Source organism: Methylobacterium sp. 1030, assembly GCF_040544715.1.
Taxonomy (GTDB): Bacteria; Pseudomonadota; Alphaproteobacteria; order Rhizobiales; family Beijerinckiaceae; genus Methylobacterium.
The window spans coordinates 1-57,671 of the sequence record NZ_JBEPKM010000001.1 but is presented as its reverse complement, the minus strand read 5'-3'; the positions used below and the strand labels follow the sequence as shown (position 1 = coordinate 57,671).

Genomic DNA, 57,671 nt, shown 5'->3' with positions numbered 1-57,671 from the left:
GCCGGCAAGCCGGCGCCGGCCGCGCCTCCCCAGGCTTCGCCCGCGCAAGTCGCGCCTGCGCCGGCCGCGGCCGCCGCGACGGCGCCGCCGGGCCAAGCCGCCCCTCAGGCGGCGAGCCCTACGCCCGCCGCCGGCCCGACCCTCGAGCAGCCCTGCGGGACGCAGGCGGCCCGCTTCGAGAGCGCCAAGGGGTTCAAGATGGTGATCACGCGGGCCGGGCAGGTCCGCACGACGAACCCGCTCAGGCCGCTCACGCCCGAGGTGAACGAGGTTCTCCAGGTCGTGATCGCCGGAAAGGTCGCCACGGCCTACGGGCCCGATTTCACCACGCTGCGGCGCGGCGGCGCCGCGTCGGGTGTCGAGGCGATGCTGGGCAGCCCGATCCACTGGGAGCCGACGCTCCCGACCTTCCCCGACCCGATCGCGATCGTCAGCGAGGAGGGGACGCCCCTGGCGCAGCTGACCTTCCGCGCCTGCGAGGCGCCGCCCGCCGTCAAGGCGCCGAAGGTGCCGAAGGCCGAGGCCCGCAAGAAGGCGCCCCGCCAGGCGGCACCGAAGGCCGCGGCCCCGAAGACGCCTCCCGGCTTCTCCATGCCCCAGGGGGCGATCGCCGAGTAGCGGCTACTTCTGCTTGGCGATGACCTTGTCCTTGATGCCGTCGTAGACGCTCTGCGGGATGATCTTCTTCGAGACGAGATCGTCCTTCCCGCGATACGGCCGTCCCTTGATGATCGCGGCCGCGCGCGCCGCGCCGATGCCGGGCAGCGCGTCGAGCTCCTCGGTGCTGGCGCTGTTGAGATCGATCAGCGCCCCCTTGGCGGCGTTCGGCGATCCGGCGACGGGCGCGCTCGGGGCGGCGGGCTTCGCGGGGGCCGTCGGTGCCGCGGTCGTCGGCGCCTGCGGCGCCTGCGCCAGGGCCGGGGTCGCGACGAGGCTCGACAGGAGGGCGAGGAGGGCGAGGGTCTTGGTGGAGGAAGCCATGGCGTTCTCCCGAGAGGCGCGGCCCGCACCGCGGTGCCGTCCGGCCAGATCTGCGCCGCTCCGCTTGAACCCGCCCTTAACGGTTGTGGTCCGGCACCCCTAGTCACGGGCCGGCGCCGGAGCTATAAGCCCGGCCTCATCCGTATCCCGCGGTGTGCGTGGCGATCCTCGATCGAGGAGCCGCCCGCGCGCCGCTTTGTCCGCGGCGTCACGAAGGATCCTGCCATGGCCGTTCCGAAGCGAAAGACCTCCCCCTCCCGCCGCGGCATGCGCCGCTCGGCCGACGCCCTCAAGGCGCCGACCTACGTCGAGGACAAGGATTCCGGCGAGCTGCGCCGTCCGCACCACATCGACCTGAAGACCGGCATGTACCGCGGCCGTCAGGTCCTGAAGGTGAAGTCGGCCGAGGCCTGAGCCTCGCGAGGGCGGCGCCTCAGGCGAGGCGCCGCGCGGCCTCCGCGTAGCGCGCGGCGGCCATCCGGGTCCGTTCCAGGCGCGACGGCAGCAGCGTCGGATCGCCCGCCATCAGCAACTGCGCGATGAAGCCGGCGCGGGGTCTCCCCGCGGCCGCGCGTTCCGCTGTCAGGGGGGCGGGCGGCTCATCGGACCGGCCCCCGTCGATCAGGGCGAGCGCCTGGACCTCCGTCCGCGCCGTCTCGGGGGAGGTGTCCGCGTCCGGGACCGGCGCGCGCCGGGTGGAGCGGACCTGTGTCGGGCCGAGACGGCTGACTGTTCCGATACGCACCATGCGCACATTCTCCGCACGTTTCCGTGCCCGTGTCGCAAAGGTGGGGCCGACGTTTACCGATCGTCAACCCTTCGTCCGGTCGGTCCGGCCGAATTACTTTTTCGCGAGCGCCTCCAGGCGCTGCTGCATCTCCAGCATCTGGCGCTTGAGATCGTCCAGCTCGCCGCCCCCGTAGGTCGCGGGCTGAGTCGCGGCCGGCGCGGTCGGCTGGGCTCCCGGCGCGGGCGGGGCGAAGCCCGTGAACATCTTCATGGCATCGCCGAAGAAGTTCATGTTGGTGCGCACCTGCTGCTCGATGGCGTTCTGGAACGCCGCCGGGCCGAAGCTCTGGGCGAACTTCTCGCGCAGGCCGTCCTGGTCCTTGGCGAAGTTCGCCATCGAGAATTCGAGGAAGCTCGGCACCATCGTGCGCATGCTGTCGCCGTAGAAGCGGATCAGCTGGCGCAGGAACGCCACCGGGAGCAGGTTCTCGGCGCCGGCCTTGTTCTCCTGCTCGAAGATGATCTGCGTCAGGACCGAGCGGGTGATGTCGTCGCCCGTGCGCGCGTCGTAGACGACGAAATCCTCGCCGTTCTGCACCATCGTGGCGAGGTCCTCCAGCGTCACGTACGTCGAGGTGCCGGTGTGATAGAGGCGCCGGTTGGCGTACTTCTTGATGACGGTCTGGGTGGCCTTGACGGTATCCGCCATCGGGAACGGCCTTTCTGGACTCGGGACCGGGGGGCGTTGCAGACGCGCGGTGCTGTCTGACGGGGGCTGTCTTCGCGCCCGCAACACGATCCTTAAAGCCTTCCCCGGGCGCAGAAAACAGCAAACTGCAGCTGTTCAACGCAGAATAATGCAGAGCGGTCGGGGCGGTCGCGCCATTTCAGTCTCGCGGTCGCGTCATCGGCGCGTTTGGCGCGTTGATCCACAACCTTGACTTCGCCCACCTCAGGCCCTTCATCCCAGGGCCGGCACAGAGCGCGCCCCGGGACGTGGAAGGCGCGCCGGCTCGCGAGAGGAGAACGTTCACATGGCAGGCAGCGAAGAGATCGTCATCGTCGGGGCGGCGCGCACGCCGGTCGGCTCGTTCGGCGGCGCCTTCGGGGCGGTGCCGGCCCACGAGCTCGGCGCGACGGCGATCAAGGCCGCCCTGGAGCGCGCCAAGGTCTCGCCCGACGAGGTGGACGAGGTGATCTTCGGCCAGGTCCTCACCGCGGGCGCCGGCCAGAACCCCGCCCGGCAGGCCGCCATCAAGGCCGGCATCCCCGAGAAGGCCACCGCCTGGGGCCTCAACCAGGTCTGCGGCTCGGGCCTGCGCACGGTCGCGATCGGCATGCAGCAGATCGCCAACGGCGACGCCAAGGTCATCGTGGCCGGCGGCCAGGAATCGATGTCGCTGTCGCCCCACGCGCAGTACCTGCGCGGCGGCCAGAAGATGGGCGACGTGAAGCTCGTCGACACCATGATCAAGGACGGGCTCTGGGACGCCTTCAACGGCTACCACATGGGCCAGACCGCCGAGAACGTCGCCCAGGCCTTCCAGCTCACCCGCGAGCAGCAGGACCAGTTCGCGACCCGCTCGCAGAACAAGGCCGAGGCCGCCCGCAAGGAGGGCCGGTTCAAGGACGAGATCGTCCCCGTCACGGTGCCGGGCAAGAAGGGCGACACGGTCGTCGACACCGACGAGTACATCCGCGACGGCGCCACCCTGGAGGCGATGGGCAAGCTGAAGCCGGCCTTCACCAAGGACGGCACCGTCACGGCCGCCAACGCCTCGGGCCTCAACGACGGCGCCGCCGCCTTGGTGCTGATGTCGGCCTCGGAGGCCGAGCGCCGCGGCCTGACCCCGCTCGCCCGGATCAAGTCCTGGGCGACCGCGGGCGTCGACCCGAAGGTGATGGGCACCGGCCCGATCCCGGCCTCGCGCAAGGCCCTGGAGAAGGCCGGCTGGAAGCCGTCCGACCTCGACCTGATCGAGGCCAACGAGGCCTTCGCGGCCCAGGCGCTGGCCGTGAACAAGGACATGGGCTGGGACGACGCGAAGGTGAACGTCAACGGCGGCGCCATCGCCATCGGCCACCCGATCGGGGCCTCGGGCGCCCGCGTCCTCGTCACCCTGCTCCACGAGATGAAGCGCCGCGACGCCAAGAAGGGCCTCGCCACGCTCTGCATCGGCGGCGGCATGGGCGTGGCGATGTGCGTCGAGCGGACCTGATCGGTCTGTCACGACAGTATCGGCCCACAACATAGACTTAAGGCCGAAGTCAGAAAAAATCGCGTGCGGACGCCATCCGCACGCGGCATCAAGTGATGCGAACAGGAGGAAACAATGGCTCAAGGACGCGTCGCCCTCGTGACGGGCGGCACCCGCGGCATCGGCGCGGCGATCTCGAAGCGGCTCAAGGACAAGGGCTACAAGGTCGCCGCCAACTACGCCGGCAACGACGAGGCGGCCAACGCCTTCAAGGCCGAGACCGGCATCCCCGTCTTCAAGTTCGACGTGGGCGATCTCGCGAGCTGCGAGGCCGGCATCAAAGCGATCGAGGCCGAGCTCGGCCCGGTGGACATCCTGGTGAACAACGCCGGCATCACCCGGGACGGTGCCTTCCACAAGATGACGTTCGAGAAGTGGCAGGCGGTCATCAAGACCAACCTCGACTCGATGTTCACCTGCACCCGTCCGCTGATCGAGGGCATGCGCAGCCGCAACTTCGGCCGCATCATCATCATCTCGTCGATTAACGGCCAGAAGGGCCAGGCCGGGCAGACCAACTACTCGGCCGCCAAGGCCGGTGTGATCGGCTTCGCCAAGGCGCTCGCGCAGGAGAGCGCCTCGAAGGGCATCACGGTCAACGTGGTGGCGCCGGGCTACATCGCCACCGAGATGGTGATGGCGGTGGCGGAGGATATCCGCAACAAGATCATCTCCACGATCCCGACCGGCCGCCTCGGCGAGGCCGACGAGATCGCCCACGCGGTCGAGTATCTGGCGAGCGACGAGGCCGGCTTCGTGAACGGCTCGACGCTGACCATCAACGGCGGCCAGCACTTCGTCTGATCGCCGCGGGCGCGCCGGTTCGACCCGGCGCGCCCGCCCTGTGGGCGAGCCGCCCCACCGCGCCGGACGCGCAACTCTCCGTCCGGTGAGCGTTCCTTCCGACACTCCGCGCGGCCGAGCCCGACGACGGCGCTCCCCGCGCCGGCCCCACCTGCCGGCGACCGTCCCGGGCCGCGCCGGTTCGGCCCACGCGCCGCGCGCGCCGCCGGCCGTGGTCGCGGGCCCGGACCATCCGACCCATCAAGCGTGACGAAAGTCCTTCCCCGCGTGCGGAATCGCGCGTCGGGCGGGATAACGGGCATTGCGGGCAGCGATCGAGCCGCCGGCCCGCGTGTTCTGAGACACGAACAATTCGAACGGCCTCGTATAGACCTCCTTCCATCGGCTCACGGATGGTCCTGCCGATAGAAATCGAGGTCCTGAGGATCATGAACAACTGGTTTCACGGTAAATTCGGCGTTCAGTTTATCGGCGCGAGCCAGAATTGTTCTTCCCGCACGACCGCGATCCGTGACGACCGCTCCGGGCTGCCCGCAATCGCGAAGCTCGGGCTCGCGGCGGCCTGTGCCCTGGGGCTGGCGGCCTGCGTCACCCCGCAGGAGCGCCACGCGCTGGATCAGAACCAGTGCTACGCTTTCGGCTTCGAGCCCGGCACCGACGGCTTCGCCGAGTGCATGATGGGGCTCCACCAGCAGCGCGCCGTCGCCCAGTCCAACAGCAACCTGTACTGGCAGGCGCAGCTCGCCGAGCAGAACCGCCGCCGCGAGGCCCAGCAGGACCTCTACAAGGTCATGAGCCTGCAGCGCACCGGCGACGCGCGGTTCCCCGTCTGCGGCGCCTCCTCGGACGGCGGCATGGATCGCCGGACCATGACTTGGTACGGCCCGAACTGCCGCGCCCGCTGATCCGGATCGAGGGAGGTTCCCATGTCCGACATGACGACGCGCGGCCCGCGCAACCCGAGCCAGATCATCTTCGTGACGGTGGCCCTGATCGGCATCGCCGTCGGGTTCGCGACCGCCAGCCTCGTGTGGTTCACGCTGGCCGTTCTCGGCTCCGCCGCGCTGACCTGCGCGGGGTACGGCCTGATCCGGCGGCGGCTCGGCTGGAAGCCGCTGAACGGCGAGTACCTGTCCAACCTCCTCTACGTGCTGAGCCCGTACTAGACGGACACCACGCATGCCCCCGCGGTCGCGCCGCGGGGCTCATCGGCGGGCGGCGCAGGTCCACGAAGACCTGGCCGCGCCGCGCACCCATCCCCCAGACCGCGCCGCCTCCGAGGCCACCATGACGCTCGCCCTCATCATCACCGGCTTCCTGATCGTGAACTTCGTGATGGCCGGCCTCTTCTCCCTCGTGGCCCTCTGGGCCGACTGAGCGGCGGCGCTAAGGAGCGCCGACGCAGTTGGCGTAGAAGGTCGTGGTCGCGGGCCAGTCGGAGAAGACCCCCAGCACGCCCACCTGACCGTGCAGGACGTCGAGCAGCCGCAGGATGTCGCCGTCGCCGGTGACCACCGGCTTGATCGACTGGTAATAGTACCCGCCGCCGCCCTTCAGGGGGCCCGAGCGCTCCAGCGACCACGCGATCAGCCCCAGCCCGGCCGCCTTGGCCTCCCGGGCGTAGGTCGAGGGCTCGATCGTCCCGTCCGGGCCGGGCCGGACCAGCATCCACAGCGGCGGCGCCAGGATCTTCACGCCCTTCCGGGCGAGCTCGGCCATGCCGGGCTGCCACGTGGCGGGCTTCTCCGGGTCGAAGCCCTTCGCGGTCTCGTCCCGGTCGTCGAGGAAGATCGCCTGGCGGCCGAATTCCGGATCCTTCTCCAACCAGTAGAGGATGTCGCGGAGCTGGAAGCTCTGCGGGTAGACGTCGGAGGCCGGGATCCCGGCCTCCCGGTACTCTTCGACCAGCTGCTGGGCGTACATGTCCTGCGTGTAGGTGCCCTGGAACGGCATCGGGACCTGGGGCGCCTTCAGCTCGGGGGTGAATTTCCGCCCCATCCCCTTCACCAGCGCGATGTACTCCTTGTGCGACATCAGCGTGCCGGTGCCGGCGTAGAGGTCGGTGCGCCAGCGCGGCGTGGCGTTCATGTAGGCCGCCACCGTGGTGGCGTCCGGGTCGGACGCGTCCATCTTCCCGTTCAGCGACTTGAATTCGTCCAGCGTCAGGTCGCTGGTGCAGCACTTGGCCGAGGCCTTCCGCCCGTTGGCCGGGTCGGCCGGCGTGAAGCCCTGCGTGCACTTCGCCGCGAGCTCGGGCCGGGCGAGGATGTCGGTGGTCGTGTGCAGGTCGCACTGGCTGTGGCGGCAGACGAGCTGGCGGTCCTTGGTGAAGGCCACGTCGCACTCGATGATCCCGGCGCCCATCCGGTACGCGGCGAGCAGGCCCTCCCGGGTGTGTTCGGGAAACATCAGCGGCGCGCCGCGGTGCGAGATCGAGAAGGTCCGGGGCGTGTAGGTCCGGTCGACGCCGCAGGCGGCGAGCCTGTCCTTGAGCGGGCCGGGCTTCAGCTGGTCGACGAGATAGAAGGGCCGGGGGCCGAGCTGGGCGGCCTCGCCGGCGAGCGCGGCGCCCGCTCCCAGAAGCAGCCCCAGCCCCAACATGATCGCACGCATCGCGAACCTCCCGTTTCAGGCCGCCGGTAGAGGGGGACGGTGACAGGGGCGTGACCCCGCACGCCCCGGCGCGCCGCCGCCATGATAGCGGCGGATCATCCGCGCGGCGTCGGCCGCCAATCGGGCGGCGCCATCTCGAAGCCGGCGAAGTCGAAGCCCGGCGAGACCGTGCAGCCGACGAGCGTCCAGGCGCCCAGGCTGGTGGCGGTCTGCCAGTGGCCGGCCGGCACGACGCATTGCGGGCGCTGCCCGGCGGCGAGGTTCGGCCCGAGATGCCGGGCCTCGGCGTCGTGCCCGTTGGGGCTCGTGGTGATCACCAGCGGCGCGCCGGCGTGCCAGTGCCAGATCTCGGTGGCGTCGACCCGGTGCCACGCCGAGACCTCGCCGAGATCGAGCAGGAAGTAGATCGCGGTGCCGACCGAACGGCCGTCGACGGTCCGTGGATCGCGGAACGTCTCGCGGTAATGGCCGCCCTCCGGATGGGGCTTCAACCCCAGAGTCGCGATCACCTCGGCTGCCGTCATGTCCAGCTCCCTGTCGGTCCCAACCGCGCGGATCGTCCGCGGCTTGCCGGCACTTGGCACCGATGCTACCGGCCGAAAACCCGCAAGGTCCGAGAACGATGCCGAGCCCGACCGTACGTCTCCACCGCGGCGACCTGCCCGCCACCTACGACGCGGGGCGGGCGGTGGCCATCGACACCGAGACGCTCGGTCTCAACCCGCATCGGGACCGCCTCTGCGTGGTGCAGCTCTCCACCGGCGACGGCACGGCCGACGTGGTGCAGATCCCGCAGGACGGGCCGGAGCCGGTCGTGCTCAAGCGGGTCCTGGCCGATCCCGGCATCCTGAAGATCTTCCACTTCGCGCGGTTCGACGTGGCGGTCCTGTACAGGGCCCTCGGCGTGATGCCGAGCCCGGTCTACTGCACCAAGATCGCCTCGAAGCTCGCGCGCACCTACACGGATCGCCACGGGCTGAAGGACGTGGTCCGCGAGCTGGTCGGCGTCGACCTGTCGAAGCAGCAGCAATCCTCGGACTGGGGCGCCGAGACCCTGTCGCAGGCCCAGCTCGACTACGCGGCCTCGGACGTCCTCCACCTCCACGCGGCCCGGGAGCGGCTCGACGCGATGCTGGCCCGGGAGGGTCGTACCGACCTCGCGTCCGCCTGCTTCGGCTTCCTGCCGACGCGGGCGCGCCTCGACCTCGACGGCTGGCCCGAGACCGACATCTTCGCGCACACCTGATCGTCCGGCGGGGCCTGCACACTTCCTGTGCGGAGTGAGACTTTCCTGTCACCGCACCGCGATAAGTCGCTGGTAGGTTGTGGCTGCCTGGGCTTCCGAGTCCCGGCCAGGCCCTCCTCGCCGGTCGCCCACCCGATCAGGCCGGCGAGGAGGGTCCGTCGCCCTCAGGTCAGGTTCCGCGGACCCGACGGCGTGCTGATCCGGGCGGTCCAGCGCGGGCCCCGGCCGGCCACAACCTGCGGTGGAGCGACGAGGCCCAGCGCCGCGTGAAGCCCCGCGACGGCGTCGGGATCCGGATCCGTTAGGACGAGCGCCTCCAGACCGGCGCCGAGATCCGGCATCGTCGCGGCGGGATTGCCGCGCGGTCCCCACGCCATCGCGCAGGGCGCGGCACCGTCCGCCGGCCACGCCCCGCCCGGGGGCACCGCGAAGCGCCAGGACAGGTCGCCCCGGGTCATCGTCGCCGCCGCGCCGAGGAGCGCGCCGTGCGCGGCGAGGAGGCCGTCGAGATCGTCCGCGCGGGCGACGAAGCCGCGCAGCCGCCGGCCCGAATCCCAGTCGGCCCGCACCCGCGCCGCGTCGCCGAGGCCGAACCAGCGGGCGCCCGACGGCGGCGGCGCCTCCGGATCGACGGCGATCACCTCTAGGAACAGGGCGTCGCCGAGGCGCAGCAGGTGGTTGCGCGTGCCCATCTCGCGGTGGCGACCGCCCTCGGGCATGGCGAGGCCGAGGCAGTCCCGCACATGGGCCACGCCCTCCGCGAGGTCGGGCGCGACGACGACGAGGTGGTCGAGGGTGAGCATCGTTCGGGCTCCGTGTGCGCGGGCACCTATGCAGCCGGCCGCCGGGCATGCCCGGGACCGCACCGGTCCCGACCCGGTCTCGGCGCTCACGGGCTGCCTCGGGTGAGGTGGCGAGGGGTAACGTCTGAGCGTCCCCAAGAAAAAGGCCGGGGCCCCGCGAGAGGCCCCGGCCCGGAGGTGCGTGCCGGGCCGGGCCTCGTGCCCGGCCGGCTCTCACATCACAGCGAGTAGTACTGCACGAACTCGATCGGGTGCGGCGTCATCTCGTAGCGCAGCACCTCGGTCATCTTCAGCTCGATGAACGAGTCGATCTGGTCGTCCGAGAACACGCCGCCCTCCTTGAGGAAGGCCCGGTCCTTGTCGAGGCTGTTCAGGGCCTCCCGGAGCGACCCGCACACGGTCGGGATCTTCTTCAGCTCCCGCGGCGGCAGTTCGTACAGGTCCTTGTCCATGGCCGGGCCCGGGTCGATCTTGTTGCGGATGCCGTCGAGGCCGGCCATCAGCAGCGCCGAGAAGGCGAGGTAGGGGTTCGCCATCGGGTCGGGGAAGCGGACCTCGACGCGCTTGGCCTTCGGGCTCTTGGTCCACGGGATGCGGCAGGAGGCCGAGCGGTTGCGCGCCGAGTAGGCGAGCAGCACCGGCGCCTCGTAGCCCGGCACCAAGCGCTTGTACGAGTTGGTCGACGGGTTGGTGAAGGCGTTCAGCGCCTTGGCGTGCTTGATGATGCCGCCGATGTACCAGAGGCACTCCTGGGACAGGCCGGCATACTTGTCGCCCGCGAAGACCGGCTTGCCGTCCTTCCAGATCGACTGGTGGACGTGCATGCCCGAGCCGTTGTCGCCGTAGACGGGCTTGGGCATGAAGGTCGCGGACTTGCCGTAGCTCTGCGCGACGTTGTGGATGCAGTACTTGTAGATCTGCATGTGGTCGGCGAGCAGGGTCAGCGTGTCGAACTTCATGCCGAGCTCGTGCTGGGCCGAGGCCACCTCGTGGTGGTGCTTCTCGACCTTCACGCCCATGGACTGCATGGCCGCGAGCATCTCGCCGCGCATGTCCTGCGCCGAGTCCTGCGGCGGCACCGGGAAGTAGCCGCCCTTGGTCTGGACCCGGTGGCCGAGGTTGCCGCCCTCGTAATCGGTGAAGCCGTTGGTCGGCAATTCGGTGGAGTCGAGCTCGAAGCCCGTGCGGTACGGGTCGGCGCCGAACTTCACGTCGTCGAACACGAAGAACTCGGCCTCGGGGCCGACGTAGATCGTGTCGCCGATGCCGGTCTGCTGCAGGTAGGCCTCGGCGCGCTTGGCGGTGCCGCGCGGGTCACGGCCGTAGGGCTCGCCGGTGGCCGGCTCCAGCACGTCGCAGACGATCGACATGGTCGCGGCCGAGAAGAACGGGTCCAGCGTGGCGGTGACGGGATCCGGCATCAGCAGCATGTCGGACTCGTTGATCGCCTTCCATCCGGCGATCGAGGAGCCGTCGAACATGGTGCCCTCGTCGAAGATCTCCTCGTCGATGAGCGACACGTCGAACGTGACGTGCTGCCACTTGCCGCGCGGGTCGGTGAACCGGAAGTCCACGTAACGCACGTCGTTGTCCCGGATCGTCTTCAGCACCTCGGCCGCAGTCGTCATCGTGGGCATCCTCCAGGGATCTCTGAATCGGCTCTCGTGGCGCACCCGCACGCGGTCGCGCGCCGGCAAGCGGCGCTTGATATCCGGCGCGGGCGTGCCTTGCCACCCGCCGGACAGCGGAATCGGCCGACGGATGAGACGATCGGCCCGTTCGCGCACCCGATCTCGTAACCGTGATCGGCAGCTCCGTTTCTAGGGCACCGTTGTTCTCCGGCAATGGCCTTCCTGGCACGATCCATGCAATTGCGGCCGCAGCCGTCGACGAGGCGGCAAGCCGTTCGCGTCTTCCCGGGTTGCCCAGGTCGCGCATCGATACGGACGAGAGAACCGGAATGACCAAATACAAGCTCGAGTACATATGGCTCGACGGGTACACGCCGACCCCGAACCTCCGCGGTAAGACGCAGATCAAGGAATTCGACAGCTTCCCGACCCTCGAGCAGCTCCCGATGTGGGGCTTCGACGGCTCGTCCACCAAGCAGGCCGAGGGCGGCAGCTCCGACTGCATGCTGAAGCCCGTGCGCCACTTCCCCGACCCGGCCCGCAAGAACGGCGTGCTGGTGATGTGCGAAGTGATGATGCCGGACGGCGTGACCCCGCACGAGTCCAACAAGCGCGCCACCATCTTGGACGATGCCGGCGCCTGGTTCGGCTTCGAGCAGGAGTACTTCCTGTACAAGGACGGCCGCCCGCTCGGCTTCCCGGCCTCCGGCTACCCGGCGCCGCAGGGCCCGTACTACACCGGCGTCGGCTACTCGAACGTCGGCGACGTCGCCCGCAAGATCGTCGAGGAGCACCTCGACCTCTGCCTCGACGCCGGCATCAACCACGAGGGCATCAACGCCGAGGTGGCCAAGGGCCAGTGGGAGTTCCAGATCTTCGGCAAGGGCTCCAAGAAGGCCGCCGACGAGATGTGGATGGCCCGCTACCTCCTGCAGCGCCTCTGCGAGAAGTACGGCATCGACGTCGAGTACCACTGCAAGCCGCTCGGCGACACCGACTGGAACGGGTCGGGCATGCACTGCAACTTCTCGACTGCGTTCATGCGCGAGCACGGCGGCAAGGCCTACTTCGAGAAGCTCATGGAGGCGTTCAAGAACGCCCGCGAGGAGCACATCGCCGTCTACGGTCCGGACAACCACATGCGCCTGACCGGCAAGCACGAGACCGCCTCGATCCACGAGTTCTCGTACGGCGTGGCCGACCGCGGCGCCTCGATCCGCGTGCCGCACTCCTTCGTGAACAACGGCTACAAGGGCTACTTGGAGGACCGCCGTCCGAACTCGCAGGGCGACCCCTACCAGATCGCCTCGCAGGTGCTGAAGACGATCGCTTCCGTGCCGACCGAGGCCGCTGCAGCCGCGTAAGACGCGGAGCTTCGACAGACGATACGAAGCCGGGCCCTCGGGTCCGGCTTCGCCGTTTCCGGGGTAACGGGCTTCCGATCTACCACGTCCTCGGGGTTGGAGCGCGGCGCAGGCCTCGACGGAGGCCTCCGGGGATCGCGCGGACCGTCGGGCGCCCTCTCGAGGCCCGCTGGCGCGGGCACGTCAGGATGAGTGGGTCGGGTGAGGGAGCCCGTCGGGCCCGCTCGACGGCCGCAGGGGCACCATCGCTCCCGAATTACCTCCACCTCAGGGCCGCCGCGGGCGCTCGTCCTCGCGGATGGCGGCCTCGTGGTACCACGCGCCCCCGCCGAAGCTCGGCACGGGCGAAGGCTTCGCCTCCGGAGCCGCCCGGGCGGTCTCGCGCGCGCGTCGGAACGCGGACAGATCGTAGATCTTGGCGGTCTCGCGCGGGTCCGTGGCGGCCATCGCACTTCCTCCTGCATCCGGTTCGAGCGGCCGGTCGGGCCGGTCGTTCCCGATGATGTGGGGTGCGGGAAGCGGCGCTCCAGGGCCGGAGGCGCCGATGCCGGACATTCGCGCAGTGCGAAATCTTAGGCAGTGTCGCGCGGTGCGCGGCCGCCGGCGGTCCTGGACCGCGGGCGGGCTCGGGTCAGATCGCGTCCGTGCCGGTCTCGCCTGTGCGGATGCGGATCGCCTCCTCGATCGTCGAGACGAAGATCTTGCCGTCGCCGATGCGCCCGGTCTGGGCCGACTTGCGGATCGCCTCCACGGCGCCCTCGACCAGGGCGTCCGACAGGACGATCTCGAGCTTCACCTTGGGCAGGAAGTCGACCACGTACTCGGCGCCCCGGTAGAGCTCCGTGTGGCCCTTCTGACGGCCGAAACCCTTCGCCTCGATGACGGTGATGCCCTGGAGGCCGACCTCCTGGAGCGCCTCCTTCACCTCGTCGAGCTTGAAAGGCTTGATGATCGCTTCGATCTTCTTCATGCCGCTCGGGCCTGCGCTGCGGTGCCTGGCATTTCTAACATCCTCGTGACGCCTTCGCCACGCCGTTTTCGCGGCGTGTCCGACCATAGTGCCTATTTGCTGTGCGATGCACGCACATCCTTAGAGCGCTTCACCGGAATCTGGCGCGATTTTAGTCAGGGCTGATCGGTGCACGGGCAGAGGCGGAGACGGATATGCGGTTGCTGACGGTTGCGGCAATGAGGCGGGTCGATGCCGCGGCAATCGAGGGCGGCGTGCCGGGCCTGACGCTGATGGAGGCGGCCGGGGCCGCTGTGGCCGGGCGCGCCCGGGCGAGGCTCCCGGCCGGTGGCCGCGTCGTCGTCCTGTGCGGGCCGGGCAACAACGGCGGCGACGGCTTCGTGGCCGCGCGCCTGCTGGCCGAAGCCGGCTACGCGGTCGAACTCTTCTGCCTCGGCGCGGTGTCGGCGCTGACGGGGGACGCCGCGCTCGCGGCCGCGGCCTGGACGGGGCCGGTGCACCCGGCCGAGGGCGGCGCGCTGCCGTCCGGCGACCTCGTGATCGACGCCCTGTTCGGCGCCGGCCTGTCGCGCGACCTCGACGGCGCCGCCCGCGCGCTCGTCGAGGCGGTGAACGAGGCCGGGATGCCGGTGCTCGCCGTCGACGTGCCGAGCGGGGTCGACGGCGATACCGGCGCGGTGCGCGGCGCCGCCATCCGGGCAGTGGAGACCGTGACCTTCGTGACCTTCAAGCCCGGGCACCTGCTCCAGCCTGGGCGGGGCCTGTGCGGCCAGCTCAGCCTCGCCGATATCGGGACCGGCCCGGCGGCGCTGGAGGCGGGCCTGGCCGCCCGCGCGCCCCTCGACCGGAACGGGCCCGACCTGTGGGGCCGGGACTTCCCGCGCCTCACCGGCGCGAGCCACAAGTACACCCGCGGCCACGCCCTGGTCCTGTCCGGGCCGGCCACCAAGACCGGCGCCGCCCGGCTCGCCGCCCGCGGCGCCCTGCGGGTCGGGGCCGGGCTCGTCACCGTCGCGTCCCCGACCGCCGCGCTGCCCGAGAACGCCGCCCACCTCACGGCGATCATGCTGCGGCCCTGCGAGAGCGCCGACGACCTCGACGACCTGCTCACCGACGAGCGGCTGAACGTGATCCTGGCCGGACCCGGGCTCGGCACCGGCGAGCCGACCCGGGAGCGCGTGGCCGTCGCGGCCGCGGCCGGGCGCGGCCTCGTCCTCGACGCCGACGCGCTGACGAGCTTCGCCGGCAAGGCGCCGCTGCTCGCCGCCCATCTCGCCGACGGGGACGCGCGGGCCGTGCTGACCCCGCATGCCGGCGAGTTCGCGCGGCTCTTCGACGGGACGGACGCGATGGCCGAGGGCGCCGACAAGGTCGCCCGGGCCCGCGCGGCGGCCGCGCTCACCGGTGCCGTGGTAGTCTTCAAGGGGGCCGACACGGTGATCGCGGCCCCCGACGGCCGTGCGGCCATCAACGACCACGGCAGCCCCTATCTCGGGACGGGCGGGTCCGGGGACGTGCTCGGCGGCCTGATCGCCGGCCTGCTCGCGCAGGGCATGGAGCCCTTCGCGGCCGCCGCGGCCGGCGTCTGGCTCCACGGGGATGCGGGCCTGCGCCACGGGCCGGGCCTGATCGCCGAGGACATCCCCGAGTTGATGCCGGCGGTCCTGCGCGACCTCGTCGCGTCGACCGGGGGCTGACACGGCGGCCGACCGCTCAGGTGACCTCGAACATCGTCCAGAGGCCGGTGTCGAACCGTTCCAGCACCGTGGCGCTGATCAGCCAGCGCCCCGGATTGTCCGCCAGGAAGCCGATCCGGGCCGTCCGCCCCTCCAGGAGCTGGAACGTGTCGAGCCAGTAGGGCTCCCAGCCGTCGTCCAGGGGATGAAGCAGGCGGAAGCAGTGGCCGTGCAGGTGCAGGGCCTGCGGGAAGGCGGTCTCGTTGCGCAGGGCCAGCACCACCACCTGCCCGCGCTTCACCGAGAAGATCGGCGCGAGGCCGGCGGTGCCGCTCGCGCCGTTCACCGACCAGATCTTCTGCGGGTCGCCCGTGTAGACCGGATCGGGCGCGGGGCCGTCCTTGGCTCCGTCCTTCACTCCGTCCTTGCCCTTCGGCACGAAGGCGCCGCCGGTGATCACCACGTCGCGGCGCAGGGCGTTCTGGAGCTTGATCTCGGCCGGCAGGCGCTTGTTCTCGCCGATCGGCCCGATCGGGGGCCGCTTCTCGGTGATCCGGGCACCCTTGGTGACGACGCTCGCCAGGACCAGGCCCTTGCCGATCAGCGCGTGGATCTCGCAGGTGGCGCCTTCCTCCTCCGGCAGGTCGACCAGCAGGTCGTAGCGGGTGCCGGGCGGGAAGGGCAGGGTCGCCCGCAGGGGCTCGAACGTGTCGGTGGGCTGGCCGTCGACCGCCGCCACGTAGACCTTCACGCCCTCGAACTTGATGCGCGTTGCCCGGGCGTTGCAGGCATTGCCGAGACGCAGGCGGATTCGGGAGCCGGGCCTCGCCTCGAAGGCGCCCGGCACCGGCTTGCCGTTGACGGTCACGAGATTGCCGAGGCGCCCGTGCGCGGCCGCGAGCGCCGTCTGCCCGAACGGCATGAGGGTGCCGTCGTCCTGGAGCCGCCAGTCCTGCAGGACGACGCTGACGTCGGCGTCGACCGCGGGCGGGTTCGTCTCCTCGACGACCAGCATGCCCGCGAGGCCCCGGCCCGACGGCTCGCTCGCCCCGCCGACGACCAGGGGCCGGATCAGGTAGGAGCCGGCATCCGGCGGCGTGAAAATGTAGAGGAAGTCGCTGCCCGGCGGGATCGGCGCCTGGGTCACGCCGCCGACACCGTCCATGGCGTTGACGTTGCGCACCCCGTGCCAGTGCAGCGACAGCGGCTTGTCGGTCCGGTTCTCGACCTTGAGGCGCAACGCCTGCCCGAGCTTCACCCGGACCACGGGCGGCAGGGCCTTGCCGTCGAAGCACCAGACCGCCGTCTCGGGTGCGGGGTCCGGCCTGAACCGGGCCTTGCCGGGCGCCGCCGGCAGGGCCGCCGGCGCGGGCTCGGGCTGCGGCTGGACGGGCGCGGATGTCCCCGGCGCGGCGGCCGGCGCCTGGGCCCGCGCGGCCTCCGGCGCGAGCCCGAAGGCCGCCGCGGCGGCGAGCAGGGTTCGTCGCGACGGCGTGCCGGCGCGCGAATCGGTCGGCGGCACGGTGCGGGATGGCGGCATGGGATCTCGGCTGCGGCTCGCGACGGACCCGCTCCTTAGCGGCGCGCGGGCTCCCGCGCCACAGGGGCAAGTTTTTTGCTGCGGGCCCGCCGGCCCATGCTATAGGGCGCGCTTCCGGCGGCCGGCGATGCGCCGGATGTCGGCGCGCGCGGGCGTGGCGGAACTGGTAGACGCGCTGGATTTAGGTTCCAGTGTCGCAAGACGTGGGGGTTCGAGCCCCTCCGCCCGCACCAGGACCTCTGCTGAGGTTGCGGTCCCCTCGGGACCCTCCGCCCCGTACCCGACATCTCGGCATCCCGGTCCGCGCGAGCACGACGCCGGCCCGGCCGGCGAACCCAGGTTTCTTTGAAGAGCGACGACGACGATGCAGGTGACCGAGATCAACGCCCAGGGGCTGAAGCGCGAGTTTCAGGTTCTGCTGGCCGCCCAGGAACTCGAGGAGCGCCTGACCAACGAGCTGTCCGGCATGAAGGACAAGGTGCAGCTCAAGGGCTTCCGTCCCGGCAAGGTGCCGGTCGCGCACCTGCGCAAGGTCTACGGCCGCTCCGTGATGGCCGAGGTGGTGCAGAACGCCGTCAACGAGGCGAACCGCCAGATCGTCACCGATAACGGCCTCAAGCTCGCCCTGGAGCCGCAGGTCGAGTTCCCGACCGACCAGGCCGAGGTCGAGAAGGCGCTCGACGCCAAGGGCGACCTCGCCTTCAAGGTCGCCCTCGAGGTGATGCCGAGCTTCGAGCTCGCCGACCTCTCCGACGTCAGCCTGACCAAGCTCGTGGCCAAGCCCGCCGACGCCGAGGTCGACGAGGCCCTGGAGCGCATGGCCGGCCAGAGCCGTCCGTTCACCGAGCGCGAGGAGGGCGCCGAGGCCCAGAGCGGCGACCGCGTCACCATCGACTTCGTCGGCCGCATCGACGGCGAGGAGTTCCAGGGCGGCAAGGGCGAGGGCATCGACCTGGAGCTCGGCTCCGGCTCGTTCATCCCGGGCTTCGAGGAGCAGCTCGTCGGCGCCAAGGTCGGCGACAAGCGCCTCGTGAAGGTCACCTTCCCGGCCGAGTACGGGGCCGAGCACCTCGCCGGCAAGGACGCCGAGTTCGACGTGACCGTCACGAAGATCCAGGCGGCGGGCGAGGCGAAGATCGACGACGAGCTCGCCAAGTCCATGGGCATGGAGTCGCTGGAGAAGCTCCGCGAGGCCGTTTCCGAGGCGATCGGCCGGGATTTCGAGGCCGCCTCGCGCCGCCGGCTCAAGAAGGAGCTCCTCGACGCGCTGGACGGCAAGTACGCCTTCGAGCTGCCCCCGTCGCTGGTGGCCCAGGAATTCGCCGCCGTCTGGGCCCAGGTCGAGCAGGACCTCAAGACCCGCGGCAAGACCTTCGAGGACGAGGACACCACCGAGGAGAAGGCCCAGGCCGAGTACCGGAAGATCGCGGAACGGCGCGTCCGTCTCGGTCTCGTGCTTGCGCAGGTCGGCGAGAGCGCCGATATCAAGGTCTCGGACGAGGAGGTGAACCAGGCCCTCATCGCCCGGGTCCGGCAGTTCCCGGGCCAGGAGCAGCAGGTCTGGGACTTCTACCGGAAGAATGCGCAGGCGCTCGCGGAACTCCGCGCGCCCTTGTTCGAGGAGAAGGTCGTCGACCACGTCCTCGGGCAGGTCAAGCTCGTCGAGGAGCCCGTCTCGAAAGAGGCGCTTTTCGCGGACGAAGATGACGACGACACGACCGGCGGCAAGCCGGCAGACAAGGCCGAGGCCAAGGGCGAGTCCAAGACCGACGCCAAGACCGAAGCCAAGGCCGACTGAGTCCCGCTCTGTCCCAGGACGGCGGGCAAGGGTTAGGCGATGGTTAAGCATCGCCGGTGTTCGCTGACATGCCCGGGGCTGCCCTGATTCGCGGCAGCCCCGGGCCTCACTCCGGGGCAGGATGAGATGAGAGATCCGATCGACGTCTACAACAACGCGCTCGTGCCGATGGTCGTCGAGCAGTCGAGCCGCGGCGAGCGCGCCTTCGACATCTACTCCCGCCTGCTCCGCGAGCGCATCATCTTCCTCACCGGCCCCGTGGAGGATTACGGCGCGTCGCTGATCGTGGCGCAGCTGCTCTTCCTCGAGGCGGAGAACCCGAAGAAGGAAATCTCCTTCTACATCAACTCCCCCGGCGGCGTGGTTACCTCGGGCCTGTCGATCTACGACACGATGCAGTTCATCCGCTGCCCGGTGACGACCCTCTGCGTCGGCCAGGCCGCCTCGATGGGCTCCCTGCTGCTCACCGCCGGCGAGCCGGGCCACCGCTTCGCCCTGCCGAACGCCCGGATCATGGTCCACCAGCCGTCCGGCGGCTTCCAGGGTCAGGCGACCGACATCCTGATCCACGCCCGCGAGATCGAGGCGCTGAAGCGGCGCCTGAACGAGATCTACGTGAAGCACACCGGCCGCGACTACGACACGATCCACACGGCGCTGGAGCGCGACAACTTCATGACCGCCGACGCGGCCAAGGAGTTCGGGCTCATCGACGAGGTGATCGAGAAGCGTCCCGAGCCGGCGGCCGCCTGACCGGCCCGCGTCGCCTGACCGCCGCGGCGCGGCCTTGATCCCGCCGCGGCAGCGTGTTTGCATCGAGGTTCGGGCCCTTCGGTCAAAGGCGCGCAGCACACTGTTTCTTTAAACGGGCCCCCTACATTCATGCGATGCGCGTCCGCCCCTTGCCGGCGGCGGACGCGAGGAATCGGAGACCGATATGAGCAAGACTGGCGGCAACGACTCGAAGAGCACGCTGTATTGCTCGTTCTGCGGCAAGAGCCAGCACGAGGTCCGCAAGCTGATCGCCGGCCCCACGGTGTTCATCTGCGACGAGTGCGTCGAGCTGTGCATGGACATCATCCGCGAGGAGTCGAAATCCTCGCTGGTGAAGAGCCGCGACGGCGTGCCGACCCCCAAGGAGATCCGCCGCGTCCTCGACGACTACGTCATCGGCCAGGACTTCGCCAAGAAGGTCCTCTCGGTCGCGGTGCACAACCACTACAAGCGGCTCGCCCACGCGACGAAGCACAACGACGTCGAGCTGGCCAAGTCCAACATCATGCTGATCGGGCCGACCGGCTCGGGCAAGACCCTGCTCGCGCAGACGCTGGCCCGGATCCTCGACGTGCCGTTCACCATGGCGGACGCCACGACGCTGACCGAGGCCGGCTACGTCGGTGAGGACGTCGAGAACATCATCCTCAAGCTGCTCCAGGCCTCGGACTACAACGTCGAGCGGGCCCAGCGCGGCATCGTCTACATCGACGAGATCGACAAGATCTCCCGGAAGTCCGACAACCCGTCGATCACCCGCGACGTGTCGGGCGAGGGCGTGCAGCAGGCGCTCCTGAAGATCATGGAGGGCACGGTCGCCTCCGTCCCGCCCCAGGGCGGAAGGAAGCACCCGCAGCAGGAATTCCTGCAGGTCGACACCACCAACATCCTGTTCATCTGCGGCGGCGCCTTCGCGGGGCTGGAGCGGATCATCTCCCAGCGCGGCAAGGGCACCTCGATCGGCTTCGGCGCGACCGTGCAGGCCCCGGACGACCGCCGCACCGGCGAGATCTTCCGCTCGGTCGAGCCGGAGGACCTGCTGAAGTTCGGCCTCATCCCCGAGTTCGTCGGCCGTCTGCCGGTCCTGGCGACCCTGGAGGACCTCGACGAGGCCGCGCTGAAGAAGATCCTGCAGGAGCCGAAGAACGCCCTGGTCAAGCAGTACCAGCGGCTGTTCGAGATGGAGAACGTCGACCTGACGTTCCAGGACGAGGCGCTGTCGCTCGTCGCTCGCAAGGCGATCGAGCGCAAGACCGGCGCCCGCGGCCTGCGCTCCATCCTGGAGACGATCCTGCTCGACACGATGTACGACTTGCCGGGCCTCGAGTCCGTGGAGCAGGTGGTCATCGGTCCGGAGGTGGTGGAGGGCAAGTCGCGCCCCCTCTACATCCACGGCGACCGCAACAAGGACACGCCCGCGAGCGTCAGCGCGTAGGCACTCGGCAGGGTTGCATCAGGCGCCCGGCCCAGGCCGGGCGCGCTGCGGGGATCGCCTTGAAAACGCGCTTCCTCGCAGCCACCTCAGGCTCAGCGCGGTGGCCGCACGCTCCTTCGAGGTCCGGTCCGCGTCGCCAGCCGCAAAGTTAGCGAAATCCGACCCTCGCGGCCCGGTCGGCACCCGGCTGTAGGCGCGCTCCGTGCATGGGGGCGCCGAACCCGGGCGTCCCTGAGAGGAAGTCACATGTCACAGTCGAAATCGCGCCAGCCGGTGGTCCCGGGTTCGACGGGCACCTACGCCGTCCTCCCCCTGCGCGACATCGTCGTCTTCCCGCACATGATCGTGCCCCTGTTCGTGGGCCGCGAGAAGTCGATCCGCGCCCTCGAGGAGGCCGTCCGCACCGACCGCCACATCCTGCTCGCCACCCAGATCAACGCGGGCGACGACGACCCGGCGACCGACGCCATCTACAAGATCGGCACGCTCGCTTCGGTGCTCCAGTTGCTGAAGCTGCCCGACGGCACCGTGAAGGTGCTGGTCGAGGGTGTCGGCCGCGCCAAGGTCGTCGACTTCACCCGCTCGGACGAGTTCTACGAGGCGACCGCCGAGGCGCTCCACGACGAGCTCGGCGACCGCGTCGAGGCCGAGGCGCTCGCGCGCTCCGTGCTCTCGGAGTTCGAGAACTACGTCAAGCTGAACAAGAAGATCTCGCCCGAGGTCGTCTCCGCCGTGACCCAGATCGACGAGCCGTCCAAGCTCGCCGACACGATCGGCTCGCACCTGCTCGTCAAGATCTCCGACAAGCAGGGCATCCTGGAGACCCCCACGGTGGCGCAGCGCCTCGAGCGCGTGCTGTCGCTGATGGAGAGCGAGATCTCCGTGCTGCAGGTGGAGAAGCGCATCCGGACCCGCGTCAAGCGGCAGATGGAGAAGACCCAGCGCGAGTACTACCTGAACGAGCAGATGAAGGCGATCCAGAAGGAGCTGGGCGACTCCGAGGATGGCCGCGACGAGCTGGCCGAACTGGAAGAGAAGATCGAGAAGACCAAGCTCTCCAAGGAGGCCCGCGACAAGGCCACCGCCGAGCTGAAGAAGCTGCGGCAGATGTCGCCGATGTCGGCCGAGGCGACCGTCGTGCGCAACTACCTCGACTGGATGCTCGGCATCCCGTGGAGCAAGCGCTCGAAGATCAAGAAGGACCTGCTGGGCGCCCAGGCGCTGCTCGACGAGGATCATTTCGGCCTCGACAAGGTCAAGGAGCGGATCGTCGAGTACCTCGCGGTGCAGCAGCGCGCGAACAAGCTCACCGGCCCGATCCTGTGCCTCGTCGGTCCTCCCGGCGTCGGCAAGACCTCGCTCGGCAAGTCCATCGCCAAGGCGACGGGTCGCGAGTTCGTCCGGATGTCGCTCGGCGGCGTGCGCGACGAGGCCGAGATCCGCGGTCACCGCCGGACCTATATCGGCTCGATGCCCGGCAAGATCGTGCAGTCGATGCGCAAGGCCAAGACCTCGAACCCGCTCATCCTGCTCGACGAGATCGACAAGATGGGCATGGACTTCCGCGGCGATCCGTCGGCGGCGCTCCTCGAGGTTCTCGACCCTGAGCAGAACAGCACCTTCAATGACCACTACCTGGAGGTGGATTACGACCTCTCGAACGTGATGTTCGTGACCACGGCCAACACCCTCAACATCCCGGGCCCGCTCATGGACCGGATGGAGGTGATCCGCATCGCCGGATACACCGAGGAGGAGAAGGTCGAGATCGCGCGCAAGCACCTGATCCCGAACGCCCTGAAGAAGCACGGCCTCGGGACGCACGAGTGGTCGATCGACGACGATGGCTTGATGATGCTGGTCCGCCGCTACACGCGGGAGGCGGGCGTCCGCAACCTGGAGCGCGAGCTGTCCAACCTGATCCGCAAGGCGGTGAAGGAGATCCTGATCACCAAGACCAAGTCGGTCGCGGTGACCCCGGACACCCTTCCGGTCTTCCTCGGCCCGCCGAAGTTCCGCTACGGCGAGATCGACGCGGACGATCAGGTCGGCGTGGTGACGGGTCTGGCCTGGACCGAGGTCGGCGGCGAATTGCTGACGATCGAGGGCGTCATGATGCCCGGCAAGGGCAAGATGACGGTCACCGGCAACTTGAAGGACGTGATGAAGGAGTCGATCTCGGCGGCGGCGAGCTACGTCCGCTCGCGGGCGATCGATTTCGGGATCGAGCCGCCGCTGTTCGACCGGCGCGACATCCACGTTCACGTTCCGGAGGGGGCGACCCCGAAGGACGGTCCGTCGGCCGGCATCGCCATGGCCACCGCGATCATCTCGACGCTGACCGGGATTCCGGTCCGCCGCGAGGTCGCGATGACCGGCGAGGTGACGCTCCGCGGCCGGGTCCTGCCGATCGGCGGCCTGAAGGAGAAACTGCTCGCCGCGCTGCGCGGCGGCATCAAGACGGTGCTGATCCCCGAGGAGAACGCCAAGGACATCGCCGAGGTGCCCGACAGCGTGAAGAACGGGCTGGAGATCGTGCCTGTGTCGCGGATGGATCAGGTGCTGGAGAAGGCGCTGGTCCGTCAGCCCGAGGCGATCGAGTGGGAGGAGCCGCTCCCGGTGGCGAAGCCCGCCCGGACCGAAGAGGACGGCGCTGCCTTCGTGGCGCACTGAGCCGCCCGATCGATTGAGACGAGCCCCCGGTGCCCCGAGCCCCGGGGGCTTTTTCATGCGCGAACGCGAGCGCGGAGGCCCGGATGCGCATCCTGCTGATCAACCCGAACACGAGTGCGCACGTCACCGATCTCGTCGCCGGCCATGTCCGCACCCAGCTCGGCGGCCGTGCGGAGCTGCGCGCCGTCACCGGCCGGTTCGGAGCCCGCTACATCGCGAGCCGGGCGGCGGCGGCGATCGCCGGCCACGCGGCCCTCGACGCTCTCGCGGAGCACGGCGCCGGCTGCGATGCGGTCTACCTAGCCTGCTTCGGTGATCCGGGCCTCCTCGCCCTGCGTGAGCTGTCGCGGGTACCGGTCATCGGCATGGCGGAAGCGGCCTGCCGCGAGGCCGCTGCGTCCGGTCGCTTCGGGATCGTCACCGGGGGCGCGGCCTGGGAGCCGATGCTGCGGGAGTTCGTGGCGGCCCTCAACCTCGCCGACGCCCTCGCGGCCCTCCGCACGGTGGCTCCGAGCGGCGGCACCATCGCCCGTGACCCGGACGCGGCCCTGGAGATCCTCGCCCAAGCCTGCCGCGCCTGCGCGGGGGCCGGCGCCGAGTCGGTCATCCTGGGCGGTGCCGGTCTGGCCGGGCTCGCCGCGCGGATCGCTCCCCAGGTTCCCGTTCCGGTGATCTGCTCGGTCGAGGCGGGGACCCGCGCGGTTCTGGCCGCGGGCGCATTCGGGCAGGCCCCGTCGAGGCCTGACCCTGTCGAGAGCATCGGCCTGACACCCGCGCTGGCGACGCGGCTCATCGACCCCTGATAAGGATCCGGGGTGCGGACCCTTGCACCGGACCGGGACCATGCCGTAACGGTCGCCAGCCGGGCGGTTAGCTCAGTTGGTAGAGCGTCTCCTTTACACGGAGAGGGTCGGGGGTTCGAGTCCCTCACCGCCCACCAATAATTACAATAGGTTACCTCGACTTTGGTCTTCTGCCGCTTCCCAGTAGGGCAGATTGGGAAGCGCATGGGAAGCACTGATGCGAATCGCCCGCGTGATGAGCTGGCCCTTCTGGTGGTTCATGATGGGATCTGGAGAGCAATCAGGAACCAGAAGGTCGAGCCGCCCGCTACGAACAACGCCCAAACTGCCTCTGCAATTCGCCGCCTTCAGCCTGAGATCACGCCCCCCTTCAACGAGGCTATGGCAGCGCACGGGTTGGCCGCATTGTAAGGCTATGCGGTAGCGTGCGGCCTGCACAGTAAAGCTAATTGCGAATGCCGACCGTTTCGACGCCGCTGCTGCGCGCCGTCGAGGCGCTTCAGAAGGGCTTAATGCAGCCGGCGCGCCCACACCCCCGCATCCTGCAAATTGCGCAGGTGGCGTCAGCAAGTCATCTCGCAGTCGCCAGATCATCTCGGCTAGCGGCGCCTTTCAGGGCAGACCGGAGCGCAACACGAGTGCGACGCCGGTAGGCATCGACCGGTTTCAACATGGTGGTGTCAACGAGCGCCGAAGTCTCCGCATTTGTGGGCTTTCAAAATTCCCTACCCGGCGGGTTCGATGGTGATCGGTGATCAGCCGGCGATATGATCAAGGGTCGCCTTTTTGGGTGGCCGGCCGCGGCGTCGTGGAACCGGCGGCGGGGTGATCAGCGCCTTCGAACGGACGTGCTCGGGGATGAGATCGCCGTGCTGGCGCAGCCGGTAGCTCGCCCCCTCGATCTGGATGACGACGGCGTGATGCAGCAAGCGGTCGAGCAGGGCCGTAGTTCCTCCATCAGGATCTCGTCGAGGGCGGTGATCCCATCGATCTCGCCCTGCTCGATGCGCCGGACCGTGGCGTCGAGGACTTCGAGGGCTCGCGGCATGCGCAAGCCGACCAGGCTGTGCTTGATCCTGTCGAGGGTCGTCGCGGCATGGGCGGGAGCGGTGCGGGTCATGACCGGACCCCGATCCCAGCGGCGAGCCGCTCGCCGACGGCTTGGTAGACGGCCAGGGAGCGCTGCGCGACGTGATCGCCACTCCGACCGAGCGTCGGGCTGTCGGGATGGCCGTGCCGCATGGCTCGGGCGGCCGCGCCCTGCCGATGCTCGGGATCGACGCGGTACTGGCGCCGTCCCTCCAGGATCGAGTGGCTCGCCACGAGCCGGCCGCCGTCGAGGATGCGGATCGTGTCGGGCAACTGGTGCACTTCGACGACGCGCCGCGTCCGATCCGGCACGCTGTAGTAGTTGCCGCCGATCGAGACGAGGCCGTCGTGGCTGACGCGCCGTTCGAGCTTGAGCAGGACATCGAAGGGCACGGCGGGCAGCGGCTGCAGCTCGGGCTTCTCGGCGGCGAAAGCCTCTGAGACGACTCGCTGCGTGGTGCCGTGCAGGCGGACGTTGGCGATGGTGTTGAGCCAAGTCCGGAGCTGGAGGTTCAGGTCGTCGAGGTCGCGGAAGGAGCGGGCAACGAAGAAGTCCTGGCGGATGTAGGAGAACGGCCGTTCGACCTTGCCCTTCGTCTTGGCCCGGTACGGCCGGCAGGCACGCGGCAGGAAGCCGTAATGTTTGGCCAGCGCCAGCAAGGATCGATTGTAGACGATGTGGCCGTCCGCGGCCTCGCCGGTGACCGCGGTCTTCATGCGGTCGTAGAGGATCTCGATCGGCACGCCGCCAATCGCGGCGAACGCCTGCATGTGACAGCGCATCAGGGTCTGCAGGTCCTGATGCAGGACGAAGCGCGCCTCGATGTGCCGGGAATGGCCGAGCACGAGCGAGAACAGCCAGACGATGCAGCTCGCGCCCGGTGCGTCTGTGAAGGTGACCACGAAGCGAGCGAAGTCGACCTGCGCCTGCTGGCCGGCGGGGGTCTCGAAGCGAACCTCGTAGGGCTTGGCCTCGGGCGGACGGGTCGCGGCGACGAACCGCTTCACGGCGGTGTAGGCCCCAGTATAGCCCCGCTCCCGCAGCTCGCGGGTCAGGCGCACGGCGCTGAGATCGGGGAAGGCTGTGACGCGCTCACGCAGGTAGACGAGGTAGGGGGCGAGCTTGCTCGGACGTCCGGCTTGGCGGGGACCGTAGGCCGGTGGTTCGAGGCCGCGCGCGATGTACTTCCGGACCGTCTTCGGTTCACGCCCTGTCCAGCGGGCGATGGCGGTAACCGACAGGCCCTGTTGGTGCAGGTCGAGGATCATGAGGAGTTCTCCCAGCACGACCATCCTCGTCGCTCCCGACCGATACGCATCGGCCGGCATGGTGGCGCAGGATGGATAAGCCTGAGAGCGCGGGGTGCCCTCCGCGCACTCAGGCCCGGGCACCGACCAGGGAATTTTCGATGCCCACAATCAGGGAGTATTCAACGCCCGCTGACAGGTGGTCTGTCCTTAGCGCACGGCCGGAGCAGCGGAAGAGGCGGCGCTATCTTGCGCCAGGGATCATCAGGAGAGCTGGGCGAGCAATTCCAACAACCGTCTACCTAGCACTCTGTGCCCCTTCCGTTAGGCGCGACAAGCGACGGAGACCGGACGTGCGAGCGGAACAAGAAGCCCGGCGTGGGTGTGATTCTGAACGCGAGACGGCTCATGTTCCTGGTCATACCCGGCAAGGCTACATACATGGGTTGTCGAACCTGCAGATCGGCTGCAGCGTGTGCGCCTGGAGCGGGCCGATAGAAGGCATTAGGGCAGGCACACCGAAATCATCGCGACAGGCAGCACGATCTGCCGTGGGCTTTAGAAGCGTATCGGGACCACGGAAGAGGTGCTCGCGATGAACGAACCGCCATACCAGCTACCGACCTCTCGTACACCACTTCCTGAACATTCAGAGCTGTGTGGTGACGGTCGAGAGCACGGCGCGTTGAGAATAGCTACAAGCTTTCGCTAGCCCGTAAATAGAGTTAGCGAGATTAGTAAATTCGCCAGATCTCCACAACTGCACCGTCCTGCGGTATTCTGGACTATCTAGATAGTGAGGTGGGAAATTGACTCGATACGTAATGCTGCGCGGTTCTGCAGCGGTAGCATCTGCAAACTCTTCACGCCGCACTAGGGGAGATTCTGCAGCAATTGATGATCTGGATATTAGTGTAGATGACCTGCGAGATAGAGACATTGCAGATCTGCAGCGTGACCCCGACATTGTTGCAGCATGCCCTACAATGCCTATCACCCTAATAAAACCGTATCGCTCTGAATCGGGCAAGTCCGGGACGAATTGGGGGATCACTGCCGTAAAGGCAGATCAATCAGCCCATACTGGAGCAGGCGTCACCGTGGCTGTGTTGGACACCGGTATCGACGCCAAGCATCCAGCTTTTACAGGGGTAAAGATACTTGAGGAAGATTTCAGCGGCTCGGGAAACGGCGATCGGAACGGGCACGGCACGCATTGTGCTGGAACCATATTTGGTCGCGACGTCAGCTTCAGGATCGGTGTGGCAAGAGGCATCACCACGGCCTTCATCGGTAAGGTGTTGAAGGACGATGGTCGTGGCAGCTCGGAAGCCCTATTCAACGGTCTCAGCTGGGCGATGCGGAACAGGGCAAACATAATTTCCATGTCTGTGGGATTTGATTATCCCGGAATGGTTGCTTCTTTAGTCGAAAAGAAGTGGCCAGTTGAACTTGCGACATCGAAAGCGCTGGAGGCCTACCGCGGTAATCTGCGACTTTTCGATGCTCTGATGCGAGTTAACAAAGCACAGGAAAATTTCTCCGCATCTTCCTTAGTAATCGCCGCAGCGGGGAATGAGAGTCAGCGCAACACAAAACCCGATTATCGAATCGCGGCATCGTTGCCGGCAGCGGCGGATGATGTTGTTTCAGTCGCCGCAATCGGCCGGAAGGATGATAAGTTCGACGTTGCGGATTTTTCTAATAGCTTAGCCACAGTCGCAGGGCCTGGCGTTGACATCTTATCTGCTGAGATCGGCGGAGGGTTGGTTAGCTTAAGTGGGACAAGCATGGCGTGCCCGCACGTTGCAGGGGTTGCGGCGTTATGGTGGGAGGCCCTTGGAAAGCGCCGTACGCAGGCAAACCCGTCTAATGTGCGGGCGAACCTTATCACCTCAGCGCAAGAGGGCGTCTTCGTAGCCGGGCTTGATGCCGCCGACGTAGGGCAAGGGCTCGTTTCAGCGCCGACCGACAAATGAGCTAGAGTCGGTTTTCGAATCAGGTTCGAGAGTATCGCATAATCGGAACAAGCAGTCGATCGAGGTGCGGAATATGAACGATCACGAACAAAGCAACGCAAGTGTTGTAACCGGATGTCTATATAGACATCGCAAAAGAGGCTCGACATACAGAATAGTCGGAGAGGCCAATTTGCAAACGTCCGCTCCTGTCGGAGACAATGAGCGCTTGGTTGTCTACCAAGGCGACGACGGTCGTATATGGGTGCGGCCGGCAAATGAATTTTTCGACGGCCGCTTTGAGAAGGAAATTGAGTAATAGATCGCGAAGACAAATTCCTTCCTTACGTAGACGCTGCCTCTAACGATTCATCACTTACCCTTCTCGATTGCAGACTCGGCGTTCTCCGTGACGTGCGCTCGAAGGTAGATTGCGTATTTGTCTGCCTCACGACGAGAGTGGTTCAAGGCGACGTCTTCAGCTGCCGATCTAAACGCCTCGTCGAAAGATAGGCCACCGGCAAGAGAAACGTAGAAGGAACCCGCGAAGGTTATGGCCGCATCGTCATCTATCGCGGAGTTGCAGCCGATCACATAATCGACATATGGATTGAGTGCTGCAGCTAACGAAGTTGAAAAGCAGGCGTTCAGAAGCACACATTTTATGTTCCTTCCCAGCCGCGCAAGATAATCAGCTATTTCTTCCGCATAAATGATTTGGTGATGACCGGAGGCATCTTCGAAAATCAGTCCGCCCGATATGCCGTGACCGCTGAAATGAAATATGTCAGCATATGACCCCAGGACATTTGCAAGCAAGTCTTGAGTGCGAGCTGCCGGCTCAAATGAAAAGTGCATGTCAGCGCTGCTGTTCTTCAGGAGACGCAACCGCTGATCAATGTTCCTTTGCTCTTCTTCCAGTCTCATCCTCGGCTTATCAATCGGACTCGCCGACAGAAGCAGAACTCTGAATGCGGATCGAGTCCCAATTCCAGCGATACGGTCACGAATGGCGGCCCCTAAATCGTAAGCATTACCCATCCTATCGAGTAAAGTAATTGTTTCCGCCGCTTGCAGCTTACTATGCAGATTTGTCTTCGCCGCACCAAGCATAAGCCTTTCGCTAAGGCTTGGGGCTTCTTCGTTGATGCGGAGGGCTATTGGCTGGTAAAGAGGGCAGTCATCCGAAAAGCGCGCGAAATGCTCGGCGAGGTGCCCGCGCACTATCGGATTTTCCTCCTGCGGAAACCAGTCCAGGGTGATACCTTCAAGTCCATCGTAATAGGAAGATCTGATGCCCTTCGCTAACCCTTCTCTTGCATCCTCAGACGTCTCAAACGAAGACCCTTGAGCTGTAATTGCAAGTCTGCGCCTGAGATCTGGGTCGCGTTCGGCTACCAACTGGTAGACTTTAGCCTGAACGTTAGATTTCAAATCACGTATTTTATCGAGTTGAATTCCGAGGTCATGGAAATCAAGGCGACTATTTTCTATGACGGCCCAAACGCTGTACTGCTGTACTATATCATCTGGATGTTCGCCCAGGCGCTTCACGAGAACGCCGTTTTTATGTTTTGGATGGAATAGATGCTCGATATCACGATTTAGTCCGACTGTTATAAGAGCCAGCCTGAGGACATCGTTCTCCGCCGTATCAATATCTATCTTTAGTGAACCAAGGTCTAGGTTTTTCGGGCTTGTATTCTGTAAAGCTGCCAATTTCCATATTGTTGGATGTATGTCGGCGAGCGCTTCGATGGATCCAACATCGCCTCTGCGCATGAAGCATAGGGCAGCAACACCCGCAGCTTCTATCTCTGCGTTACCCTGGTATTTCTTAAGAGCCGCATTGACGTAGAATTCAGAGTTTTTATAGCGCCCAAATTGCGCCAGTGCATTCAGACACCATCGAACGACCTTCAGATCTTGACCAGTCTGTAGAAGCAGTCCATTGATTGTCGCCTCAACTCCGTGAACTTCATCAGAGCCGAGGAAGAACTCCTTTCTATAGAGTGAGCACAGATCCTGTAGCGCGACCTTCTTTCGCTTTGGATTGCCGCGCTCCAACTCGAATCGAATAATCGCTACTTGTTGCGCGCTAATTCGAGGCATTATTGCACTTGTGGCGTGTATTTTGTATTAGACCTTCCAACGCCAGGGCTGAGACCGGCTCGAATGCTTCTGCGTCATTCGGTCGTTGGTTCAGGTCTATCCACCGAAGATCGTTCAAAGATAGGCGGCGTGCCGTTGGCTCAAACCAGTCCGGGCACTCCCATTCGAGGACAAAGATCATGGCAGGTTTCGTCTGCGCTTGTGATAATATGGCCGCAAAAGATATGACGGGTTTTACTATCTGTGAAGAGAATGCCGAATAAGAAAGATCTAGATCGTACATGACTGTTCGCAGGCCACAATCTGCTATACCAAAATCGTCGTTAAACAGTGTTTGGTTTTCATAGCTGACGATCTCCGCAAAGCCAATCGACTTACGGTTAGCGAATGCGTCGCGATCATCTCTATATCGTCCATTCCTGTAAGAAAGAATTTTCTCCCTCTTTCGGACGACTGAGAAAGCCCAAACAAGAACATACCCGTCGTGTGGTGTTTTGGGATCAATATGTCTAAGTGCTCCCGTCCGAGTCGCTGCTTCAATCAAGCTTCTCCAGTCAAGGAAGTGGTCTTTGACTGAAAGTAAGAAATTTTCTTCGATAGCTAGTGCTTCTGCTTTGTCTAAGTCTCTTGTCCGGCGACGCGCATGGAACGGATCTTTATAGTCGTCTGGGATCGTTGGGTCAGAGCGCAGTCGCGATAGAAAAAATTGACCAGGATTCGTCCGGAAAAATCGGCTTTCCAATCTGTGGCGGAGGATGTCCTCGCTCAAGCGCGCTTGTAGTGTTTTATGCTGGGTTTTTCCGTAAAAGCGGCGGGGTACTATGCCCCCACGATGTGCCGCTTCCATAATTGCGCGGGCCGACAACGGCCGCCGAGCAACTTCAAGAACCAGCTCGGCAATTCTGAGATAATTCTCGGGCTTCATAGGTAGCGGCTCGTAAACCCTTGAGCCGCGACAATATTTCCGAGTAATTAATTTTTCCCACGCGAGTTTTGGTTTATCAATTGTTCCGACGTGGTGGCGGTGATAAATCATTATTAACAAATGATCGCGATGCCGATTCTGGCGATCCTACTTCAAGGTTGAGGTGGGCGCAACCTAACCGATGCGCAATAGGCCAGACTCTCTTGTAAGGGGGAAGGTATGCCGCGCGGTGTCCCGCCTGCTGTGTCTTAATTTGCGATGGTGCCCCGCCGGACGCTGAGTGACAAGCAGCGCGGCCGGCTCACGAAATAGGTAGGCCGGCTTTTATCGATAGCAGAAAATCGTCTGTAATTTTCTGGCGGCATGGTTTCCCGGGAAAGACCCCGCCCCGGGGGGGGGCGAAAAGGGCTTTTCGGCAGAATCGGCGAGCACGTGTCGCGTGACCACCGCTGTAGAGGCGGCGCCCGGTCCCATCGCCGGGGCGGGGGCTAAAACGCCGATCCTGTCTGGAATTCGGCGGGGCGCCGGTCGGGTTTCAGGCTGCCCGGTCCAGCACACGCTTAACCTGCATGGCCGACCATTGGCGGTCGTTTCGTGCGGTACTGAGTGCATCAGCTTACGCCGACACCGGTCATTCCCGGCTCATCAAGCGCGTTGGTCAAGGCTGCCTCAAAAAGCTGCCTTTCGAGCCAGGCAGAAAGATTACCGATATCAGTCGATCTTTCATGCGGTGGATCGCCACCTTGGCCGTGGGAACGGCGTCGAGGCGGAACAACGAAGATCGATTCCGTCGTTGTTGGGGCCACGCTATGCGCCTTCATCTAAGCGCGGCCTCCCGGCCCCGAGGCAGAACCGGACCGTTGCCGATATGGTGTAGCGCTATGAGGATTTGTGCGACGAGCAGTTCGAGACGCTGATCGTCCTGCTTCGCCGTCATCTGCTCGGTGCGGAAGTCAAGGAATTCGCCAAAGGCCCCGAAGGCGGCCGGGACGCCAAGTTCGTCGGAACCGCCGAACTGCATCCGCTTGCCACATGCATTGTTGCATCGCGCGTACGGTGGGTGTACGATCAAAGTTAGCCAGGCCAAAGCAGCTGACGCTAACGTCTGGCACAACTAAACGCGCAGCGCTGTACTTCGATTTAAGTCGGTGTCAAACAATATGTAAAGGAGAATCTGATGAGTCTCTTTTCGCAGGCAGATCGAACCAGCACTGTCGAGATATCGGGTCTCGCTAGTTTAAAGATCTACGATTTTATTGATGTGAATGTTCCTGGGCAGGGTTGGCCCGTCAGGATCCGGCTAACCGGGGTGAGCGATGACGGCTTGGCCACTGCCAAGCTCGATTACATTGAACTCGACGGCACTGACATAGCGGCGGTGGAGGCCTATCTTGCTGACAACCCAGAGGTGAGGCTGAAGGAGATCGATTGCAAGATCGATATCCTAAAGCTTCTCTCGCACGCGGACCAGCTCGAGGCAGTCTTGCCCAACGCCGCGCGACTGATTGGCCATCATCCCATATCCGTGGAATAAGGGTGTATACTGCGCCGCGCAGGCTCAGTCTGGCCGACTCGTTCCGATGAGGACGATGTCTGTCGGCTCGGCCCGGAAGCGCCCTATTTTACGTATAGAGCCTTCTAGAGGCAACGATGATATCCAGGTCGTTGCGTGAGCATAGCAAGAAGCTGTCGATCCTCCTCAACACGATTCATCGCCGCGTTTTCAGAATCGGCCCGATGTTCGTGCTGGCGCGGTTTCGCAGCTGCCGCGTCTCCTACAGCTATTTGCAGCGAGTGCGCCAATCGGCCGACAGGCGCCGACACCAAACGCCGCAAAGCATGTTCCAGCCGCTGTCCGAAAGCTTCTTCGAGGCGATCGACGCCGATCGCAGCGTCGAGGAACTCCGCAAGGACGGCATTTCGCTTCATTTCGATCTTCCGCCGGCACTGGTCAACGAAATCTACAATCTCGCCTGCAGCCTTCCGCTCCAGAACTCGGTACGCTCGCGGCCGTTTTTCAAATCCGAGGTGACGGAGGGCGGGCGCCTCCCAGACGGGCAGCTGGTCTCGCTCGGCACTGCCTACAAAAGTCGCAAGCTGCAGCTGTTGAACCACGAATGCGTGTCGCGGGTAGTTAATGATCCGGTTCTGCTCAAGGTGGTCAGTGGCTATCTCGGCTACTGGCCCAAGCGCCTCAGCGATCTCGAGCTCTACTGGAGCTACGCGACCGGCCTCAGCGTCGAGGAGCAGATGCGACAGGGCAATGCGATCGACTATCATTTCGATCTGCACGGCTACAATTTCGTGATGGCGGCCTTCTACATCACAGATACCGACCGCACGTCAGGCGCACATGTGATGTTCAAGAACTCACACAAGAAGAAGACGCTGCCGATGCTGTTCAGCTACTCGCAGCCTGCTGATGTGCTCAGGCGTCAATACGGTAGCGAAAATGAAACGATTATCGAGGGGAAGGCCGGCACCGGCTTCGTCATGGACAACTCGACCTATCATCGTGCCACGACGCCCGAAAGCGCCGATCGGCTGCTGCTGCGCCTGGTCTATACCTAAACGGAGCGGCGTCGCCGGCGGCGAGCGGGGCAATGCGCCCTAGCCGCTCTGTACCTGTCATCAGCCGAGGGTCTGTTCTGCACGGACCTCGTCCGGCGTCGCGACCGCATTGCGCGGCTCGAGCGACCGTCCCTTCACCAGCACGCAGCGATGGCTGCTGATGTCAAGGTTCGAGCCGTCGAACGGTTCGTTCGACTCGCGGAACGGATAGATCAGCGTGTCGGCGAAGGTGTAGCGCGCATTGATCGCGAGGCGACGGCGATCGGTGACGTTGGCGCTCGAGCCGTGCATGCAGCGCTCGGTGAACAGCACGAACTGACCCGCCTTCATGGGCATCGACACGACCTCGTGCTCGCTCTCGTCGAAGTCGAGCGTGACCGCCCCGCGCTCGGCACGCAGCTTGTCGAGGACCAGCGCCTTGCCCTCTTCGAGCGTCAAACTGGCCGGTGCGCCGTCGAAATAGTCGGCCGTGTCGATATCGAGAACCAGTGCCGACTCCTGCGCGCGGGTAACGAGTTGCTCGAGCGTCGAGATGTCGCGGAACGGATCGAGGTAGAATTCGGATTGGACGATCGGTTCCATCGCGATGGGGAAGCGCCTCTTCTGCGTCCCCCGCGCGAAACGGATCGGCCCCATGTCCCAGGTCACGTCGTCGAGCGCCAGCCACATGGTGAGGTTCCACGGCGCATCGCGGCGATGTTCCGCAGGATAGAGGGCGGCCTTGTCGTTCCCGATCTCCTCGCCGTTGAACGGACCCCATTCCTGGTGCCATCCGAGCGCCTCCTCGCCGGGGGCCTTGGCGAAGATTTTGGACCGCCAGAGGAGGATGTCGCCGCCAAGGACGTCGGACACCGCATTGACGATGCGCCTCTCGGTGAAGAGGTCGAGGATCTCGGGCTCGATCAGGTGCCAATCGCGGACCGAAAAGCGCCTGTACATGGGGTGCGCACCGCGCGTTTCGAGCACCCGGTCGATCTTGGCCGCCGCGCTGGCGAGGATGTCGGGCCGAATGCCAGAATCTAGCGGACCAGCGAAGCCGTTCTCCAACACGGCGTGAGCGATCTTGTTCATAAGCAGCGACCCCGTCATGACCAAAGCATCGATTGCGGCAGCAGTTCACCCAGCATCACGTAATTCTCGCGCTCGCCGGCAAAGGCCATGCGCCCGTGCGCGAACCGCCGATTGTCGAGCATCAGGATATCGCCCGGAGCCCAGGGAAAGACGGTCCCGGCATCGAGGTGCGCCCGATAGATGGCGTGCGCCCAGTCGTCGGGGATCGGCTCGCCGGTGCCGAACCGCACGGTTCGCGGCGTACTGTCGGGGCCGGCCATCTCCTCGAAGAAGCTGCGGACATCGGGGTCGAGGAATGCCGGATGGTGCAACGCGATCTGGTGGAACAGCAGTTCGCCCCAGACAGGATGCACGGCGACGGCCGGGGTCCGGTGGCGTGTCTCGAGCCCGGCGTCGCCCCTCCAGCGCGCCTTGATCCCCTGCTCAGCGCAGATGCGCTCGACTTCTCCACGGTCTTCCGTGCCGAAGAACTGCTGCCAGCTGACGTCGAGGCCGGGGATGAAGTTGCGGATGTAGGTGAGGCCCTTCTCCATCAGCGGGCGGCGGATTTCCGGCGCTAGCAGCGAAAGCGCCAGCCGGCCGTCAGAAAGCGGCGTTTCGCCCCCCTCGCGCGCGATTCGAAGGCAAGCGAAGAAGATGTGCCGCGGCGCCCGCGGCGTATGCGATGCCTCGTTGTGAAACAGGATGTCCTCGGACGGCGGGTACGGCGTGGTTTCGAAGACACCGCATCTGTCGCCGCGCGACGGCAGGTCGCCGTACCGGGCCGTCATCGGCAGTCCCAGCCCGAGCACCACCGCCTCGAACGCCTCTACTGATGCGATGCGCGCGCGGTAAAGGCACCAGCCGTGCACCGCCAGCGCGCCGAGCGCAGCGTTGCGGAAGGCGCCGCCTGCGAGGTCCATCGGAGGCAGGAACTGCGGCGCCCGCTCCAGCGCCTCGGCCGACAGGCGCGTCCTGACGGTGCGGACATCGACGTCAGCCATGAAGGATGCGCTCCCTGAAGCGACCGCTCAGCCGGGCGATCGACGGTGGATCGAACCGCAGCGGGTCGAACGAGAAGCGCGCCACCAGCGCCTCGTCGCCCCTCAGGACCGACAGCTTCAGGTCGTTCCACGGCGGGCTGCGCGCCGCCATCACATCGATGTCGAGCGACCGGAAGGCTTCCGCAGACCGCACGCGATAGGAGAAGCCGAACGGCGCTACCTCTTCTTCTTCCACCGAACCCGACGTGCCGGCGACCAGCCCGACGATACGATCCGCCGCTCTATCGTAATAGTCGGCAGGCTCCGCCGGATCGCACCCGTCGAAGTGAAGCGGCGCGTCCGATGCGAATGGCCCGATCGCTCCCGCAAGCGCCGCCGCCGCAGCCAGCCGGTCTCCGACAGCGCAGTCGATGACCGGTGCGCCCGCCAACCCGGTGTCCACCAGCGCCCAGGCGAACGCGCCGAGCAGATAGGGCGGCACGGTCATGGCGTAGCGCTCCGCGCAACGCTCAACGACGGCGATCTCGGCGGCCGACTGCGCGAACTCGGCCGCGGCGTGCTGCCGCTCGGTACCCCGCGTCACAACGGTCGGAGACGACACCACCGGGCCGCACCGCTGCTCGGCCGCCACCCACGCCGCACTCGTCAACGCAATCTCTGACACGGGCACAGACAGGCGCGGAGCATCGTGAAGCTCGCGCACCACTTCCCGCAACAACCGCTCGATCGACGTGCCGTCGAACACCAGCGGCGAGGCGCGAAGCACCAAGGTCGCGACCCCGGCCGCCCCCTCTACCGCGTCAAAGGCGAGAACGCCGTCGACCAGCGTGTCCAGCGGCCGCGCCAAAAGCGCGACCGTGGGGGCATTCGGCGGCGCCGACGCGACAAAGCCGCGTCCCTCCCGTCCGCCGGCCAGGCCACCCTCGGGTCCGAAGCGCCAGCCGAGGATCGGGTGCCGATCCGCGACCGCGACCAGCGCGTCCTCGAGCCGCCGCGGATCGAGCGGCCGCCGCAGCGTGAGGACCATGCCGAGATGCCGATCCTGTGGCGCCAACGCCGCGTTCCTGCGGCTGACCGCGCGCTGGTTACGGACGAGCCGTTCCAGCGTCTCGTCCACCGCCGGAGCCTTGCCTGACCCACCCCCCTTGCGACGAAGCGCCAGCGTTGCGGCGGTGATCCGCTCGAGCGTGCGAAGTTCGAAGACGCGGATGACAGGAAGGTCGACCTGAAACTCGCGGCCGATCGCCGCCACCAGCTTGGCGGCGAGCAGGGAATGGCCGCCGAACGAGAAGAAGTCGGCGTGGGGCGGGATGTAGCCCGCGCCGATCAGCCGCCGCCAGATTTCGGCCATGATCGACAGCGCCAGGTCGTCGCGCCCGTTTTCGCCGTGCTCCGATTCTTCACTTGCGACCATCGCCGTCAGCAGCTGCTCGTCCACCTTGCCACCGGCGCGCATCGGCAGCCGGTCGAGGATGACGAAGGTCGCCGGGACCATATGCGCGGGCAGCGTCTGGCGCAGCCCGGCCGTGAGCCCCTCGCGCAGCCGCTGGGTGAAGGCGCCGAACGTCGGGACGTTCGCCAGCGCGATACCGTCGGGCGGGGACGACAGGCGTGCAAAGGGCCACGGCGGCGGTGCCTTGCCCGGGCGCACGACGACGTCGCACCGTTCGGGCTCGTCGCTGACCACGAGTCCGACCTGCTGGCCCTTCGCGCGCGCATCTTCCATCAGCTCGATCAGCGCCGGCGCACGCACGGCCATGCCGCGCCGTCCGGCAGTCAGGAACGGCACGCCGTTGAGGCGGACGCCAGCCGCGGGGAGTTCCATCTCCTCGTCCAGCAGTGCGTGCTGCATAGAGAGCGACCAGTCGCGATCGACCGGCGCTTCGCCCGCCATGGAGCGGCGCGAGAGAAGTGCGTCATAGCGGAAATTGACCAACTCGTTGTCGAACCGCACGGGCTTGCGACGGATCGCCACGCGCTCGTCCAGCCCGTTCTCGCGCGCGAACCGGACGAAGGCGTAGGGAGCGACGTGCAGCTCCTCGTCCTGCACCCGCGCCTGCGCGACCAGCCGCTCGAGCCGAAGCGGATCGCCTTCGCCCCCGTACCGCGCCTCGACCACCTGCCGATAGAACGTCTCACGCAGGCGATAGTCGCGCACGTCGCCAACGAAGAGGTGCCCGTCTTCGGATAGGAGCGGCACCAGCGAACGCACCAGCTCGCCAAGCTCGTCGAGGCTCGACAGATATTGCGCGACCGAGTTGACGACGATGACGTCGAACGACTGGCCGTCCACCGTCGACGCGACCTCGAGCGCGCTCGCTCTCATCGTGGTCAGCGATGCCAGACCGAGCGTCTCGGCCTTCCTCGTCAGCGCCTCAACCGCCCGGTCCGAAATGTCGGTCGCGACATATTCATCGACGCGCCCGGCCAGCGACAGTGCGATCAGGCCCAGCCCCGCCCCGAGCTCGAGCACCCGGCGCGGCGCGAGGTCGCTGACCAGCCCGACAATGTCGTCGAGCCATGCGGTGATCTGGTTCGCGGGGATGGGGTCGCCGCTCGCCGTGTCGGTCCAGCCGGTGAAGTCGAGCACCGGCGATTGGTCTCGGCAGGCGGGCAGGTAGAGTGCTTCAAACGCCTGTGCCCACTGTTCGGTCAATGCCGCGGTCGGACCCACTGGCTGGGCGACGACGAAGGCGGCCAGCGACTGGCTCGCCCCGGCCGAGAGGCGTGACACGCGACAGAACTCGACGCCTGGATGCGCGTAGATCGCGCTCTCGATCTCGCCGGGCTCGACCCGCATGCCGTTGATCTGGATCTGGCGATCCACGCGGCCCATGAACTCGATTTCGCCGCTCGGCAGCCACCGGGCGCGGTCGCCGCTGCGATAGAAGCGACCCTCGTGGCGTCCCATGCGGCGCGCCTGGAACTTCTCCGCCGTCGCTTCGGGCGCATCCAGATAACCGTCAGCCAGATACGGCCCACCGATCCACAGCTCGCCCGGCACGCCGATCGGGACCACGCGCCCTGCGGCATCGGCGATCGCGACCGTGCACCCGGCGATCGGGCGGCCGATTGTCATCGGCGCCTTGGCCGCCAAGTCGTGGGTATAGACGGAGGTGGTGGCGTTGATGACCGCCTCGCACGGGCCGTACTGATTGGCCATAGGCGCCTCGCTAAAGGCAAAATGCCGCTCGGCAAGGTCGGGCGGACAGGTGTCGCCGCCGGTCAGCACCAAACGCACGTCCTTGAGTCCGTGGGCAACGTCGGGCGCATAGAGGCTGGCGATCACCGCCGGGATCGAGTCGATCACCGTCACCGACTGAGCCGCAATCGCTCGTCCGAGCGCCGCCGCGTCGCCCAGCACCGCGAGGTCGATGAAGACGACGGGAACGCCGCGCGTCAGCGGCCAATAGAGACAGACGATGCCGCCATCGTAGTTAAACGAATAGCAGTGCGCGAAGCGGTCGCGCTCGGTGAAGTCCCCGAACAAGAGGTCATTGGCCTGCAAGCGAGCACAGATCGCCGCGTGCGAAACCGCGACCAGCTTGGGCGCCCCCGTCGTCCCCGAGGTAAAGGTCGCGAACGCCGTCGTCCAAGGCCGGGGGCACGGCGGTGCGAGCGGCGCGGCGTCGTCCACCGGCATGTCGAGCGACACCGGCACCGCCGCGCAGTCCGCCGGCCGCGAAGCGTCGGCCAATGGCGCCTCCTCGACGAGGCACCAGCGGGCACCCGACGCCCGCAACAGCGCGGCGCGGCGGTCCGGCGGCAGCGCCGGGTCGATATAGCAGGGAATGGCGCCCCGCCACTGGCAGCCGAGCATCCCTAGTGCGGCCAGGCTGCCGCGCGGGAGCATCACCGCCACGCGGTCGTCGGCGCCGCACCCGGCGCGTTCCAGCGCGTCCGCGACCGACGCCGCGAGCCGGGCGAGACGCCCGAAGCCGATCTCGCCCGCCGCCTCGACCAACGCCGGCCGTTGCGGATGGTGCTGTGCCGCCGCGTATAGGCGCCCGGTAAGTGTGTCGCCCTCAACCGGCACCAGCACCGGCCCCTCGGCAAAGGCGTCGAGCGCCTCGCGCTCAGCAGGAGCGATGACGTCGATGTCGCCGATCCGCGTACCGGACTCGGCAAGGCAGCCGCGCAGCGTCTGGAGGTAGTTCGCGACGATGCGCGCGGCGGTATCCGGGGCGAAAAGCTCGGACGAATACTCGAGCTCGCCCGCCATCGCGTCGCCGCGGTCGCTGAGTTCGAGGCTGAGGTCGAACATCGCGCCCACGGCGGGCAGCTTCAGGCGCTCGCAGGGCAGATCGCCCAGCCGCATCTCGGCCGAGGGCGCGTTCTGCATCGCGAACAGCACTTGGAAGACCGCTTGATAGTCGGCGCTCCGATCGACCTCGAGATGCTGGAGCAGCAGCTCGAACGGCACGTCCTGATTCTCGAACGCCTCGATGCACGTCCGCCGCGTCGATCCCAGCAGCTCGCGAAAGCTCGTGTCGGCGTCGCCGCGCAGGCGCAGTGCCAGCGGATTGACGAGGAATCCGATCATTCCCTCGCTCTCCAGCCGGTTGCGGTTGGCGACGACGGTGCCGACGACCATGTCATCCTGCGCGCTCAGCGTGCGTAGCAGGACGTTGAAGGCGGCGAGCAGGGTCATGAAGTCGGTGACGCCGGTCGCGCGCGACAGACGCCGGACGCCAGCGGCGACGTCCGCTGGAATCTCGAACCGGATCTTGTCGCCCGCCCAGGTCCGGCGCCCGGCCGGCACCCGATCATAGGGGAGCGCCAGCCGTCCGGGCGCATCGGCGAGTTGACGCGTCCAGTAACCGATCTGGGGCGCATAGCGACCGGACTCGCCGAAGCTGCGATCATGCGCGGCGATGTCGAAATAATCGATCGCGACAGGCGCGAGCGCGGCTGGCCGTCCCGCCACGGCGGCATCGTACAGGGCGCTCAATTCACCGAGCGCGACGCCCATCGACCAGCCGTCAGAGACGATATGATGACAGATCAGGCACAGGATCATGCGCCCCTCCGTCGTCGGCGCGGCGATCACCCGGAGCAGCGGGCCGCGGGTCAGGTCGAAGCGGACGCGCTGCGCCGCGTCCAGCTGATCGAGGATAGCCACCTCGTGCATCGCCGGAAGGACTTCCAGATTGCCGCGCATCCGCGGCGACAGCAGTTGAACGACGGGGGTGCCGTACTGCTCGATGAACGTGGATCGTAGCGCCGCGTGGCGCCGGCACAGTTCCCCGATCGCCTGATCGAGCCGGTCGAGATCGATCGGGCCACCGACCCGCACCGCCTGCGCGATGTTGTAAATCGGCGTGCCCGTGCCGAGCCGCTCGATGAACCACAGCCGGCGCTGTGCATGGCTCGCTTCCAGCGGCGCGCCTTCTGGCCGCTTGGCGATTGCCTCGGCACGCTGCGCCTGCCGGTCGCGCGCCGCCGACAAGGCATGGGCGAGTCGACGCGGCGTGGGATGCTCGAACAGGTCGCGCAGCGTCACCGGATGCCCGAGCGCCTGCTCCAGCCGGTTGCGCGCCTGCGTCGCGAGCAGCGAATGCCCGCCGTTGAGGAAGAAATTGTCGTCGAGATAGAAGGTCCGGCCGAGCAGCTCGCCGAAGATGCCGGCGACCAGGGCCTCGACCGATCCAGGATCGGCAAGCTCGCGGCGACCCATCGTCCTGCCCTGTGATCTGGCGGCGAGGAGGTCGAGGGTCGTCAGGTCACGCTTGCCATTAGCGCGCAGCGGCATGGCGGGCAGCGGGACCAGATGCTGCGGCAGCATGTTGGCCGGCAGCCGATCCGCCAGATGCGCCGTCAGCGAGGGCTGAAGCGCAAGAAAGCCCTTCCACCGGATCGCGGCGACATCGGATCGCGCGTCGTCCCCCCGGCGCCTGTCCGTGCGCTCGCCCGCCGCCAGGCAACAGGCCGCCAGCGATACGCCGGCGGGCACGGCGGCAAGCACGAAACGGTCGGGTTCGGCGCCCGCGAGGCAGAAATGGAGCTGCGCCCCCTCGCCCGGATCGACGCGATCGAGCGCGTCGCGCGGCGTAAGCAAGTCGGCGACCGCGCCGCCGGGCATGACCGAGCGGATCGACCGCCCCGGCGATGCTGCCACCACCGCGCGGTGAAGGGCCGCCTCCTCCGCGACCAACCCGTTGACCATCTCGCGCGATCGCAGGGGGGGGGGCGCATCGCTGGCGGCGGGAGTCATGAGGACATCGTAGCGGAAGCGGACGAGTTCGTTGTTGCCGTGCGCGGTCTTCACCTGCACCAGCGGCGGCGCAAAACCTTTGGCGGCGGCCCAGTCGGCGAAGAAAGCCGGGTCGAGCCGCAGTTCGTCGTCGTTAAGCGCGTCGGTCCGCGCCGACAGCAACACCGACGCGCAAGTGTCGCCCCCCGCCGCGCGCTGCCTGACCTTCCAAAACGCGAAAAGCTCATCGAGCCGGCGGTCGCGGACGTCGCCGACGAACACGAACCCACCCGGCCGCAACAGCGGGCCGAGCCGATCGAGCAATATCGCGAGCGCGCTCGGGTCAGTTAGGTACTGGACGACGGAGTTCAGGACGATCGCGTCGAACCGCTCGCCGGGCGGCGGCGCATAGTCGGCGGCCGCTCCGACGTCGAAGGCGGCATGGCTGAAGCCCGCCTGCACCGCGTGATGCCGGGCATAGGCGATCGCGCGCTCGGAAAAATCGACGCCTCGATAAGCCTCGCAATGCGGCAGCAGGCGGAACCCCAGCGTACCGATACCGCAGCCGAGTTCGAGGATGCGGCGCGGCCGCCAGTCGAGGACGCGCCGCGCCGCCTGTCCGATCGCGTCGAGCACCTCGTCCTGCGGGATCGGCGCGCGCGTGCTGCTGTCAAGCCAGCCGTGGGTGTTGTCGGCCGGAAGGACGCTGTAGTCGAGGTCGGCGTAACTGTCCTCGAATACGTAGCTCCATCCGTCGGCGGGGAAAGACGGCGTGGCCACATCCGCGGCGGCGGCGGGGGTGACGAGCGCGACGATGTTCCGCCCTGCGCCGGCGGTTTCGACCAGCGCTACATGCGCATCCTCGACGCCGGGATGCTCGCGCAGCGCCGCCTCGATCGTGGCGGGTTCGATCCGAACGCCGTTGAACTTGAGCTGGCGGTCGCGCCGCCCCTCAAAAACGATGTTGCCGTCCGACTGGACGAATGCGAGGTCGCCCGTGGCATAGCCCCGCCCGAGCCCCGCCAGGCTACGGAAGCGGCCGGCCGGGTCAGTCGTGACATAGCCGCGCGCGACCTGCACCCCGGCGATGAAGAGCTCGCCGCGGAATCCCGCGGGCAGCACCCCGTCGTCCCGGACGATCGCCAGGTCCACATTGGGAATGGGCTTGCCAATGGGCAGCGCGCCGGCCGGCTCGTCGCCGCGAACCTCGTAGCAGGTGACATCGACGGTCGCCTCGGTCGGCCCGTAGACATTGCAGAGCCGCAGGTCGTTGTCCGAGAGCACGGCGGAAGCGAGCGCTCCGTCGAGCGCCTCGCCGCCGCTCATGATCGCCCGCAGCGAGGCGGGGAAGAGGCCCTCGCCGACCAGCCCGCGCAACTGCGAAGGGACGCAGTGGAAGACCGAAACGGCCTCGTCGTGCAGCGTCCGCATCAGCAGCCGCATGTCGCGCTGCGCGTCGGGCGGGCCGACCACCAGCTCGCCGCCGCCGACCAGGATCGGGAACAGCTCGCGGCACACCGCATCGAAGGTGACGGCGGTCTTCCACAGCCCGCGGTCGCCCGGCTTCAGATCGAGCGTGTGTTGTATCCAACGGCAGACATTGGCTAGCCCCTGATGCGCCACGACCACGCCCTTGGGCACGCCGGTCGAGCCCGAGGTATGGAAGAGATAGGCGTCACTGCCCGGCGCCGGAAAAGCGGCTTCGGAGATCGCGCGCGCTGTCACACCTTGCACCGGTGGACGTACCCAGTGCAGCTCTCCCCGAAGCGGTTCGGGGGACACGATGCCGCCCGGCCGCGCCGACTCGATCAGCTGTGCGACATAATCACTGGGCGCATCGGGATCGGCCGGACACCAGGTCAGGCCCGCGCGCAGGATGCCGAGGATCGCGACCATCAGTTCGCCGCTGCGCGGCAGCACGGTTAGCACCGCGGCGCCAGGCGGAAGGCCGAGCGCCAGCAGCTCCGCCGCGAACCCTTCGGCACCGGCGACCAGCTCGGCGTAGGTCCAGCGCCGGTCGCCATCGGCGAGCGCCGGTGCGCCGGGCGTTCGCGTCGCGGCTTGCCAGATCATGTCCACCACCGTCGTGCCGAGCCAGTCCGGCCGCCGCTCGCCCCGTAGCACAAGCGCCGCACCCGCTTCCTCGCACGCGGAAACGCCAATCAGTTCGGCCACAATGGCAAGATAGGTTCGGCTGAACCCCTGGATCTGCGCCGCCGACAGCCGGTCGGGCGCGTATTCGACGTCGAACTCGGCCCCGTGCAGCCCCTCGGTCACGAACAGGGTGAAGGGAAACTTCGCCGCCCCCGCGGTGACCCGCTCGACCTCGACGTTCGCGCCCGCCAGCCGGATCGCCTCATATGGGGCATTCTGAAGGACGAAGAGCGCGCTGATGGGCGAGTCGGCATGCCATTGCCGCCGATGCCCCAGCCGGTCGATGACCGCGTCAAACGGCGCCTGCTGGTTCTCCTGCAAGTCGAGGAGCAGCGCCTGCACGCGCGCGAGCTGGGCGTCGGGTGGATCGTCCTGCCGAATCACCGAAGGGATCGCGATGGTGTTGGCGAAGAAGCCGATCAAATTCTCGAGGTCGTGGAGCGGGCGGTTGGCGACGACCGTGCCCATCAGATACTCGTCCTGACCCGACAGCGTCGCCAGCGCCCGCTGGCACGCAGTCAGCCAGATCGTCGAGAGTAGCAGCTGGCGGTCGCGCGCGAAGCGCGTCACTGCCGCCAGCAGGTCTAGCTGGATGCCGAAGCGCAGCTTGGCGGCGAGCGCGTCAGTTGGCCCCTCGCCCGCGCACGGCAGCGACAATTCGGGCACGCCGTCGAGGCGATCGACCCAGAAGGCGACCTGCCGCTCGAGATCGGCCGACGACTGTTTCGCCTTCTGCCATTCGGCGAAGTCGCCGAACTGGATCGCCATGTCCGGCAACCCGTTCGCCGCCCCGCCTCCGACCGCCTCGTCGTAGAAGGCGCAGAAGTCGCGGGTCAGCACCGCGTGCGACCAGCCGTCGCCGATGATGTGCTGCATGACGACCACCAGCCAGGTCGTATCGGGCGACAGGAGGATGATCCGGCACCGCATCAGCGGTCCGGCGGCGAGGTCGAAGGGCTGCCGCGCGACTTCGCGCGCAAGTGCCCCGGCCAGCGTCTCGCGCTGGGCCTCGGGCGATTGGCGAAGGTCGATCCGGTCGACCGTCGGCAGAAGCTGCGGCCAGACGACCTGCCGAACCTCGCCGTCGCTCAGCTCGAAGGTCGTCCGCAGGATTTCGTGGCGCTGGTGCAGACGGTCGAGTGCCGCCTCGATCGCGCCTTCGTTTGCCTCGCCGCGGATCGTGAGGCGATAGGCCATGTTGTACGACGTATCCCCCGGCGCCTTCTGCGCGAGAAACCACAAGCGCGCCTGCTCGTGCGAGGCGCGAACCCTGAAGCTGTCCCGGATGCGCGGTGCCGCGGGGTCCGCTGCCGCCAAACCGCCCAACTGCATGTCAGCCCACCCTCGGTCGCCGCAACTTCTTGATCTCGTTCGGGGCGGCCAGCGCGTCAGGCCGCAGCAGCCGTGCCGCGAGCCCCGCCACGGTCGGGTTGTCGAACAGGTCGCGGACTGAGAGCGAGACGCCGAACCGCTTATTCACCCGGGCCAGCAGCCGGACTGCGTTGAGCGAGTGGCCCCCCAGATCGAAGAAGCTGTCGTGGATCGACACGTCCTCTCGTTCGAGCAGCGCCCGGACGAAGCCAAGGATTTCCCGCTCCTCGGCGGACCAGTCGGCCACATCGACCTGTTGCTGAGGATCCGCATCCGCCACGGGCATCAGATCGGCGAGCCGGCGCCGGTCGATCTTACCGCTCGTCAGGCGAGGCAGGTCGGGAACGAGGACGAAGGCGCGCGGCATCATGTAAATCGGCAGCGCGGCACCGAGCGCGTCTCGCAAGCCCTGCTCAACCCCAGCCGCGCCCGATTCTACTACGGCTAAGGCGAAGAGCGCGCCCTCGCCGGCTTTGGCCGCGTGGACGATCACGGCGGCGTCGCGGACCGCCGGGTGCCGCTTCAGCACGCTCTCAATTTCGTCGAGTTCCACCCGCGCTCCGCGGATCTTGACCTGCCGGTCGATCCGGCCGTGGAAGCGGAGCAGGCCATCGGGGCCGAACTGGCCGAGATCGCCAGTACGATACGCACGGCCCGACGCGCCGAAGGGCGCGGCGTCGATGAACCGGCGCTTGTCCTCGGCCTCGTTCCGCCAGTAGCCGAGGCCGACGGCCGCACCGACGATCACGATCTCGCCGACTGCGCCGGCGGGCAGCGGCGCGAGCGACTCATCGACGATCACGATACGGGTATTGGCGATCGGCGCGCCCAGACAGGCGGGGTCGCCGCCGCCGGGCGGAACCTCGAAAGCGGTCACATCGACGGTGCATTCGGTCGGGCCGTAGACATTGTGGAGCCGGCTCTGCCTGTTGCGCTCGGCATGGCGGGTGGCGAGCGCCGCATCGAGCACTTCGCCGCCGCACATGACATGGACGAGCGAGCGGAGCTTGCGCGCTGCACCTGCCTCTGCCAGCATCGCCCGATAAATAGTCGGCGTGGCGTGGAGCACGGTGACGTCATTCGCCTCGATCGCGTTCAACAGCGCGGGCATGTCGAGCGCTTCTTCGTCTGACACCATCACGATCGTCGCGCCGGTGCAGAGCGGCGCGACCGTCTCCCGCACGAAGGCGTCGAAGGCGAAGGGCGTCTTGCAGAGCACCCGGTCGGCTTGAGTCGTGGCCAGATAACGGCCGAGCCACCCGGTGAAGTTGGCGAGGCCACCATGACCGATCACCACCCCCTTAGGCGTGCCGGTGCTGCCCGAGGTGAACAGGAGATAGGCGGGGCTGTCACCGCCGACAGCCGACCGCGCATCGAACGTTCCGGTTTGAGGCACGATCGACAGATCGACGACCCGTGCGTCCGCATCTAAATCGCGCGCCGCTGGCAGGAATCGGGCCGAACACAGGATCGCCGCCGGACCGGCTGCGGCGACTATCGTGCGCAGTCGCTCGCCGGGGAAGTCCGAATCGAGCGGCGTGAACACCGCGCCCGCGAAGAAGCAGCCGAGCAGCGCCGCGATCAGGTCGGGCGACCGCTCTTGCAGCACGCAAACCCGGTCGCCCGATACGACGCCCGCGCCGGCCAGCGCGGCGGCGACGGCGAGCGCGCGGTCGCGGAGCGCCGCGTAACCTACGTCTGCATCGCCGAACCGGACCGCGACCGCATCAGGCGTCTTTTCGCACCGGCCGAGGAAGGGTTCGAGGATCGAGCCGGCATGCGGATGCTCGATCATCCGGCCGGCGGGCGGGACAGGCTCGGCATCCCTGACGCGGGCGGCCGGGTCATCGGCGACCGCGCGCAGCAGCGCCTGATATTCGACCACCAGCCCGTCGATCAGAGCGTCGTCGAACAGGTCGCGATTGAACTCGAACTCGAGGAACAGGTCGCCTTCGCCCTCGACCGCCAGCGCGTCGCGCGTGTCGGTTAGGAAGACGGTGAGGTCGAGCTTGGCGCCACCGTTCGGGATTGGCTGGATACTGAGGTCGAGGCCGCGAATCGCCACCCGTCGCGCGGGCACGTGCGACACGCACATATACTGGAACAGCGGGTGGAGGAACATCTGCCGCCCGACGTCCATCGTCCGGACAATTTCGTCGAAGGGCACATGGCCGCGCTCGATCGCCGCGAGCTTTGCGGCATGAAAGCGGCTGGCAAAGCTCAGAAAGTCCTCGCCCGGCCGGCACTCGACCGGCACCGGCAGCCAGTTGACGAAGAAGCCGAAGGTCGATTCGAACTCGACGCTGGGACGGTCGGACAGCGCGACGCCAAGGACGAACTTCGGCGCGCCGCTGTGGCGATGAAGGATCGCGGCGAAGGCCGCCGACAGCAGCGTGCCGATGGTGATGGCGTTCGCGGCGGCGATGGTCCGGAGGCGGGGCGCCACCGAGCGATCAACAGTAAAGGTTGAGCGGCCGCCGCGATCGCTTCGGACGACCTCCCGCGGCCGACCGAACGGCCGGATGGCGAGGTCGCAACCTTCGAGCGACGCCTTCGCCGCTGCGACCGCCGCATCTCGATCCGCGTGCCTTGCGCGCTGGCGCTGATATCGCGCGAAGCGGCGATAGCCCTCACGCCGCGCCGCCGAAAGGTTCGCGCCATAGGCCTGCGCCCCCTCGCGAAAGGCGTGGACCAGCGACCAGCCGTCGCTGATGAAATGGTGGATCGCGACCATCAGTTCGTGAAGGCCGGGACCGTGCCGGACGAGCTTCCAGCGCATCAAAGGCGGCCGTTCGAGGCTGAAGGGCGTCGTCGCGATCTCCGACCGCCACCGGGCGAGGATCGCCGCCGCGTTGCCCTGTCCCGAGAGATCGAAGAACGGAAGGTCAATGACCATTTCGTGGTCGGTGACGGCGAAGCTCCGTTCGCCCCGCCGCGCGAGGTAGGTCCGGACCGCCTCGTGGCGACCGACCACATCGACCAGCGCGCGGGTGAGCCGCCCGATATCGAGGTCGCCGCGAAAGAAGACCGAGGCGGCTACGATATACGCCGCACTGTCGGGATAGAGCGTCTCGAGAAAGGCCAGCCGCTCCTGCCCGTGCGAAGGCAGATAGACCGAGAACAGGCCGCCGCCCGCCGCCTGGGTCGCCGGGGCGGCGCGCAGATCCGCCAAATATTCCCGAATCTCGGGCTTGTGTCCGGCGATCCGTGCGACGAGGTCGCCCGGCAATGCCGCGGTCTCGCCCTGCAAGAGCAGCGCGTCGCCGCGCAGGGCCAGGAACGCGCCCCGCGCGTCGAGTTCGTCGATGAGCGCCGGAACGGTCAAAGGACGATGTCGATGTTCGCCGCGTCGGCCTCGCGGCGCACGACCGCCCCCGCCGCGGCCGCCTCAATCACCGGCCGGATCGCATCGGCGACGTGCGCCAGCGTCCGGGCGTCCATCAGCCTGCCGAGGCCCACCTCGATTCCATAGTCGAGGCTCAGCGCATTGCGCATCTCCAGCGCCATCAGCGAATCGAAGCCCATGTCGAACAGGTTGGCGTCGAGGTCGATCTCGTCCTCGGCCACCTCCATGATGTCGGCGGCGTAGCTCCTGATCGTCATATGGAGCAGGACGCGCTTTTTGGCGTCGGACAGCGCCCTGAACGTCGCCAGTGAGACGTTCCCGTCGGCGTCGCGGGACGACTCCGCCGCGGCGACCGGCGTCGCGCCCTGCTCCACGCGGGCCTCGTCGAAGCGGCCGACGATCCACGGCCCGCCTTGCTTGGGCAGCAACGTTCCCATCGCACGCAATGCAACCCAAGGTTCGATCCGGCCCACGCCCTTGGCCGCGAGCGCCGCGTCGAGCGTGCTCGACGCTGCCATGCCGCCGCCCTGCCAAGGACCGAAATAGAGCACCGTCGCTCGGTGTGGGGTTCCCGCAACCAGATGCCGGGCGGCGGCGGCCATCGCCGCATTGGCCGCGGCATAGGCCGCCTGGCCATAGGAACCGGCGATCGCCGCGACGCTCGAGAACAGGACGAGGTGGCAGGGCCGGTCCCGATCGAGCAGCGGCCGAAGGTTGAGCAGACCGTCGAGCTTGGGCTCGAACGCGCGGTCGATCGCCTCCGCCACATTCGCGGTGCCCTCGCCCGGATCGGTCCCGGCAAGATGGAAGACAGTATCGAAGGCCCGCCCGCCCTCGACGCCGGTCCAGAGCCGCGGGTCGGCGATCGCCCCGCGAATCTCGCCGATGGCCCCCCGCTCGATACGCCGATCGAAGGCGGCGCTCCGCCTTGCGACGACGCTGACGCTGCCCGCACCTTCCTCAGCCGCCCATTCGACCACCGCCTGCCCGAGCGCGCCTGCACCGCCGGTGACGAGCACCGACTCGCCCGCGAGCACTGCCGTCTTCGCGCGATCGGCATGCCCCGCCTTTGCGTCGCGCACCATGCCAGGTACATAGGCCGCATCGCCGCGCACCGCTGCCATCGGCACGGGGGCGTGGAGCAGGCCAGCGAGCACGCCGGCCATCTCGTCGACGGCCTGCGATGGGTCAAGATCGACCACACAAACCTCGCCCGCTCCAAGCGACATCGACCCGCCAGCTGCCCAGGCGGCGGCCGCGATCGGGTTCGGCAGCGGATCGCCCTCCCGCACGGCGTTGGCGCCGCGAACGAAAATGACGAGCTTGGCGCCCGGCGACCGCGTCCGCAGGTCGGCGACCCACGCGGCGACCCGCGCGGCGGCGGCGCGCGGCGCGTCCGCGTCGCCGATCCGCCACGGGCCGGATTCGTGCGAGACGAGAATGTGGTCGGCCGTCTCCGGTCCGGCACCGAACGCCGGCGCAGCGACGACGTCCAAGCCCTGCCCGGACAGCGCGGCGGTCCACGCGTCGGCCAGTTGCGGGGTCGGCGCGGTCAGCGTGAAGCGCCGCTCGCGCGGCGGCGATCCGGCGATCGAGGCGCGCGTCCAGCCGGGGACGAAGATCGCCTCGCCTGCCGCCCGAGCCCGCTGGTCATTGGACGGCAGCGCCAGCCGCTGTAACGCGAAGTCCTCAATTCGCGCGACGACCTCGCCATCGGGCGAAGTGGCGACGGCATCAAAATATTCGAGGTTGTCGCGCCGACCCTTTGCCCGCGTCTCGACCCGGAACCCCTCGGCGCCGAGCGTGCCGAAGGTGATCGAGCCGACTTCCGCCGGGAGGGCGAGCGGCATCGAGCTGCCACGCAGTCCCGGCCGAAGGCCGAAGGCATGGCCGGTCGAGATGATCGCATCGACCACGATCGCCTCCGCACCACGCCCCGCTGCCGGTGCGCGCATCTCGCTGACCGCCTCGTTGCCGCGCAGGGCGACGCGCTCGATCAACCTGAACTTCTCGCCATATTCGCCGCCGATACTGCGAATATAGGCATAGAATTCGTCGGCGCCCGCATGCCGTTCTGGCTCGCGCGCCAGCGACGGCGATCGAGTGGGGCGTTCCGTCGCGCGGTCCTTCAGCGCCGCCAGCATCGGCAGCGCTTCCTTCACCATCGCAATGTCGTCAAGAAAATCGACAAGGCAGGCGATTTCGTTCACGCCGATTTCGCCGAGCAGCGCGGTGGTGGCGAGCCCCGCCTCGGCCGAGCCCAGCAGCGACAGCTTCTCGTAGACGCGCGTCAGCTGGACGTCGGCCAGCTCCTCTAGGTTGCGCGGGGTCAGCAGCGCCTTGTCGCGCCCGCCCTGTTGCAGCAGCTCGCCGTTGCGAAGGAGGTAGTCGCGATAGGGCTGGGCCACTCGGCCGTAGGTCGTCGCGCTGTCCTCGCCGACAAAGGCGTGCAGCATCACCGTCACGATGCCGGCGTCCGGATCGAATCCCGCAGCGCGCCGCGCCGCGCGGTAGAGCCCGATCGCGTACGCCAGTCCCTCGGCGCCCAGATCGACGAAATAGGTCAGCACATTGGCGCCGATCGCCCCGGCCAGCCGGAAGGTCTCGGGATTGCGCGCCGCCGTCACCCATAGCGGCAGCTCGGGCTGCAACGCTGTCGGATATACCCGGACGCTCGCCCGCTCGCCGCCGCCACCCTGCCGATCGACGCGCTCGCCGCGCCAGAGCGACCGCAGCTCCCGCACCCGCTCGCCGAGCAGGCGGTGACGGTCCTCGTAGAAGTCGGCCGCGAAGACGAAGTCGGACTTCAGCCAGCCCGAGGCGAGCGCCACGTCGATCCGCCCGCCCGACAGATTGTCGACGACCGACCATTCCTCGGCGATGCGCAGCGGGTCGTGCAGCGGCGCAACGACGCTGCCTGCCGCGATCCGGATCGTTTCGGTCGACGCGGCGAGATAGGCGGCGAGCACCGACGGGTTCGGATGCAGCGCGCCGAACGGCTGGAAATGGCGCTCGGGCAGCCAGATTCGACGAAAGCCGTGACGATCGCCGAACCGGGCGATCTCCCGGATGTCCTGATAGCTCTCCGCGGCGCTGCTACCCTCGCCCCCGGAGAAGAACATCAGGCTGAAGTCCATCGATCCTATGTCTCCACCGCAATGTTGCCAGATGCGAAAACGGCGCCGTTCAGCGGATGCGCCAGTTCAAATTGATAGGACTGCCAGTCAAGGCGGCTGAGGTTCAGGCGGGCGCCGTGCTGCCCCTCGCTTTCAAGGATCAGCGCCTGCCGGAACTTGACGTCGCGCAGCTTCAGGTCGCTCCGTTGTGTGACGTCGCGCAGCGTGCCAAGTATCGTCATCATAATCGTTGCGCCCGGCACGACAATGTTGCCGAAAATCCGGTGCTCGGCAATATAGTCGTCGCCGAAATCGACCGCGATCGTTTCCGGCAGGGTTAAATCGTCCTGCGTCGCCGGGGTGGGCAGATGGGCGGCCCAATAGCTTTGGCCTGAAAGGGGATAGGGCGGCAGCGGCCGCTTCGGGCGTACTCGCCTTGCATGGGCGGACCGGGCCGGCGGGGGCGCGTCGCCGTCCACCCCCGCGCGCCGCCGCTGAAGCGCGGCGAGAAACTCGGCCGCCGCATCGGGACCAGATCCGGCGACGACCGCGACGCGGTGTTTTTCGCTAGCATAAGCCGCGTTCGCGACGTGCGCCGCCGCCTGGAATGCGTCCGGATCGGCGTCCTGCAGATAATCGGCCCATTGCAGGCACAGCGCCTCGAGCGACGCCGTGCTGTGCGCCGACAGCGTCAGCGCCGTCGTCGCGGGGTAGGGCGTAAGATCGGCCGGCTGCTCGTCGCGGTCGGCGGACCGGACGATCAGATGGACGTTGGTGCCGCCGATGCCGAACGCGCTGACACCCGCATGGTGCCGGGCTGACTCGCCTTCGGATCCGAGATCGACCGAGTGGTTGGGCAAGCGGACTCCGCTGTCAGCCTCGACGAAGATCGGCAGCGGCACCGCGGCACCGACATGCGGGGGCAGGACGCGGTGACTGAGCGCCAAGATCGCCTTGATCGTCGCCAGCACGCCGGCGGCGGCCTCGGTATGGCCGATATTGGCCTTGAGCGAGCCCACCCAGCAGGGCGTCTCGCGGCCGCCGAACAGCTCGCCGAGCGCCGCCGCCTCCACCGGGTCGCCGATCGGCGTGCCAGTGCCGTGCGCCTCGACGAAGCCGATCGCATCGGGCGCGAGGCCCGCCTGACGCAGGCAGCGCTCGACCAGCCGGACCTGCGCCGCGCGCGAGGGTACGGTGATGCTTGAGGTCCGGCCGTCCTGATTGGCGCCCGATGCGTCGATTACGGCGTGAATGGGGTCGCCGTCGGCTACGGCGTCGGCGAGGCGCTTGAGCACCAGCACGCCGACCCCCTCGCTGCGTACATAGCCGTCGGCGCCGACGTCGAAGGTCGCGCATCGCCCCTTCTTGGACAGCATCTGCGCCGCCTGGAAACTGGCGTTGACCGTGGGCGTGAGCACCAGATTGGCACCGCCTGCGAGCGCCAGGTCGCAGTCGCCGCTCTGCAAGCTCGCGCTCGCCAGATGGATGGCCATGAGCGAGGCAGCACAGGCGGCATCGACGACGATGCTCGGCCCCTCCAGCCCCAGGACATAGGAGATGCGATTCGCGGCGATGCATTGCGCCGAACCAATTACGGAATAAGGGCCGACGCGAGCCCCGGCCTCATGCCCCATCAGCGAATAGTCATGCGAGCACAGCCCCATGAACACCGCGGTGGGCGAGCCAGCCAGCGACCGCGGGTCGATCGCCGCATCCTGCAGCGCTCGCCACGTCTCCTCGAGGAGAAGGCGGTGCTGGGGGTCGATCAGCCGCGCCTCGCGCGGGGAAATGCCGAAGAGTTGAGCGTCGAACCGGTCGATGCCCTCGAGATAGCCGCCGGCCATCGAGGCCAGAAGGTCGTCGGAGATCGACACTTTTGCCGGATCGCTCTGCTGCCAGGCCTTGGAAAGGACCCGGCGTTCGGGTGGCCACGGACCCGTGGCCACCCTTCCTTGCATCAACAACTGCCAGAACTGCTCGACGTTCGCAGCGCCCGGAGCGCGGCAGGCCATGCCTATCACCGCGATGTCGCTTTTCATGTCTTTCGAGCACTCCCCGGCAGCCTTATGCCGCCATCTCCAGCAGCCGGGCCTCGACGGCATCGGCGCCCGGACGGACTTTGAGCATGTCCTCGGTCAGACGGCGATAGAGCGTCTGAACCGTGGGCTTGATCAGCAGGCCGGGATGCTCCTGCGCGAGCACGCTGTCATGCTCGGCATAATCGTCTCCCCAGATCGCCGGATCGTCGAAGCTCACCATCTCCTGCACGTTGCCGATGCGACCCGCGGTGAAGCGCGTGCAGTGAAGTTCGGGCATCGTGCCCGTCTTCTTGGTGAACGCCTCGATATGCTCGAACGAGGTCTTCATCATCTCGCGCAGACGCCCTTTCGAGGTGGTGTAAATGCGCTCCATCAAATAGCGCGACTTCGGGTTGCTCTTGGCCGGCTTATCGAGGACGGCGAGGCCCGTGGCGCCCTTGCGATTCATGAAATAGTCCTCGACGTCCAGACGCACGAACATTTCGTCGCGCGGATTATCGTGGACCATCTCGACCGCCGCCTCGGGCGTGTCGAGGAAGCTGTCGTCCTTGAGCAATTGGTGAAGGAAGAGGTCCTCGTACTGCGCAAGGCTCGCGAAATCGGTAAAGATCGTAACGTCGACGCGATCAGGCGCCTCGTTCAGATCGACGAACGCTTCGGGCTCGATACCGACGGCCTTCTTGGCTCCATCGATCGCCTTGAGCGTCAGTTCAAGGAACTGCTGCTTATACTGAGGATAGACTGAAACACTTCTTTTTACCCGGATCCGCATTGTGACCTCCGTTTTGAAGGTGAACGCCACGATCATTCCATTTGGGTATTCAATACTCACACGATCGTAAGCGCCACGCAATTGAAAAAATTGCTTCGGTGCGCACGGATCGCCAATTTACCACAGCGCCGTATTGGGTCGTCGCGTGACTGCTTTCAAAGTCCAAAAAGACGTCGTGGAAGTCCAGCATCACGCGATCGTGAGGGTAAAGCGCCTTAAATACGGCCTCTTTAACCGAGAAGACTTGCCGAATGGACAACAGGCCATCGCGAATCGCCCATTGCTCGTCTTTCCTGACGATCAGACGGGCGAGGTCCGCCTCAATCTCTTCCGGGTCCTCGATATCGATTCCCAGGCAATCGAACGAGTCGCGGCGGGCGACGACCGCGGCCGCGACGCCGCGCGTATGGCTGAGTGAGCCGACGAACCCCTCGGGCCATATGGGGAAGCCCGCGGGCGCGCGTGGGAGTCCGTCCACCACCGCCCCCAGATCTCCCAGCAGCGCCTTGGCGACGGTGCGCGCAGCACCGCTTGCGTTGCGGACACTGGCGACCGCGCCGGCCAGTGCCGCCGACTCGCCTAGCGAAAGGGCGAGATGATCGTCAGGAGCGATGTGCCGCGCGCCGACATAAGCGCTTGGGGGGCAAATGCTTTGCAGCGCATATTCGAGCTGCGCTTGTGTCGCGTCGATCATTATGAGGCCCGCGCTCGGCGGACGACGATATCGGACATCTTGTTGAACGGCGCCGACTGCGCGGGAGAGATGAAAATTCGCGACCGGATTAACGAATACACGCAGGATCCCCTGATGGGCCACATGTGGCACGCGATTCGGTCGGCCGGTCCGATGCGCTCCATCTCGGTCGATATCACCATTGGTGCAACCTGCGCTGCAAGGGATGCCATCCGGTCTCAACGAATGCGTCGCGCGTTGCGGCTGTCATTTATTGTGATGACCACGATGACGCTCAAATCACAGGTACGGATCGGCTCTCAAGATCGCCTTTGTCGATCGGAAGAGGCTCGCATACGGTTGATGGCTATTTGCTCCCCAATTCGGAACAGGGCACGAACGCCAGCATCCGGCACGGCGCTCGCGATCGGCAGGAGGCGCGCTGTCTCGCGCGCCTAAGAGCGCCTAAGCTCGACTTTGGCCATTTCGACATGTCGCGGAACGCGCTGGGTGACGAAGCGGGCGTGATGGATAGGCTGATGGTGTCCCTGGCCAGAGACGCCTCATGCCGCACCTGCCCGCCCGCTTCGCCGGGATCATCCTGTTGTTCGCTCCGCTGTTCGTCCACCGGTCGTGGCAGCACGCTCAGGCCCTGCTGATCGGTGCGATCCTCTGTCCGGGCCGGCGCACGGTAGCGAGCGTGCTGCGGATCACGGGCCGGGCGCGGGACCGCCATTTCGTGAACACGCACTGGGTGCTCAGCCGCGCGGCATGGTCTCCCCGCTCAGCAGCCCGCATCCTGCTTCGGCTGCTCGTCGAGGCCTTCGTCCGACACGGCCCCGTGGTGCTGGCGCTCGACGACACGATCGAGCTGTGCTGGGGCCGCCGTATCCAGGCCCGAGGGATCTACCGTGATCCGGTGCGTTCGTCCGGCGCCCACTTCGTCAAGACCAGCGGCCTGCGCTGGATGAGCCTGATGCTGCTCACACCCATACCCTGGGCGGGTCGGGTCTGGGCGTTGCCGTTCCTGACTGCCCTCGTTCCGTCCGAGCGCGCCTGCCTGGAACGAGGCCATCGGCACAAGACCCTGCTCGAGGTCGGACGGCAGATGACCCTGCAGGCGCGCCGCTGGTTGCCGGGGCGCGACCTCGTGCTGGTGGGCGACAGCGCCTTCTTGGCCTTGCTGTTTCTCGACGCCCTGCGCCGCGGCGGCGTCATCGCCATCACCCGCCTGCGCCTGAATGCGGCGCTCCGATCCAGCGCCCCCAAGGCCTCCGGGCACGATCGGGCGCCCACGCAAGAAGGGTGTGCGGCGACCAACCTTGTCCAAGATCCTGATCGACCCGGGCACCCTCTGGCAGCAGGTGAGCGTGCCGGGCAGGTACGGCATGGGAGAGCGCCAGATCGAGATCACCTCGGCCACCGCCGTCTGGCATCATTCCGGTCTACCAGGGGTGCCGATCCGATGGGTTCCGATCCGCGATCCCGAGAACCGCTTCGAGCCCCAATCGCTGCTCTGCACCGACCCAGCACGAGACGCGACGCAGATCGTGACGTGGTTCGTCCGGCGCTGGCAGGTCGAGGTCACCTTCCAGAAAGCGCGTGCCCATCTCGGCGTCGAGACCCAGCGGCAATGGTCCGACAAGGCCATCGTTCGTACGACCCCCTGCCTGCTCGCCCTGTTCTCCATCGTCACTCTGCTCGCCACGCGGCTCTCAGCACGTGAGCGGCGGCAGATTGCCGTGACTGCGTGGTACCCCAAATCGCAGCCGACCTTCTCCGATGCTCTCGCAGCCGTCCGTCGAACCATCTGGCGCGAGGAAGCTTCTTCGATGTCAGGCCCCAGGCGCGACCGCATATCAAGCGACATCCGGAACTGACCCCTTCGCGTCATGAGGATCTGACCCCCATGCTCATTTCCCACGCCTAGACGGGTGTGGGTTGGGGGACCG

General features: G+C 67.0%; 41 protein-coding genes, 2 tRNA genes and 2 pseudogenes (1 of these 45 running past the window's edge). 22 read left to right on the top strand and 23 right to left on the bottom strand.

The window, feature by feature from the left end:
• Positions 1 to 618 carry the 3' portion of a hypothetical protein gene (locus tag ABIC30_RS00225; protein ID WP_234081963.1) on the top strand. The gene continues 84 nt to the left of window position 1, outside the view, so 618 of the gene's 702 nt are visible here — the last part of the coding sequence; the start codon falls outside the window, past its left edge; its stop codon occupies positions 616 to 618.
• Positions 619 to 621: 3 nt separating this feature from the next.
• On the opposite strand, the gene ABIC30_RS00220 is transcribed toward ABIC30_RS00225, so the two are convergent.
• Positions 622 to 981 carry a helix-hairpin-helix domain-containing protein gene (locus tag ABIC30_RS00220; RefSeq protein ID WP_234081965.1) on the bottom strand — a complete coding sequence of 120 codons (360 nt, stop codon included), beginning with the start codon at positions 979 to 981 and terminating at the stop codon, positions 622 to 624.
• 225 nt (positions 982 to 1,206) lie between these two features.
• Between ABIC30_RS00220 and rpmF the strand changes: the two genes are divergently transcribed.
• On the top strand, positions 1,207 to 1,395 hold the full coding sequence (gene rpmF / locus ABIC30_RS00215) for a 50S ribosomal protein L32 (RefSeq protein ID WP_003601373.1): 189 nt from the start codon (positions 1,207 to 1,209) through the stop codon (positions 1,393 to 1,395).
• Positions 1,396 to 1,414: 19 nt separating this feature from the next.
• Here the strand turns inward: rpmF and ABIC30_RS00210 are convergent, their stop codons facing one another.
• Positions 1,415 to 1,729 carry a hypothetical protein gene (locus tag ABIC30_RS00210; RefSeq protein WP_234081967.1) on the bottom strand — a complete coding sequence of 105 codons (315 nt, stop codon included), beginning with the start codon at positions 1,727 to 1,729 and terminating at the stop codon, positions 1,415 to 1,417.
• Between the two features lie 93 nt (positions 1,730 to 1,822).
• Positions 1,823 to 2,419 (bottom strand): polyhydroxyalkanoate synthesis repressor PhaR, encoded by a 597-nt coding sequence (gene phaR, locus ABIC30_RS00205; RefSeq protein WP_056531522.1) that lies wholly within the window; start codon positions 2,417 to 2,419, stop codon positions 1,823 to 1,825.
• Between the two features lie 325 nt (positions 2,420 to 2,744).
• On the opposite strand from phaR, the gene ABIC30_RS00200 reads away from it, so the two are divergent.
• The 4 genes from ABIC30_RS00200 (at position 2,745) to ABIC30_RS00185 (ending at position 5,938) form a co-directional block, all read left to right on the top strand.
• On the top strand, positions 2,745 to 3,929 hold the full coding sequence (locus tag ABIC30_RS00200) for an acetyl-CoA C-acetyltransferase (protein ID WP_056531524.1): 1,185 nt from the start codon (positions 2,745 to 2,747) through the stop codon (positions 3,927 to 3,929).
• A gap of 114 nt (positions 3,930 to 4,043) precedes the next feature.
• Positions 4,044 to 4,772, top strand: a complete 729-nt coding sequence (phbB, locus tag ABIC30_RS00195; RefSeq protein WP_020090774.1) for an acetoacetyl-CoA reductase — start codon at positions 4,044 to 4,046, stop codon at positions 4,770 to 4,772.
• Positions 4,773 to 5,200: 428 nt separating this feature from the next.
• Positions 5,201 to 5,677, top strand: coding sequence for a hypothetical protein (locus tag ABIC30_RS00190; RefSeq protein ID WP_234081968.1), 477 nt, complete (start codon positions 5,201 to 5,203; stop codon positions 5,675 to 5,677).
• 21 nt (positions 5,678 to 5,698) lie between these two features.
• Positions 5,699 to 5,938 (top strand): hypothetical protein, encoded by a 240-nt coding sequence (locus tag ABIC30_RS00185; protein ID WP_234081969.1) that lies wholly within the window; start codon positions 5,699 to 5,701, stop codon positions 5,936 to 5,938.
• 220 nt (positions 5,939 to 6,158) lie between these two features.
• Here the strand turns inward: ABIC30_RS00185 and ABIC30_RS00180 are convergent, their stop codons facing one another.
• The gene (locus tag ABIC30_RS00180; protein WP_234081970.1) at positions 6,159 to 7,385 is read right to left on the bottom strand and encodes a glycerophosphodiester phosphodiesterase family protein; all 1,227 of its coding nucleotides are present in this window, start codon (positions 7,383 to 7,385) and stop codon (positions 6,159 to 6,161) included.
• Between the two features lie 95 nt (positions 7,386 to 7,480).
• Positions 7,481 to 7,909: a cupin domain-containing protein gene (locus ABIC30_RS00175; RefSeq protein ID WP_234081971.1), complete on the bottom strand. Its 429-nt coding sequence runs from the start codon at positions 7,907 to 7,909 to the stop codon at positions 7,481 to 7,483.
• A gap of 98 nt (positions 7,910 to 8,007) precedes the next feature.
• Between ABIC30_RS00175 and ABIC30_RS00170 the strand changes: the two genes are divergently transcribed.
• On the top strand, positions 8,008 to 8,631 hold the full coding sequence (locus tag ABIC30_RS00170) for a ribonuclease D (protein WP_020090768.1): 624 nt from the start codon (positions 8,008 to 8,010) through the stop codon (positions 8,629 to 8,631).
• 164 nt (positions 8,632 to 8,795) lie between these two features.
• On the opposite strand, the gene ABIC30_RS00165 is transcribed toward ABIC30_RS00170, so the two are convergent.
• Both ABIC30_RS00165 and glnA read right to left on the bottom strand, forming a co-directional pair.
• Positions 8,796 to 9,434 carry a VOC family protein gene (locus ABIC30_RS00165; RefSeq protein ID WP_042672157.1) on the bottom strand — a complete coding sequence of 213 codons (639 nt, stop codon included), beginning with the start codon at positions 9,432 to 9,434 and terminating at the stop codon, positions 8,796 to 8,798.
• 218 nt (positions 9,435 to 9,652) lie between these two features.
• Entirely contained in the window at positions 9,653 to 11,062 is a 1,410-nt protein-coding gene (gene glnA / locus ABIC30_RS00160) for a type I glutamate--ammonia ligase (RefSeq protein ID WP_012322030.1), read from the bottom strand.
• A 332-nt stretch (positions 11,063 to 11,394) separates the two neighbouring features.
• Here glnA and ABIC30_RS00155 point away from each other — a divergent pair, with 332 nt between their 5' ends.
• Complete coding sequence (locus ABIC30_RS00155; RefSeq protein ID WP_012322031.1) at positions 11,395 to 12,429, top strand: glutamine synthetase beta-grasp domain-containing protein; 1,035 nt, start codon at positions 11,395 to 11,397, stop codon at positions 12,427 to 12,429.
• Between the two features lie 267 nt (positions 12,430 to 12,696).
• Here the strand turns inward: ABIC30_RS00155 and ABIC30_RS00150 are convergent, their stop codons facing one another.
• Together ABIC30_RS00150 and ABIC30_RS00145 are read right to left on the bottom strand one after the other, a co-directional pair.
• On the bottom strand, positions 12,697 to 12,876 hold the full coding sequence (locus tag ABIC30_RS00150; RefSeq protein WP_103984682.1) for a DUF2735 domain-containing protein: 180 nt from the start codon (positions 12,874 to 12,876) through the stop codon (positions 12,697 to 12,699).
• A 184-nt stretch (positions 12,877 to 13,060) separates the two neighbouring features.
• Complete coding sequence (locus ABIC30_RS00145; protein WP_003600526.1) at positions 13,061 to 13,399, bottom strand: P-II family nitrogen regulator; 339 nt, start codon at positions 13,397 to 13,399, stop codon at positions 13,061 to 13,063.
• A gap of 194 nt (positions 13,400 to 13,593) precedes the next feature.
• On the opposite strand from ABIC30_RS00145, the gene ABIC30_RS00140 reads away from it, so the two are divergent.
• Entirely contained in the window at positions 13,594 to 15,096 is a 1,503-nt protein-coding gene (locus tag ABIC30_RS00140; protein ID WP_354453589.1) for an NAD(P)H-hydrate dehydratase, read from the top strand.
• 16 nt (positions 15,097 to 15,112) lie between these two features.
• Here the strand turns inward: ABIC30_RS00140 and ABIC30_RS00135 are convergent, their stop codons facing one another.
• Positions 15,113 to 16,615: a multicopper oxidase family protein gene (locus tag ABIC30_RS00135; protein WP_020090764.1), complete on the bottom strand. Its 1,503-nt coding sequence runs from the start codon at positions 16,613 to 16,615 to the stop codon at positions 15,113 to 15,115.
• 148 nt (positions 16,616 to 16,763) lie between these two features.
• On the opposite strand from ABIC30_RS00135, the gene ABIC30_RS00130 reads away from it, so the two are divergent.
• The 7 genes from ABIC30_RS00130 (at position 16,764) to ABIC30_RS00100 (ending at position 24,235) form a co-directional block, all read left to right on the top strand.
• A tRNA-Leu gene (locus ABIC30_RS00130) sits at positions 16,764 to 16,848 on the top strand.
• Positions 16,849 to 16,979: 131 nt separating this feature from the next.
• The gene (gene tig / locus ABIC30_RS00125) at positions 16,980 to 18,413 is read left to right on the top strand and encodes a trigger factor (RefSeq protein WP_042672154.1); all 1,434 of its coding nucleotides are present in this window, start codon (positions 16,980 to 16,982) and stop codon (positions 18,411 to 18,413) included.
• 126 nt (positions 18,414 to 18,539) lie between these two features.
• Entirely contained in the window at positions 18,540 to 19,166 is a 627-nt protein-coding gene (locus ABIC30_RS00120; protein ID WP_012322036.1) for an ATP-dependent Clp protease proteolytic subunit, read from the top strand.
• A gap of 184 nt (positions 19,167 to 19,350) precedes the next feature.
• Positions 19,351 to 20,622: an ATP-dependent Clp protease ATP-binding subunit ClpX gene (gene clpX, locus ABIC30_RS00115; RefSeq protein WP_020090762.1), complete on the top strand. Its 1,272-nt coding sequence runs from the start codon at positions 19,351 to 19,353 to the stop codon at positions 20,620 to 20,622.
• A 246-nt stretch (positions 20,623 to 20,868) separates the two neighbouring features.
• Entirely contained in the window at positions 20,869 to 23,295 is a 2,427-nt protein-coding gene (gene lon, locus ABIC30_RS00110) for an endopeptidase La (protein ID WP_020090761.1), read from the top strand.
• Between the two features lie 83 nt (positions 23,296 to 23,378).
• Positions 23,379 to 24,098, top strand: a complete 720-nt coding sequence (locus ABIC30_RS00105) for an aspartate/glutamate racemase family protein (RefSeq protein WP_020090760.1) — start codon at positions 23,379 to 23,381, stop codon at positions 24,096 to 24,098.
• A gap of 61 nt (positions 24,099 to 24,159) precedes the next feature.
• Positions 24,160 to 24,235, top strand: a tRNA-Val gene (locus tag ABIC30_RS00100).
• 618 nt (positions 24,236 to 24,853) lie between these two features.
• Here the strand turns inward: ABIC30_RS00100 and ABIC30_RS00095 are convergent.
• Positions 24,854 to 25,045: pseudogene (locus ABIC30_RS00095) on the bottom strand (ATP-binding protein); the annotation flags it as partial.
• A 169-nt stretch (positions 25,046 to 25,214) separates the two neighbouring features.
• A complete protein-coding gene (istA, locus tag ABIC30_RS00090; RefSeq protein ID WP_354453586.1) occupies positions 25,215 to 26,480 on the bottom strand; it encodes an IS21 family transposase in 1,266 nt (421 codons plus the stop codon).
• Between the two features lie 764 nt (positions 26,481 to 27,244).
• Here istA and ABIC30_RS00085 point away from each other — a divergent pair.
• Together ABIC30_RS00085 and ABIC30_RS00080 are read left to right on the top strand one after the other, a co-directional pair.
• Positions 27,245 to 28,414, top strand: a complete 1,170-nt coding sequence (locus ABIC30_RS00085) for a S8 family peptidase (protein ID WP_354453584.1) — start codon at positions 27,245 to 27,247, stop codon at positions 28,412 to 28,414.
• Positions 28,415 to 28,487: 73 nt separating this feature from the next.
• On the top strand, positions 28,488 to 28,712 hold the full coding sequence (locus ABIC30_RS00080) for a DUF1653 domain-containing protein (protein WP_354453582.1): 225 nt from the start codon (positions 28,488 to 28,490) through the stop codon (positions 28,710 to 28,712).
• Positions 28,713 to 28,765: 53 nt separating this feature from the next.
• Here the strand turns inward: ABIC30_RS00080 and ABIC30_RS00075 are convergent, their stop codons facing one another.
• The 3 genes from ABIC30_RS00075 to ABIC30_RS00065 form a co-directional block, all read right to left on the bottom strand.
• Positions 28,766 to 30,505, bottom strand: coding sequence for a CHAT domain-containing protein (locus ABIC30_RS00075; RefSeq protein WP_354453580.1), 1,740 nt, complete (start codon positions 30,503 to 30,505; stop codon positions 28,766 to 28,768).
• Complete coding sequence (locus tag ABIC30_RS00070) at positions 30,492 to 31,430, bottom strand: HTH domain-containing protein (protein ID WP_354453578.1); 939 nt, start codon at positions 31,428 to 31,430, stop codon at positions 30,492 to 30,494. Before ABIC30_RS00070 ends, ABIC30_RS00075 begins: the two co-directional genes overlap by 14 nt.
• An 817-nt stretch (positions 31,431 to 32,247) precedes the next feature.
• Positions 32,248 to 32,451 carry a hypothetical protein gene (locus ABIC30_RS00065; RefSeq protein WP_354453577.1) on the bottom strand — a complete coding sequence of 68 codons (204 nt, stop codon included), beginning with the start codon at positions 32,449 to 32,451 and terminating at the stop codon, positions 32,248 to 32,250.
• 156 nt (positions 32,452 to 32,607) lie between these two features.
• On the opposite strand from ABIC30_RS00065, the gene ABIC30_RS00060 reads away from it, so the two are divergent.
• Both ABIC30_RS00060 and ABIC30_RS00055 read left to right on the top strand, forming a co-directional pair.
• Complete coding sequence (locus ABIC30_RS00060; RefSeq protein ID WP_354453576.1) at positions 32,608 to 32,964, top strand: hypothetical protein; 357 nt, start codon at positions 32,608 to 32,610, stop codon at positions 32,962 to 32,964.
• A 131-nt stretch (positions 32,965 to 33,095) separates the two neighbouring features.
• A complete protein-coding gene (locus tag ABIC30_RS00055) occupies positions 33,096 to 34,001 on the top strand; it encodes a phytanoyl-CoA dioxygenase family protein (RefSeq protein WP_354453574.1) in 906 nt (301 codons plus the stop codon).
• Positions 34,002 to 34,061: 60 nt separating this feature from the next.
• Here the strand turns inward: ABIC30_RS00055 and ABIC30_RS00050 are convergent, their stop codons facing one another.
• From ABIC30_RS00050 to ABIC30_RS00015, 8 genes are read right to left on the bottom strand one after another with little or no spacing between them, the layout of a single operon-like run.
• Positions 34,062 to 35,072, bottom strand: coding sequence for a phytanoyl-CoA dioxygenase family protein (locus ABIC30_RS00050; protein WP_354453572.1), 1,011 nt, complete (start codon positions 35,070 to 35,072; stop codon positions 34,062 to 34,064).
• Between the two features lie 14 nt (positions 35,073 to 35,086).
• A complete protein-coding gene (locus ABIC30_RS00045; protein ID WP_354453570.1) occupies positions 35,087 to 36,055 on the bottom strand; it encodes a TauD/TfdA family dioxygenase in 969 nt (322 codons plus the stop codon).
• A complete protein-coding gene (locus tag ABIC30_RS00040; RefSeq protein ID WP_354453568.1) occupies positions 36,048 to 45,734 on the bottom strand; it encodes a condensation domain-containing protein in 9,687 nt (3,228 codons plus the stop codon). Before ABIC30_RS00040 ends, ABIC30_RS00045 begins: the two co-directional genes overlap by 8 nt.
• Position 45,735: 1 nt before the next feature.
• Positions 45,736 to 49,098, bottom strand: a complete 3,363-nt coding sequence (locus ABIC30_RS00035) for a non-ribosomal peptide synthetase (RefSeq protein WP_354453566.1) — start codon at positions 49,096 to 49,098, stop codon at positions 45,736 to 45,738.
• Entirely contained in the window at positions 49,095 to 52,256 is a 3,162-nt protein-coding gene (locus ABIC30_RS00030; RefSeq protein ID WP_354453564.1) for a MupA/Atu3671 family FMN-dependent luciferase-like monooxygenase, read from the bottom strand. The genes ABIC30_RS00035 and ABIC30_RS00030 overlap by 4 nt, the downstream gene beginning before the upstream one ends.
• Positions 52,257 to 52,261: 5 nt before the next feature.
• Positions 52,262 to 54,274, bottom strand: coding sequence for a beta-ketoacyl synthase N-terminal-like domain-containing protein (locus ABIC30_RS00025; RefSeq protein ID WP_354453562.1), 2,013 nt, complete (start codon positions 54,272 to 54,274; stop codon positions 52,262 to 52,264).
• 25 nt (positions 54,275 to 54,299) lie between these two features.
• A complete protein-coding gene (locus tag ABIC30_RS00020) occupies positions 54,300 to 55,076 on the bottom strand; it encodes a hypothetical protein (RefSeq protein ID WP_354453560.1) in 777 nt (258 codons plus the stop codon).
• Between the two features lie 19 nt (positions 55,077 to 55,095).
• Positions 55,096 to 55,863 carry a 4'-phosphopantetheinyl transferase family protein gene (locus tag ABIC30_RS00015; RefSeq protein WP_354453558.1) on the bottom strand — a complete coding sequence of 256 codons (768 nt, stop codon included), beginning with the start codon at positions 55,861 to 55,863 and terminating at the stop codon, positions 55,096 to 55,098.
• Positions 55,864 to 56,284: 421 nt separating this feature from the next.
• Between ABIC30_RS00015 and ABIC30_RS00010 the strand changes: the two are divergent.
• Both ABIC30_RS00010 and ABIC30_RS00005 read left to right on the top strand, forming a co-directional pair.
• Positions 56,285 to 56,950, top strand: a pseudogene (locus ABIC30_RS00010) (transposase); the annotation flags it as partial.
• 91 nt (positions 56,951 to 57,041) lie between these two features.
• On the top strand, positions 57,042 to 57,599 hold the full coding sequence (locus tag ABIC30_RS00005; RefSeq protein ID WP_354453785.1) for a hypothetical protein: 558 nt from the start codon (positions 57,042 to 57,044) through the stop codon (positions 57,597 to 57,599).
• The last annotated feature ends 72 nt before the right edge of the window (positions 57,600 to 57,671 follow it).

What these genes read in the sequence shown, in the direction of transcription:
- ABIC30_RS00220 (WP_234081965.1), bottom strand. Translation starts at nt 981, where the DNA reads ATGGCTTCCTCCACCAAGACCCTCGCCCTCCTCGCCCTCCTGTCGAGC.
- rpmF (WP_003601373.1), top strand. Translation starts at nt 1,207, where the DNA reads ATGGCCGTTCCGAAGCGAAAGACCTCCCCCTCCCGCCGCGGCATGCGC.
- ABIC30_RS00210 (WP_234081967.1), bottom strand. Translation starts at nt 1,729, where the DNA reads ATGGTGCGTATCGGAACAGTCAGCCGTCTCGGCCCGACACAGGTCCGC.
- phaR (WP_056531522.1), bottom strand. Translation starts at nt 2,419, where the DNA reads ATGGCGGATACCGTCAAGGCCACCCAGACCGTCATCAAGAAGTACGCC.
- ABIC30_RS00200 (WP_056531524.1), top strand. Translation starts at nt 2,745, where the DNA reads ATGGCAGGCAGCGAAGAGATCGTCATCGTCGGGGCGGCGCGCACGCCG.
- phbB (WP_020090774.1), top strand. Translation starts at nt 4,044, where the DNA reads ATGGCTCAAGGACGCGTCGCCCTCGTGACGGGCGGCACCCGCGGCATC.
- ABIC30_RS00190 (WP_234081968.1), top strand. Translation starts at nt 5,201, where the DNA reads ATGAACAACTGGTTTCACGGTAAATTCGGCGTTCAGTTTATCGGCGCG.
- ABIC30_RS00185 (WP_234081969.1), top strand. Translation starts at nt 5,699, where the DNA reads ATGTCCGACATGACGACGCGCGGCCCGCGCAACCCGAGCCAGATCATC.
- ABIC30_RS00180 (WP_234081970.1), bottom strand. Translation starts at nt 7,385, where the DNA reads ATGCGTGCGATCATGTTGGGGCTGGGGCTGCTTCTGGGAGCGGGCGCC.
- ABIC30_RS00175 (WP_234081971.1), bottom strand. Translation starts at nt 7,909, where the DNA reads ATGACGGCAGCCGAGGTGATCGCGACTCTGGGGTTGAAGCCCCATCCG.
- ABIC30_RS00170 (WP_020090768.1), top strand. Translation starts at nt 8,008, where the DNA reads ATGCCGAGCCCGACCGTACGTCTCCACCGCGGCGACCTGCCCGCCACC.
- ABIC30_RS00165 (WP_042672157.1), bottom strand. Translation starts at nt 9,434, where the DNA reads ATGCTCACCCTCGACCACCTCGTCGTCGTCGCGCCCGACCTCGCGGAG.
- glnA (WP_012322030.1), bottom strand. Translation starts at nt 11,062, where the DNA reads ATGACGACTGCGGCCGAGGTGCTGAAGACGATCCGGGACAACGACGTG.
- ABIC30_RS00155 (WP_012322031.1), top strand. Translation starts at nt 11,395, where the DNA reads ATGACCAAATACAAGCTCGAGTACATATGGCTCGACGGGTACACGCCG.
- ABIC30_RS00150 (WP_103984682.1), bottom strand. Translation starts at nt 12,876, where the DNA reads ATGGCCGCCACGGACCCGCGCGAGACCGCCAAGATCTACGATCTGTCC.
- ABIC30_RS00145 (WP_003600526.1), bottom strand. Translation starts at nt 13,399, where the DNA reads ATGAAGAAGATCGAAGCGATCATCAAGCCTTTCAAGCTCGACGAGGTG.
- ABIC30_RS00140 (WP_354453589.1), top strand. Translation starts at nt 13,594, where the DNA reads ATGCGGTTGCTGACGGTTGCGGCAATGAGGCGGGTCGATGCCGCGGCA.
- ABIC30_RS00135 (WP_020090764.1), bottom strand. Translation starts at nt 16,615, where the DNA reads ATGCCGCCATCCCGCACCGTGCCGCCGACCGATTCGCGCGCCGGCACG.
- tig (WP_042672154.1), top strand. Translation starts at nt 16,980, where the DNA reads ATGCAGGTGACCGAGATCAACGCCCAGGGGCTGAAGCGCGAGTTTCAG.
- ABIC30_RS00120 (WP_012322036.1), top strand. Translation starts at nt 18,540, where the DNA reads ATGAGAGATCCGATCGACGTCTACAACAACGCGCTCGTGCCGATGGTC.
- clpX (WP_020090762.1), top strand. Translation starts at nt 19,351, where the DNA reads ATGAGCAAGACTGGCGGCAACGACTCGAAGAGCACGCTGTATTGCTCG.
- lon (WP_020090761.1), top strand. Translation starts at nt 20,869, where the DNA reads ATGTCACAGTCGAAATCGCGCCAGCCGGTGGTCCCGGGTTCGACGGGC.
- ABIC30_RS00105 (WP_020090760.1), top strand. Translation starts at nt 23,379, where the DNA reads ATGCGCATCCTGCTGATCAACCCGAACACGAGTGCGCACGTCACCGAT.
- istA (WP_354453586.1), bottom strand. Translation starts at nt 26,480, where the DNA reads ATGGTCGTGCTGGGAGAACTCCTCATGATCCTCGACCTGCACCAACAG.
- ABIC30_RS00080 (WP_354453582.1), top strand. Translation starts at nt 28,488, where the DNA reads ATGAACGATCACGAACAAAGCAACGCAAGTGTTGTAACCGGATGTCTA.
- ABIC30_RS00075 (WP_354453580.1), bottom strand. Translation starts at nt 30,505, where the DNA reads ATGCCTCGAATTAGCGCGCAACAAGTAGCGATTATTCGATTCGAGTTG.
- ABIC30_RS00070 (WP_354453578.1), bottom strand. Translation starts at nt 31,430, where the DNA reads ATGAAGCCCGAGAATTATCTCAGAATTGCCGAGCTGGTTCTTGAAGTT.
- ABIC30_RS00065 (WP_354453577.1), bottom strand. Translation starts at nt 32,451, where the DNA reads ATGCAGTTCGGCGGTTCCGACGAACTTGGCGTCCCGGCCGCCTTCGGG.
- ABIC30_RS00060 (WP_354453576.1), top strand. Translation starts at nt 32,608, where the DNA reads ATGAGTCTCTTTTCGCAGGCAGATCGAACCAGCACTGTCGAGATATCG.
- ABIC30_RS00050 (WP_354453572.1), bottom strand. Translation starts at nt 35,072, where the DNA reads ATGAACAAGATCGCTCACGCCGTGTTGGAGAACGGCTTCGCTGGTCCG.
- ABIC30_RS00045 (WP_354453570.1), bottom strand. Translation starts at nt 36,055, where the DNA reads ATGGCTGACGTCGATGTCCGCACCGTCAGGACGCGCCTGTCGGCCGAG.
- ABIC30_RS00040 (WP_354453568.1), bottom strand. Translation starts at nt 45,734, where the DNA reads ATGCAGTTGGGCGGTTTGGCGGCAGCGGACCCCGCGGCACCGCGCATC.
- ABIC30_RS00030 (WP_354453564.1), bottom strand. Translation starts at nt 52,256, where the DNA reads ATGGACTTCAGCCTGATGTTCTTCTCCGGGGGCGAGGGTAGCAGCGCC.
- ABIC30_RS00025 (WP_354453562.1), bottom strand. Translation starts at nt 54,274, where the DNA reads ATGAAAAGCGACATCGCGGTGATAGGCATGGCCTGCCGCGCTCCGGGC.